Source organism: Xylophilus sp., from assembly GCA_009914555.1.
Lineage (GTDB): Bacteria > Pseudomonadota > Gammaproteobacteria > Burkholderiales > Burkholderiaceae_C > WNDY01.
In genome coordinates this window covers 1-50,427 of sequence record WNDY01000034.1, presented here as the reverse complement: position 1 = coordinate 50,427, position 50,427 = coordinate 1, and the positions used below count along the sequence as shown (strand labels likewise).

The 50,427-nt window shown below is 71.4% G+C and carries 49 protein-coding genes and 5 pseudogenes; 27 read left to right on the top strand and 27 right to left on the bottom strand.

The annotated features are described in order from the left end of the window. A partial coding sequence (locus GAK38_RS15235) for a DDE-type integrase/transposase/recombinase (RefSeq protein WP_325345540.1) occupies positions 1 to 396 on the top strand: 396 nt, incomplete at its 5' end. Between the two features lie 33 nt (positions 397 to 429). Here GAK38_RS15235 and GAK38_RS15230 read toward each other — a convergent pair. The 9 genes and pseudogenes from GAK38_RS15230 to GAK38_RS15190 form a co-directional block, all read right to left on the bottom strand. After that, a pseudogene (locus GAK38_RS15230) lies at positions 430 to 567 on the bottom strand (hydantoinase/oxoprolinase N-terminal domain-containing protein); the annotation flags it as partial. Beyond that, positions 564 to 1,112 (bottom strand): winged helix DNA-binding protein, encoded by a 549-nt coding sequence (locus GAK38_RS15225; RefSeq protein WP_325345536.1) that lies wholly within the window; start codon positions 1,110 to 1,112, stop codon positions 564 to 566. The pseudogene GAK38_RS15230 and the gene GAK38_RS15225, both read right to left, overlap by 4 nt. Next, on the bottom strand, positions 1,109 to 2,011 hold the full coding sequence (locus GAK38_RS15220; RefSeq protein ID WP_325345535.1) for a hypothetical protein: 903 nt from the start codon (positions 2,009 to 2,011) through the stop codon (positions 1,109 to 1,111). The genes GAK38_RS15225 and GAK38_RS15220 overlap by 4 nt, the downstream gene beginning before the upstream one ends. Further along, on the bottom strand, positions 2,001 to 2,369 hold the full coding sequence (locus tag GAK38_RS15215; protein WP_325345533.1) for a 2Fe-2S iron-sulfur cluster-binding protein: 369 nt from the start codon (positions 2,367 to 2,369) through the stop codon (positions 2,001 to 2,003). Before GAK38_RS15215 ends, GAK38_RS15220 begins: the two co-directional genes overlap by 11 nt. Next, complete coding sequence (locus GAK38_RS15210) at positions 2,366 to 4,087, bottom strand: FAD-binding protein (RefSeq protein ID WP_325345530.1); 1,722 nt, start codon at positions 4,085 to 4,087, stop codon at positions 2,366 to 2,368. Before GAK38_RS15210 ends, GAK38_RS15215 begins: the two co-directional genes overlap by 4 nt. 16 nt (positions 4,088 to 4,103) lie before the next feature. Next, positions 4,104 to 4,841 (bottom strand): ABC transporter ATP-binding protein, encoded by a 738-nt coding sequence (locus GAK38_RS15205; protein ID WP_443089225.1) that lies wholly within the window; start codon positions 4,839 to 4,841, stop codon positions 4,104 to 4,106. Further along, positions 4,825 to 5,688, bottom strand: coding sequence for an ABC transporter ATP-binding protein (locus tag GAK38_RS15200; protein ID WP_325345526.1), 864 nt, complete (start codon positions 5,686 to 5,688; stop codon positions 4,825 to 4,827). The genes GAK38_RS15205 and GAK38_RS15200 overlap by 17 nt, the downstream gene beginning before the upstream one ends. A gap of 2 nt (positions 5,689 to 5,690) precedes the next feature. Then, entirely contained in the window at positions 5,691 to 7,571 is a 1,881-nt protein-coding gene (locus GAK38_RS15195) for an ABC transporter permease (RefSeq protein WP_325345524.1), read from the bottom strand. Between the two features lie 147 nt (positions 7,572 to 7,718). Beyond that, the gene (locus GAK38_RS15190) at positions 7,719 to 8,840 is read right to left on the bottom strand and encodes an ABC transporter substrate-binding protein (protein WP_325345522.1); all 1,122 of its coding nucleotides are present in this window, start codon (positions 8,838 to 8,840) and stop codon (positions 7,719 to 7,721) included. A 125-nt stretch (positions 8,841 to 8,965) separates the two neighbouring features. Between GAK38_RS15190 and tsaD the strand changes: the two genes are divergently transcribed. Both tsaD and GAK38_RS15180 read left to right on the top strand, forming a co-directional pair. Beyond that, the gene (gene tsaD / locus GAK38_RS15185; RefSeq protein ID WP_325345520.1) at positions 8,966 to 10,015 is read left to right on the top strand and encodes a tRNA (adenosine(37)-N6)-threonylcarbamoyltransferase complex transferase subunit TsaD; all 1,050 of its coding nucleotides are present in this window, start codon (positions 8,966 to 8,968) and stop codon (positions 10,013 to 10,015) included. A 49-nt stretch (positions 10,016 to 10,064) separates the two neighbouring features. Then, on the top strand, positions 10,065 to 10,649 hold the full coding sequence (locus GAK38_RS15180) for a DUF2242 domain-containing protein (RefSeq protein WP_325345518.1): 585 nt from the start codon (positions 10,065 to 10,067) through the stop codon (positions 10,647 to 10,649). Positions 10,650 to 10,706: 57 nt separating this feature from the next. Here GAK38_RS15180 and GAK38_RS15175 read toward each other — a convergent pair whose 3' ends face one another. Further along, positions 10,707 to 12,122 carry an aminotransferase-like domain-containing protein gene (locus GAK38_RS15175; protein ID WP_325345516.1) on the bottom strand — a complete coding sequence of 472 codons (1,416 nt, stop codon included), beginning with the start codon at positions 12,120 to 12,122 and terminating at the stop codon, positions 10,707 to 10,709. A gap of 146 nt (positions 12,123 to 12,268) precedes the next feature. Between GAK38_RS15175 and GAK38_RS15170 the strand changes: the two genes are divergently transcribed. From GAK38_RS15170 to GAK38_RS15125, 10 genes and pseudogenes are all read left to right on the top strand, one after another. Further along, positions 12,269 to 13,558: a hydroxymethylglutaryl-CoA reductase, degradative gene (locus GAK38_RS15170; protein WP_325345514.1), complete on the top strand. Its 1,290-nt coding sequence runs from the start codon at positions 12,269 to 12,271 to the stop codon at positions 13,556 to 13,558. Positions 13,559 to 13,661: 103 nt separating this feature from the next. Further along, entirely contained in the window at positions 13,662 to 14,900 is a 1,239-nt protein-coding gene (locus tag GAK38_RS15165; protein WP_325345512.1) for a CaiB/BaiF CoA transferase family protein, read from the top strand. Positions 14,901 to 14,925: 25 nt separating this feature from the next. Then, positions 14,926 to 15,381, top strand: coding sequence for an FAS1-like dehydratase domain-containing protein (locus GAK38_RS15160; RefSeq protein WP_325345510.1), 456 nt, complete (start codon positions 14,926 to 14,928; stop codon positions 15,379 to 15,381). After that, positions 15,378 to 15,815 (top strand): hypothetical protein, encoded by a 438-nt coding sequence (locus GAK38_RS15155; RefSeq protein WP_325345508.1) that lies wholly within the window; start codon positions 15,378 to 15,380, stop codon positions 15,813 to 15,815. Before GAK38_RS15160 ends, GAK38_RS15155 begins: the two co-directional genes overlap by 4 nt. Before the next feature lie 95 nt (positions 15,816 to 15,910). Next, a complete protein-coding gene (locus GAK38_RS15150; RefSeq protein WP_325345506.1) occupies positions 15,911 to 16,435 on the top strand; it encodes a hypothetical protein in 525 nt (174 codons plus the stop codon). A gap of 2 nt (positions 16,436 to 16,437) precedes the next feature. Beyond that, entirely contained in the window at positions 16,438 to 17,817 is a 1,380-nt protein-coding gene (locus GAK38_RS15145; RefSeq protein ID WP_325345504.1) for a tripartite tricarboxylate transporter permease, read from the top strand. Positions 17,818 to 17,829: 12 nt separating this feature from the next. Then, positions 17,830 to 18,729 (top strand): hydroxymethylglutaryl-CoA lyase, encoded by a 900-nt coding sequence (locus GAK38_RS15140; RefSeq protein WP_325345502.1) that lies wholly within the window; start codon positions 17,830 to 17,832, stop codon positions 18,727 to 18,729. Positions 18,730 to 18,790: 61 nt separating this feature from the next. Then, positions 18,791 to 19,150 (top strand): DUF2946 domain-containing protein, encoded by a 360-nt coding sequence (locus tag GAK38_RS15135; RefSeq protein ID WP_325345500.1) that lies wholly within the window; start codon positions 18,791 to 18,793, stop codon positions 19,148 to 19,150. 81 nt (positions 19,151 to 19,231) lie between these two features. Continuing rightward, positions 19,232 to 21,421 (top strand): annotated as a pseudogene (locus GAK38_RS15130) (TonB-dependent receptor); the annotation flags it as partial. After that, a complete protein-coding gene (locus GAK38_RS15125) occupies positions 21,307 to 21,606 on the top strand; it encodes a TonB-dependent receptor domain-containing protein (RefSeq protein ID WP_325345547.1) in 300 nt (99 codons plus the stop codon). The pseudogene GAK38_RS15130 and the gene GAK38_RS15125, both read left to right, overlap by 115 nt. Positions 21,607 to 21,678: 72 nt before the next feature. Here GAK38_RS15125 and GAK38_RS15120 read toward each other — a convergent pair whose 3' ends face one another. Beyond that, complete coding sequence (locus tag GAK38_RS15120; RefSeq protein WP_325345498.1) at positions 21,679 to 22,077, bottom strand: Hsp20/alpha crystallin family protein; 399 nt, start codon at positions 22,075 to 22,077, stop codon at positions 21,679 to 21,681. Positions 22,078 to 22,195: 118 nt separating this feature from the next. Between GAK38_RS15120 and GAK38_RS15115 the strand changes: the two genes are divergently transcribed. Continuing rightward, positions 22,196 to 23,491, top strand: a complete 1,296-nt coding sequence (locus tag GAK38_RS15115; RefSeq protein WP_325345545.1) for a branched-chain amino acid ABC transporter substrate-binding protein — start codon at positions 22,196 to 22,198, stop codon at positions 23,489 to 23,491. Positions 23,492 to 23,577: 86 nt separating this feature from the next. On the opposite strand, the gene mltB is transcribed toward GAK38_RS15115, so the two are convergent. Both mltB and GAK38_RS15105 read right to left on the bottom strand, forming a co-directional pair. Beyond that, positions 23,578 to 24,687: a lytic murein transglycosylase B gene (mltB, locus tag GAK38_RS15110; protein ID WP_443089224.1), complete on the bottom strand. Its 1,110-nt coding sequence runs from the start codon at positions 24,685 to 24,687 to the stop codon at positions 23,578 to 23,580. Positions 24,688 to 24,716: 29 nt separating this feature from the next. Then, on the bottom strand, positions 24,717 to 26,798 hold the full coding sequence (locus tag GAK38_RS15105; protein ID WP_325345496.1) for a transglutaminase family protein: 2,082 nt from the start codon (positions 26,796 to 26,798) through the stop codon (positions 24,717 to 24,719). Between the two features lie 111 nt (positions 26,799 to 26,909). Here GAK38_RS15105 and GAK38_RS15100 point away from each other — a divergent pair, with 111 nt between their 5' ends. The 3 genes from GAK38_RS15100 to GAK38_RS15090 all read left to right on the top strand — a co-directional run bounded on the left by GAK38_RS15100 (position 26,910) and on the right by GAK38_RS15090 (position 28,934). Then, positions 26,910 to 28,130 (top strand): MFS transporter, encoded by a 1,221-nt coding sequence (locus GAK38_RS15100; RefSeq protein WP_325345494.1) that lies wholly within the window; start codon positions 26,910 to 26,912, stop codon positions 28,128 to 28,130. Between the two features lie 8 nt (positions 28,131 to 28,138). Next, the gene (arfB, locus tag GAK38_RS15095; protein ID WP_325345492.1) at positions 28,139 to 28,540 is read left to right on the top strand and encodes an alternative ribosome rescue aminoacyl-tRNA hydrolase ArfB; all 402 of its coding nucleotides are present in this window, start codon (positions 28,139 to 28,141) and stop codon (positions 28,538 to 28,540) included. A gap of 121 nt (positions 28,541 to 28,661) precedes the next feature. Next, positions 28,662 to 28,934: a hypothetical protein gene (locus GAK38_RS15090; protein WP_325345490.1), complete on the top strand. Its 273-nt coding sequence runs from the start codon at positions 28,662 to 28,664 to the stop codon at positions 28,932 to 28,934. Between the two features lie 132 nt (positions 28,935 to 29,066). Here the strand turns inward: GAK38_RS15090 and ligD are convergent. From ligD to ku, 3 genes and pseudogenes are all read right to left on the bottom strand, one after another. Then, positions 29,067 to 30,494: pseudogene (ligD, locus tag GAK38_RS23965) on the bottom strand (DNA ligase D); the annotation flags it as partial. Next, positions 30,448 to 31,467: a DNA polymerase ligase N-terminal domain-containing protein gene (locus GAK38_RS23960; protein WP_443089223.1), complete on the bottom strand. Its 1,020-nt coding sequence runs from the start codon at positions 31,465 to 31,467 to the stop codon at positions 30,448 to 30,450. The gene GAK38_RS23960 and the pseudogene ligD, both read right to left, overlap by 47 nt. Positions 31,468 to 31,480: 13 nt before the next feature. Further along, on the bottom strand, positions 31,481 to 32,410 hold the full coding sequence (gene ku, locus GAK38_RS15080; protein WP_325345488.1) for a non-homologous end joining protein Ku: 930 nt from the start codon (positions 32,408 to 32,410) through the stop codon (positions 31,481 to 31,483). A 334-nt stretch (positions 32,411 to 32,744) separates the two neighbouring features. On the opposite strand from ku, the gene GAK38_RS15075 reads away from it, so the two are divergent. The 3 genes from GAK38_RS15075 to GAK38_RS15065 all read left to right on the top strand — a co-directional run bounded on the left by GAK38_RS15075 (position 32,745) and on the right by GAK38_RS15065 (position 34,403). Continuing rightward, positions 32,745 to 33,107, top strand: a complete 363-nt coding sequence (locus GAK38_RS15075) for a hypothetical protein (protein WP_325345487.1) — start codon at positions 32,745 to 32,747, stop codon at positions 33,105 to 33,107. A gap of 131 nt (positions 33,108 to 33,238) precedes the next feature. Beyond that, positions 33,239 to 33,886, top strand: coding sequence for an SCO family protein (locus GAK38_RS15070; RefSeq protein WP_325345486.1), 648 nt, complete (start codon positions 33,239 to 33,241; stop codon positions 33,884 to 33,886). A 31-nt stretch (positions 33,887 to 33,917) separates the two neighbouring features. Continuing rightward, on the top strand, positions 33,918 to 34,403 hold the full coding sequence (locus GAK38_RS15065; protein WP_325345484.1) for a copper chaperone PCu(A)C: 486 nt from the start codon (positions 33,918 to 33,920) through the stop codon (positions 34,401 to 34,403). A 65-nt stretch (positions 34,404 to 34,468) separates the two neighbouring features. Here GAK38_RS15065 and GAK38_RS15060 read toward each other — a convergent pair whose 3' ends face one another. Beyond that, positions 34,469 to 35,428 carry a DUF58 domain-containing protein gene (locus GAK38_RS15060; RefSeq protein WP_325345482.1) on the bottom strand — a complete coding sequence of 320 codons (960 nt, stop codon included), beginning with the start codon at positions 35,426 to 35,428 and terminating at the stop codon, positions 34,469 to 34,471. Beyond that, positions 35,425 to 36,337 (bottom strand): annotated as a pseudogene (locus GAK38_RS15055) (AAA family ATPase). Before GAK38_RS15055 ends, GAK38_RS15060 begins: the two are co-directional and overlap by 4 nt. A 33-nt stretch (positions 36,338 to 36,370) precedes the next feature. Here GAK38_RS15055 and GAK38_RS15050 point away from each other — a divergent pair. Beyond that, positions 36,371 to 37,327 carry a histone deacetylase family protein gene (locus GAK38_RS15050; RefSeq protein ID WP_325345480.1) on the top strand — a complete coding sequence of 319 codons (957 nt, stop codon included), beginning with the start codon at positions 36,371 to 36,373 and terminating at the stop codon, positions 37,325 to 37,327. Between the two features lie 39 nt (positions 37,328 to 37,366). Then, positions 37,367 to 38,435 (top strand): annotated as a pseudogene (locus GAK38_RS15045) (adenosine deaminase). Positions 38,436 to 38,592: 157 nt separating this feature from the next. Here the strand turns inward: GAK38_RS15045 and GAK38_RS15040 are convergent. After that, positions 38,593 to 38,916, bottom strand: coding sequence for a hypothetical protein (locus GAK38_RS15040; protein ID WP_325345478.1), 324 nt, complete (start codon positions 38,914 to 38,916; stop codon positions 38,593 to 38,595). 135 nt (positions 38,917 to 39,051) lie between these two features. Between GAK38_RS15040 and GAK38_RS15035 the strand changes: the two genes are divergently transcribed. Continuing rightward, positions 39,052 to 39,201, top strand: a complete 150-nt coding sequence (locus GAK38_RS15035) for a hypothetical protein (RefSeq protein ID WP_325345476.1) — start codon at positions 39,052 to 39,054, stop codon at positions 39,199 to 39,201. Beyond that, a complete protein-coding gene (locus tag GAK38_RS15030; protein ID WP_325345474.1) occupies positions 39,198 to 39,983 on the top strand; it encodes a GSU2403 family nucleotidyltransferase fold protein in 786 nt (261 codons plus the stop codon). The genes GAK38_RS15035 and GAK38_RS15030 overlap by 4 nt, the downstream gene beginning before the upstream one ends. Before the next feature lie 54 nt (positions 39,984 to 40,037). Here GAK38_RS15030 and GAK38_RS15025 read toward each other — a convergent pair whose 3' ends face one another. From GAK38_RS15025 to GAK38_RS15015, 3 genes are all read right to left on the bottom strand, one after another. Then, positions 40,038 to 40,205 carry a hypothetical protein gene (locus tag GAK38_RS15025; protein WP_325345472.1) on the bottom strand — a complete coding sequence of 56 codons (168 nt, stop codon included), beginning with the start codon at positions 40,203 to 40,205 and terminating at the stop codon, positions 40,038 to 40,040. Then, positions 40,198 to 40,941, bottom strand: a complete 744-nt coding sequence (gene tfpZ, locus GAK38_RS15020; protein ID WP_325345470.1) for a TfpX/TfpZ family type IV pilin accessory protein — start codon at positions 40,939 to 40,941, stop codon at positions 40,198 to 40,200. The genes GAK38_RS15025 and tfpZ overlap by 8 nt, the downstream gene beginning before the upstream one ends. 112 nt (positions 40,942 to 41,053) lie before the next feature. After that, positions 41,054 to 41,536 carry a pilin gene (locus GAK38_RS15015; RefSeq protein WP_443089226.1) on the bottom strand — a complete coding sequence of 161 codons (483 nt, stop codon included), beginning with the start codon at positions 41,534 to 41,536 and terminating at the stop codon, positions 41,054 to 41,056. 277 nt (positions 41,537 to 41,813) lie between these two features. On the opposite strand from GAK38_RS15015, the gene GAK38_RS15010 reads away from it, so the two are divergent. Continuing rightward, on the top strand, positions 41,814 to 42,374 hold the full coding sequence (locus GAK38_RS15010) for a hypothetical protein (RefSeq protein ID WP_325345468.1): 561 nt from the start codon (positions 41,814 to 41,816) through the stop codon (positions 42,372 to 42,374). Between the two features lie 85 nt (positions 42,375 to 42,459). Here the strand turns inward: GAK38_RS15010 and GAK38_RS15005 are convergent, their stop codons facing one another. Further along, positions 42,460 to 43,713 carry an MFS transporter gene (locus GAK38_RS15005; protein ID WP_325345466.1) on the bottom strand — a complete coding sequence of 418 codons (1,254 nt, stop codon included), beginning with the start codon at positions 43,711 to 43,713 and terminating at the stop codon, positions 42,460 to 42,462. Positions 43,714 to 43,797: 84 nt separating this feature from the next. Here GAK38_RS15005 and GAK38_RS15000 point away from each other — a divergent pair, with 84 nt between their 5' ends. After that, a complete protein-coding gene (locus GAK38_RS15000) occupies positions 43,798 to 44,682 on the top strand; it encodes a LysR substrate-binding domain-containing protein (protein WP_325345464.1) in 885 nt (294 codons plus the stop codon). Positions 44,683 to 44,766: 84 nt separating this feature from the next. Here the strand turns inward: GAK38_RS15000 and GAK38_RS14995 are convergent, their stop codons facing one another. From GAK38_RS14995 to selD, 3 genes are read right to left on the bottom strand one after another with little or no spacing between them, the layout of a single operon-like run. After that, positions 44,767 to 46,338 (bottom strand): Eco57I restriction-modification methylase domain-containing protein, encoded by a 1,572-nt coding sequence (locus GAK38_RS14995; protein ID WP_325345462.1) that lies wholly within the window; start codon positions 46,336 to 46,338, stop codon positions 44,767 to 44,769. Between the two features lie 10 nt (positions 46,339 to 46,348). Beyond that, on the bottom strand, positions 46,349 to 47,395 hold the full coding sequence (gene mnmH, locus GAK38_RS14990; protein WP_325345460.1) for a tRNA 2-selenouridine(34) synthase MnmH: 1,047 nt from the start codon (positions 47,393 to 47,395) through the stop codon (positions 46,349 to 46,351). Between the two features lie 13 nt (positions 47,396 to 47,408). Further along, positions 47,409 to 48,482: a selenide, water dikinase SelD gene (selD, locus tag GAK38_RS14985; protein WP_325345458.1), complete on the bottom strand. Its 1,074-nt coding sequence runs from the start codon at positions 48,480 to 48,482 to the stop codon at positions 47,409 to 47,411. A gap of 89 nt (positions 48,483 to 48,571) precedes the next feature. Here selD and GAK38_RS14980 point away from each other — a divergent pair, with 89 nt between their 5' ends. Then, a complete protein-coding gene (locus tag GAK38_RS14980) occupies positions 48,572 to 49,684 on the top strand; it encodes a transglutaminase-like domain-containing protein (protein ID WP_325345456.1) in 1,113 nt (370 codons plus the stop codon). Between the two features lie 457 nt (positions 49,685 to 50,141). On the opposite strand, the gene GAK38_RS14975 is transcribed toward GAK38_RS14980, so the two are convergent. Further along, the coding region (locus GAK38_RS14975; protein ID WP_291783619.1) for an IS3 family transposase at positions 50,142 to 50,427 on the bottom strand (286 nt) is incomplete at its 5' end.

Genomic DNA, 50,427 nt, shown 5'->3' with positions numbered 1-50,427 from the left:
GACCTGTATTCGCGTAAGGTTGTGGGCTGGTCGATGTCTGAGCGCATGACGGCTACGCTGGTTTGCGACGCGCTGCGCATGGCGCTGTTTGCTCGCAATCGGCCTCGGGGAGTGATCGTGCATACTGGCCGTGGTAGCCAATACTGCTCGCGCGAGCACCGCGCCCTGTTGGAGCAATACGCTTTGATCGCCAGCATGAGTGCCAGAGGCAACTGCTACGACAACGCAGCAATGGAGAGTTGGAACCACAGTCTGAAGGTCGAGGCCATCCATGGTGAACACCTCGCCACACGGGAGCAGGCCAAGGCTCATGTGTTTGACTACAATCGGATCCGGCTGCACTCGACCCTGGGCTACCTCAGCCCAGAGCAGTACGAGCTGGCCAATGTCGCTTAGATAGGTGTCCGTAAATCAGGGGCAAGATCAGCCGGGGTTCTCGGACAGCAGCTTGGCCGTGGCCAGCGTGCCGTCGGGCCGCTGGCCGATCACGTCGGTGAAGGTGCCGCCGCGGTCGATCCAGAATTCCCAGCGGCCGGCGGTGTCGGTGGAGGTATGTATGGGGGTCATAGCGAGAAGGCCGCGCGCGCGGCCTGGTCATAGAGTCCGGAGAGCATGCGCAGCCGGCGCGCGACCTCGGAATGGGACTGGCCGTCGGCCAGGTCGCCCTCGATGCCGGCCAGCAGGCAGCGGCCGCGCACGGTGCGGAAGCGGTCGATCAGCGCGGCGCCTGCGTCGGTCGTCGCGTAGAAGACCTCCTTGCCGATCTTCTCGCCGCGCACCAAGCCCATGCCGGCGAGCTTCTTGAGCGCGTAGTTGATGACGTGCGTGTCTTCGTAGTTGAGCGTGAAGCAGATGTCGGCCAGCTTCTTGCCGCGCTCGCGGTGGTGCACATGGTGCAGCACCAGGATGTCGTTGAACGCCAGGTCGGATTCGCCGGCCGCGGCCATGCAGCGCATCACCCATCGGCTGAAGGCGTTGTGCGCAATGATCAGACCGAACTCCAGCTCCGACAGTTCGGCATGCGGGCCGTAGGCCAGGTGGGCGGACGAGAGGATGCGGACCGGTTCATGGTTCGCGGCGTCGGCAGCGGTCGGTGGATGCTTCGGACTCATGTTTCGGCAAGAGGCTGGCCTTGGTCGACAGACGGGAGTTTGCGGTATTGCGCGACCAACGAGGCCGTTCCCTGCTCGGCCACGTAGAGGTTGCCGGCCGCGTCGCCGGCCAGGCCGTGGGCATAGATGCCGAAGGCGCGGGCGCGGCCCAGCACCTGGCCGTGGCGCGTGTCGAGCCGCGCGATGCGCGGCACCTGCTCGGTCACGTAGACCGTGCGGCCATCGGCCGGCGCCCAGAGCGCCATCGGCCGCACCAGGCCGTCCCAGATCGCCAGCAGCGTGCCGGTGCCGTCGAACACCTGGATGCGGTCGTTGTCGCGGTCGGCGCAGAGCACGCGACCGTCCGGCAGCACCCAGACGGCATGCGGCGTGTTGAACTCGCCCGGCGCGCGGCCCGGGCGCCCCCAGCTGTGGAGCAGGCTGCCGTCCGGCGCGAAATGGTGGATGCGCGCATTGCCGTAGCCGTCGCTCACGAAGATGTGGCCCTGCGGCGTGACGTGCACGCCGGTCGGGTGGTTGAACGGCCGCTCCCACGACGGCAGGTTGTGGGTGCCGAGCGCCTGCACCAGTTGCAGGCCGGCATCGAACGCCAGCACCTGGTGGGCGTCGTAGGTCGCGACCCAGAGACGGTCCTGCACGTCCACATGCAGGCCGTGGCCGCTGGTCAGCAGCGGGTGGTGGAAGCTGCGCTCCAGCGTGCCGTCGGGCGCGTAGATGCGCAGCGCGGGCGCCGTGCGTTGCAGCACGAAGACGCGGCCACGGCTGTCGAGCGTGAGCTGGCTGATGGCCTGCACGTCGCTGCCGTCGGCACCTGGGCGCTGCCAGGGCCGCACCACGGCGAAGCGGTCGGCGCCGTCGGTGACGACGAAGTTGTCTTGGGTCGGTGCATCAATCGCCATCGGTTTCGTCTCCAGCAAACAGGCGCTCCTTGGCCGGCGCGATTTCGGTGACCAGGTCGCGCACCAGCGGCTTGTTGGGCAGCGGCGCCACCTCGTAGGTGCGGCCGGGCTCCAGCCGCGCGGTGCAGGCATAGACCGTCTTGCCGTCGAGCCGCACCATGCATTCCTTGCAGGCGTTGGCATTGATGCAGGCATAGCGGAAGGCGAGGGTGCCGTCGCGGTGCGCGCGCACCCAGCGCAGGCCGTCGAGCAGCGACGCCGCTGCGTCGGCGGGTACGGGGTATACCTCTACAGTGCCCGGCTGATGAGCACTACCACGGTGTACCCGGAGCTGTATCGTAGTGTCTTGCGTAGTCATGCGAATTCCTCCGCGGGCAGCCGGTCGACCGGCTGGGTGGCGAGTGTCCAGCGGCCGTCGCGCCAAGCGATGGTCTGGTTGAACGTCCAGGCGGCATCGTCCTGGGCCGGATGATCCTCCCGCTGGTGGGCGCCGCGGCTTTCGGTGCGGGCCAGCGCGCTGCGGGCAACCGATTCGGCCACCAGCAGCATGTTGTGCAGGTCCAGCGCGTCGAGCCGCACCGGGTCCTGCGGGCCGCCGCCGGGCAGCGGGGTGCCGGCTGCGGCGCGCAATGCCTCGATCGCGGCCAGCGCCTGGCGGATGCCGGCATCGGTGCGAAACGGGCCGACGTGCTGCTGCATCACCGCCTGCAGCTGTTCGATCAGCGCGGCGTAGTGGGGCGTGCCGGGCTGCGCGGGCGAAGGCGCGAGGCGGTCGAGCACCGGTGCGGCCAGCGTACGCAGTGCGTCGGTGGCAGGAGCCGGGTGCGCGGCCGCATCGGCCGCGGCCGAGCGGCCGGCCCGCAGGCCGAAGGCCACGGCCTCGGTGATCGCGTTGCCCGACAGCCGGTTGGCGCCGTTGGCGCCGCCCACGGCCTCGCCGGCGGCATAGAGGCCGGGCACGTCGGTCGCGAGGTTGGTGTCCACCCGGATGCCGCCCATGTGGTAGTGGGCGGTCGGCGCGACCTCGACCATCTGCTGGGTCAGGTCGATGCCGGCGGCCGCGAGCCTGTCGATGATCGGGCCGAAGGCCGCGCGCAGCGTGGCCTCGGGCACGTGGCGGAAGCTCAGCCAGGCGCCGCCGGCGGGGCTGCCGCGGCCGGCCTCGACCTCTTTGAGGATGGCGTAGGTGGCGGCGTCGCGCGTGGTGGTGTAGCCGCCGGCCTCCCTGGCATTGCCGTAGCGCTCGACGAATTCCTCGCCGTCGCGGTTGAGCAGCTTGCCGCCGAGCTTGTAGCGGAACGGGTCCCACATGATCGGATCGAAGCCGACCAGCCGCGGCGCCAGATGCCCGATCGGAAAGAACTGCACGAACTCCATGTCCAGCAGCCGCGCGCCGGCCCGCAGCGCGAGCGCAAAGCCGTCGCCGCCCATGTTGAGCGAGGCGCTGTTGCGCCGGTAGAGCCGCGTGAGCCCGCCGGTCGCGATGACGATGGCGCCGGAACGGACCAGCACGGCATCGCCGGTCGCCAGGTGCAGCGCGACGGCACCGACCACGCGGCCCTGGTGCAGCAGCAGGTCGACGATGGCCAGATCGCCCACGCGCTGCACGCCGGCGGTGTGCGCGACCTGGGCGCGCAGCGTCTTGGCGACGGCCGGGCCGGTGTTGAGAAAGTCCACGTAGACGCAGCGCGGCCGGTCGTGGCCGGGCGCCTGGGCCTGGGTCAGGTGCCCGTCGGCGCGGGCCCAGCCCACGCCCCAGCGGTCGAGCAGGCGGATCGCGTCCACGCCTTCCTCGCAGAGGATGCGCGCGAGCGGTTCGCTGCACAGCCCGCGGCCGGCCGCGAGCGTGTCCGCATAGTGGTGGCGCCAGTGGTCGTCGGTCTGCTCGCCGAGCGCGGCGGCCACCGTCATCTGCGCCATGATGGTCGCGCCGCCGCGGCCGATCAGGCTGCGGTCGGCCAGCAGCACGCGGCTGCCGGCGCCGGCCGCGGCGATCGCTGCGCTCATGCCGGCGCCGCCCGCGCCGATCACGAGCACGTCGGTGTCGAGGGTGTGGAGGGGAGATGCGTGGGTCATTTTTCTGGGAGAGGAATCAGGCCGCGCCGAGATACGCCTTCTGGACCGCCGGGTCGGCCGCGAGGTCGGCGGCGCTGCCCTGCAGCACCACGTGGCCGTGCTGCAGCACGTAGGCGCGGTCGGCCAGTTCGAGTGCGATGCGCGCGTTCTGCTCGACCAGCAGGATGGTCTGGCCGGCCGCCTTCCAGCGGAACAGCACTTCATAGACCGCGTCGACGAAGCGCGGCGACAGGCCCATCGACGGCTCGTCGATGCACACCAGCCGCCCGCGCCGCAGCCAGGCGCGGCCGAGCGCCAGCATCTGCTGCTCGCCGCCCGAGAGCGTGCCGGCCGGCTGGCCGCGGCGCTCGGCCAGGCGCGGGAAGGCGGCGAAGACCTCGTCGAGATCCTGTGCGATGGCCTCCTTCTCCTTGCGGCGCGGGTAGGCGCCGAGCAGCAGGTTCTCGTGCACCGACATCTCGGGGAACACCCGCCGGCCCTCGGGCACGCTGGCCACGCCCAGGTCGATCACGTCGGCCGGCGCGCGGCCCTGGATCTCGCGGCCGTCGAGCAGGATGCGCCCGTGCGTCGGCGCGACGAGGCCGAGCACCGACTTCAGCGTGGTCGACTTGCCCGAGGCGTTGCCGCCGAGCACCGAGATGACCTCGCCGGCCCGTACGTCCAGGCTCACGCCGTAGAGCGCCTGCACCGCGCCGTAGTGGACGTCGATGGCGTCGATGGAAAGCAGGGGGGCGGTATCAGCCAAGGTGGGCATCCGATGCGGTGGGGCGGGTGCGCGAGCGTCCGAGGTAGGCCTCGACCACCTCGGGATGGTCCAGCGCCTCGGTCGGCGTGCCAGTCGCAAGCACGCGTCCCTGGTTGAGCACGACCACGCGGTCGGCGATGCGGCGCACGAGGGAGAGCTTGTGCTCCACGACGAGGATGCCGAGCGCGGGCTGCTCGGCGCGCAGCGCCAGCAGCAGCTCGGTCAGCTCGGCCGTCTCGCTCGGGTTCATGCCGGCCGCGGGCTCGTCGAGCAACACGAAGCGCGGCTGCGACGCGAGCACGCGGGCGATCTCCAGCCGCCGGCGGTTGGCATACGACAGGCTGAAGGCCGGCTGGTCGCGGCGCGGCCAGAGCCGGTCGCCGAAGCGGCGCAGCGCGGCTTCGGCGCGCGCATCGGCCGCGGCCCGGCGCCGGCGCCAGCCCGGCAGGCCGAGCAGCTCGCCCAGCACTTCAGTGACCGGGTCGGCCAGCCGGCCGCCGGCGCGGCGCAGCAGGCCGGCCTGGGTGCCGAGCCGCACGCTGTCCCACACGGTGAGCGCGGGGAATACGCGCGAGGTCTGGAAGCTGCGGCCCAGGCCGAGCCGCGCGATGCGCTCGGGCGCCAGGCCGTCGATGCGCCGGCCGTCGAGCAGGAGGCGGCCGGCCGTGGGCTTCTCGACGCCGCTCAGCAGCTGGATCAGCGTGGACTTGCCGGCGCCGTTGGGGCCGACGAGCGCGACGGTCTCGCCCGGCGCGAGGTCGAAGCTCACGCCATCGACCGCCTTCACACCGCTGAAATGGCGGCTCAGGCCGTCGACATGCAGGCCGCTCGTCTGGATACGGGAGGGAGTGGTCATGGCTAGCGCGCTCCCAGCAAGCCGTGCGGGCGTATACGGAGCATGACGAGCAGTGCGACGCCATAGGCGATCACGCTCCATTCGGCCAGCGGCCGCAGCAGCTCGGGCAGCAGCGTGAGCGCGAAGCCCGCGAGCGCCGCGCCGGTCAGGTTGCCCAGGCCGCCGAGCACCGCCATGGTCAGCAGCAGGATCGAGGCGCTGACGCGGAAGCTCTCGGGGCTCACTACATTCTGCACATAGGCGAACAGGCCGCCGGCCAGACCCGCGAGCAGGCCCGACAGTGCGAAGCCCAGCAGTATGTAGCGGCGCACCGGCAGGCCGGCCGCATGGGCGGCGAGCCAGTCTTCACGGATGCCGCGCCAGACACGGCCGATGCCCGAGCCCAGCAGCCGCTGCGCCACGGCCAGCGCCACCGCGGCGACGGCGGCGATCAGCCAGAACTTCCGCGCGATGGTGGACAGCGTGAGCCCGCCGAGCAGCGCCAGCTTGGGCGCCGGAATGCCGATGAAGCCCATCGGCCCGCGCGTCACGTCGAGCCAGGTCATGAAGACGAGGTAGCCGATCTGGCCGACCGCGAGCGTGCCGAGCGCGGCAGTGTGGCCGCTGAGCTTGAGCAGCGGCAGGGCAGCGACCACGGCCGCCGCGGCCGTCACCAGCGCCGCACCCGCCAGCGCGGCCTCGGCCGGCCAGCCGTGGTTGCGCGCCAGGATGCCGACCGCATAGGCGCCGACGCCATAGAAGGCCATGTGGCCGATCGACAGGATGCCGAGCGAGCCCGACACCAGCGTCACGCTGGCCACGAGCAGCGCGAAGATCATGCCGTAGGCGACGGCCTGGAGCAGGTAGGCGCTCTGGGTGACGAGCGGCAGCAGCGCCAACGCCGCGCCGATCGCGACGAAGCCCCAGGCTGGCAGCTCGATCGCACGCACCACACCGCGCTGGCTCGACGACGAGGCCAGCACGCTGGTGCTGGGCATGGCGCCGGCCGCGCCGCCGGCGCCGCCCAAGGCGTCGAGCCGCCGGTCGCCCAGCAGGCCCGGCGGGCGGAACACCAGGAAGACCAGCACCAGCGTGTAGGCCACCAGATCGCGGTAGCCCTCGCCCACGTAGGCGCTCGCGAGCGTCTCGACGATGCCGAGCAGCAGCCCGCCGAGCACTGCGCCCGGCGTGCTGGTCAGCCCGCCGAGCAGCGCCGCGGCGAAGCCCTTGAGCCCGTAGGGCAGGCCCATCTGCGGGAACACGCTCTTGAAGTACAGCGCGACGAGGATGCCGCTCAAGGCCCCCAGCGCGCCCGCGAGGCCGAAGGCCATGCGCTTGACGTGGGCCGTGCGCACGCCGAGCTGCGCGGCGGCGTCGCGGTCCTGCGCCGTGGCGCGCAGCGTGCGGCCCAGCCAGGAGCGCGAGAGGAACAGCGTGAGCGCCACCGTGGCCGCGGCGCCGAAGCCGAAGATCAGCAGGTCGGTGCTGGTGATGTAGGCCGAGCCGAAGAACCAGGTGATCTCCTCGAACGGCACCGGAAAGGCCTGGCCTTCGGGCGACCAGATGATCTCGGCGAGCTGGTCGATGATGAGGCTGATGGCCAGCGTCGAGAGCACCGGCGCGATGTAGGGCGCGTTCTCCAGCGGGCGCAGCGCGAGCCGCTCCAGCAGCATGCCGAGCAGCGTGACCGCGGCCACCGACAGCGCGGCGGCCGCGGTCAGCGGCAGGTGCAGCACCGTCACGCCGGTGAACGCGATGAACGCGCCCAGCATGAACAGCGCGCCCTGCGCGAAGTTGATGAGGTTGGAGACGCCGAAGACCAGCGAGAAGCCCAGCGCGATCAGCGCATAGACCTGGCCGATGGCCAGGCCGTTGACGATCTGGCTGGCGAAGAGTTCGAGCATGGGGCTGGGGAGATGTTCGTTTTTTCTCCCTCTCCCTCCGGAAGAGGGTTGGGGTGAGGGGCAGCGGCCTTGCCCTCATCCCTCCCTCTCCCCGACGGGGAGAGGGCGACCGACTGCGCGGGTACGGATGCCGCGCGCGTCTGGGCTTCAGTCCTTCAATACCTGGAAGGCGCCGTCGCGCACCACGAGAAAGGTCGGGTCCTTCCGGACGTTGCCGTTCTCGAACTTCGAGACGCCGGTCACCCCCTGGTAGGCCGGGCCGTTGGCCAGCGCGTCGCGCACGGCCTGGCCGGTCAGCGGCTTGCCGGACTGCACCACGCGGCGGATCGCGGCCACGCCTACGCCGGCGGCGTCATAGGCCAGCGCGGCGAACTGGTCCGGCAGCTTGTGGTACCTGGCCTGGTAGGCATCGACGAAGGCCTTCTTCGACGGGTCGCCCGCGAAGAAGATGCTGTGCACCACGGTGCCTTCGGCCGCCTTGCCGGCCAGCTCGATGAACTTGGGCGAGGTCAGCGGAATGCCGCCGCCGGCCGGGATGTCCACGCCGGCCTGGCGCAGCTGCTGCAGGAAGATCGACGCCTCCTGGTAGGGCAGCGCGACGAACACACCGTCGGGCTTGGCCGCCTTGATCTTGCTGATCAGCGAGCGGAAGTCCTTGGAGCCGGGGATGACGGCCTCGGTCAGCAGCACCTTGCCGCCGTCCTTCTCGATTGCGGCCGAGGTGGACTTGACGGTGAACACGCCCCAGTCGTCCTGCGAGTAGGGGATGACGATGCGGCTGGCCTTGAGCTTCTTGTGGATGGTGTCGGCGTTGTACTGCGCCAGGATGTCGTCGGTGTTGTGCTGGCGGAACTGGTAGGGGCTCTGGCGGCTGAAGTCCGGGTGCGACGAGGTCGGGCTGATCTGCGGGATCCTGGCCTCGGTGAAGATCGGCGCGGCCGCGAGCGACGCGGTGGTCGACCAGGAGCCGATGGCCAGCACCACGCCCGGCGTGGCGGCGATCTTGCGGGCGACGGTCGCGGCTTCCTGCGGCGAGTTGCGGTCGTCCTCGACGATCAGCTTAACCGGGCGGCCATCGATGCCGCCCTCGGCATTGACCTTGTCGAGATAGAGTTCCACCGCGTTCTTGAAGCTCGCGCCATATTCGGCAAAGTTGCCTGACAGGTGCGAGAAGAAGCCGACGTTGATCGGCTCGGCCGCGAAGGCGGGCGCCGACAGCGCGGTGGAGACGGCGGCGGCCGTCAGGAGGCGGGTAAAGCGGATGGGCATGGACGCGGGGTCTGATCAGAAAAGGAAGGGGTAGACGTTAGTCTTTCATCGATAAAACATCAACGTATTGTTATTGATAAGCTTAGTTTGACGGCGTATATGAGGCGCCCGCGTAAACTTCGCACATGCAGGTACTGGGAATCGAATCTTCGTGCGATGAAACGGGCGTGGCCCTGGTCGAGACGCAGGGGAACGGGCTGCCGCGGCTGCGCGCGCATGCGCTGCACAGCCAGATCGCGATGCACCAGGCCTATGGCGGCGTGGTGCCTGAACTGGCCAGCCGCGACCACATCCGCCGCGTCCTGCCGTTGGCCGAGGAGGTGTTCGCGCGGGCCGGCGCGACGGCCGCCGACGTGGATGTCGTCGCCTTCACGCGCGGCCCGGGCCTCGCGGGCGCGCTGCTCGTGGGCGCCGGCGTGGCCTGCGCGCTCGCGATGGCGCTGGATCGGCCGGTGCTCGGCGTGCACCACCTCGAAGGCCATCTGCTGTCGCCGTTCCTGAGCGCCGACGCGCCGGAGTTTCCGTTCGTCGCGCTGCTCGTCTCGGGCGGTCACACCCAGCTCATGCGCGTGGACGGTGTGGGCGCCTACGCGCTGCTCGGCGAGACGATCGACGACGCGGCCGGCGAAGCCTTCGACAAGAGCGCCAAGCTGCTCGGCCTGCCGTATCCCGGCGGGCCCTGGCTCGCCAAGCTGGCCGAAGGCGGCAATGCCGAGGCTTTCAAGCTGCCGCGGCCGCTACTGCACAGCGGCAACCTCGATTTCTCCTTCGCCGGCCTGAAGACGGCGGTGCTCACGCAGGCGAAGAAGCTCGGCGGCGACCTGGAAGCCCGCAAGGCCGACCTGGCCGCGAGCACCCAGGCGGCCATCGTCGAGGTGCTGGTGAAGAAGTCGCTCGCCGCGCTCGACGCGACCGGCCTGCACCGCATCGTCGTGGCCGGCGGCGTGGGCGCCAACCGGCTGCTGCGCGCCCAGCTCGACGCGGCCTGCGCGCGCCGCGGCGTGCGGGTGCACTATCCTAAACTGCACCTGTGCACCGACAACGGAGCCATGATCGCGATGGCCGCGGCCATGCGCCTGCAAGCCGGCCCGCAGCAGGCGGTGCGCGATTACGGCTTTGGCGTGCTGCCGCGCTGGCCGCTGGATGCGACCGACGGCGCTGCTTTACAAGCCTGATCCGCCCGCGCCGCGCGGCGGCGCTATATTGGCCGGCTGCCTGCATACCATGCGAGACTCCTTCCATCCCCGTCTTCTCTGCCGCCGCACTGCCGTCGTCGCGCTGCTGGCGGCCGCTCTGGCCGGCTGCGCCAACCGGCCGCCGCGCCAGGCCGCGTTCGCCGGCGAGGACTTCGAATCGACCGAGACCCACACCCGCGAGTACCCGGTCTCACCGGCACAGGCCTGCGAGGCCGCACGCCGCGCGCTGCTGAGTCAGGGCTACATGGTCAGCACCGCTACGGCCGAACTCGTGGTAGGGCGCAAGAATTTCCAGCCCGCGGCCGAGAACCATGTCGAACTCGAATTCCGCCTCACCTGCGCGCGCGAAGGGCCGGGCGACGAGAAGAGCATCGCCTTCGCCTCGGCGCTGCAGGACCGCTATGGCATCAAGAAGGTCAACAACAACGCATCGCTGGGCGTTGGCGCGCTGGGCTCGCTGTCGCTGCCGGTGCTGGCGTCTGACGACGCCATGGTCAAGCTCGCGAGCCAGACGGTGACCGACGCCAAGTTCTACGACGGCTTCTTCGCGCTGCTCGAACGCTTCCTGTCCATCGAGGACGCGGCCGCCAAGGCCAAGGCCAAGGTGAAGTGAAGTGGTATAGGCCCATGGGCAGCTATCCATGCTGGCGATGGGGTATTACCCCTGGGTCTATATGGACAGGTCCGCGGATGCGGGCAGCCCGGCCAGGGCCTGCGCGAAGCGTGGGTCGCTCATGGCGCCGACGTTGCAGCGCGACCAGCGCGAGACGGCCGACGGGTCGACCTGGAACACGCGGCCCGGCGCCATCGTGACCTTGCGGGCCAGCAGCTGCTCGGCCAGCGGCAGCGAGTCCTCCACGCCCGGGAAGGCCACCCACAGGTAGAGGCTCTGCGGGCTGCGCGCGAACACGTCGCAGCCGGCGCGGTCGAGCCAGGCCAGCGCCTGCGCCGTGGCTTGGCCGAGCTTCTGGCGCAGGCGCACCAGGTGGCGCTCGTAGTGTCCCTCGCGCAGCATCACGTCCACCATGCGCTCGCAGTATTCGGAGCCGCTCACGTGGATCAGCGCCTTGAGGTCGGCCAGATCGCTGGCCAGCGCGTCGTTGCAGGCAATGAAGCCCACGCGCAGCGCGGCCGAGAACGATTTGGAGAAGCTGCCGATGTAGATCGTGCGCTCCAGCTGGTCCAGCGTGGACAGGCGCACCGCCGAGGTCGGCTTGAAGTCGGCCAGCGGATCGTCCTCCACGATCAGCAGGTTGTGGCGCTCGGCCAGCTGCAGCACCCGGTAGGCCTTGGCCGCCGTGATGTCCGAGCCGGTCGGGTTGTGCGCCAGCGACTGGGTGAAGAACAGGCGCGGGCGCTCCTGCTGCAGGATCGCCTCGAGCGCCGCCACGTCGGGCCCGTCGGCCAGCCGCGGCACGCCGAGCACGCGGGCGCCGGCCAGCTTGAGCTTGCCGAACAGCGGGTAGTAGCCCGGCTCGTCCACCAGCACCGTGGCATCGGGCGGCACGAAGTAGCGGATGACCAGGTCCATCGCGTCGTTGGCGCCGTGCGTCAGCACCAGCTGGCCCGGCGCGGCGTGCAGGCCGAAATCGCCGAGCTTGCGCACCAGGCTGTCGCGCAGCGGCGCATAGCCGTAGCGGCTGCCGTAGCGGAACAGCGCGCCGAGGCCGGTACGCACCACCTTCTGGTGGTAGCGGTCGAGCCGCATGTCGGCCAGCCAGTCCACCGGCGGAAAGCCGTCGCCGACGCCGACGGCGCCGGGCTCGGTCTTGAGCTGCTCGCGCATGAGCCAGACGATGTCCATCGCCCGGCCCAGCTGGCCGGCATTCTCGTCGGCGCGCTGCGCGCGCCGGGCCGTCTCCAGCACGAAGAAGCCGGAGCCGCGCCGCGGCTCCACCACGCCGCGTGACACGAGCAGGTCGAAGGCGGCGACGACGGTGTTCTTGGAATAGCGGTGCAGCTGCGCCAGTTCGCGCAGCGAGGGCAGCTTGTCGCCGGCGCCGTAGGCGCCGTCGGCGATCTGCTGCCCGATCAGGTCCGCCAGCCTCTCGGCGATCGACGACGAACGCCCCTTGCCTGCCGCCATGTGTTGCCCTCCTGTGCGGTGCGCCGCGGCGCGGCGGTCCATGTTGCAGTGCGATGGTACTGTTCTCGCAAACTGTACCTTTTTCTGGAGGTACAGCTTGCCTACAGTCCGGCGATCAGATTGATCGATTTCAGGAGATGCCTTCCATGGTCGCCGACTCGCGCCTGCCGAACTGCCGTGCCCTCACGCCCGCCCAGCGCCGGGACTTCCTCGTCCAGGCCTGCGGCCTGTCGCAGGCCGAGCGCGCCCTGCTGGCCGAGCCCGGCGCGCTACCCGCGCAACTGGCCGACGGCATGATCGAGAACGTGTTCGGCACCTTCGAGCTGCCGCTGGGCGTGGCCGGCAACTTCCGCATCAACGGGCGCGACGTGCTGGTGCCGATGGCGGTGGAGGAGCCGTCGATCGTCGCCGCCGCGTCCTACATGGCCAAGCTGGCGCGCGAGGACGGCGGCTTCCAGACCTCCAGCACGCTGCCGCTGATGCGCGCGCAGGTGCAGGTGCTGGACATCGGCGACCCGCACGGCGCGCGCATCGCCGTGCTGCAGGCGCGCGACCGCATCATCGAGCATGCCAACAGCCGCGACAAGGTGCTCATCGGCCTGGGCGGCGGCTGCAAGGACGTCGAGGTGCATGTGTTCCCCGATTCGCCGCGCGGCGCCATGATCGTGCTGCACCTGATCGTGGACGTGCGCGACGCCATGGGCGCCAACACCGTCAACACCATGGCCGAGTCGGTCGCGCCGCTGGTGGAGGAGATCACCGGCGGCTCGGTGCGCCTGCGCATCCTCTCCAACCTCGCCGACCTGCGGCTGGCGCGCGCCCGCGTTCGCCTCACCCCGCGGACGCTGGCCACGCGGGAGCGCAGCGGCGAGGAGATCGTCGAAGGCGTGCTCGACGCCTACACCTTCGCCGCGATCGACCCGTACCGCGCCGCCACGCACAACAAGGGCATCATGAACGGCATCGACCCCGTCATCGTGGCCACCGGCAACGACTGGCGCGCGGTGGAGGCTGGCGCCCATGCGTATGCCAGCCGCAGCGGCAGCTACACCTCGCTCACGCGCTGGGAGAAGGACCGCAGCGGCGCGCTGGTCGGCACGATCGAGCTGCCCATGCCGGTCGGCCTCGTGGGCGGCGCGACCAAGACCCATCCGCTGGCGCGGCTGGCGCTGCGGATCATGGATGTGAAGTCGGCCCAGGACCTGGGCGAGATCGCCGCGGCAGTCGGCCTGGCGCAGAACCTGGGCGCGCTGCGGGCCCTGGCCACCGAGGGCATCCAGCGCGGCCACATGGCGCTGCACGCCCGCAACATCGCGCTGGTGGCCGGTGCCGTGGGCGGCGAGGTCGACGCCGTCGCCCGGCGCCTGGCGGCAGAACACGACGTGCGCACCGACCGCGCGCTCGAGGTGCTGCAGGAACTGCGGGCCCGGCGGTGATGGCCGCGATCCTTCCGTCCATGGTGGCGCCCGGCCCGGCGGCGGCCCGCCGATGGGGCGGGCGCCGCGCATGGGCCGCACAACGCATGGACTGAGACGACATATGCCATTTCAAGACAATCCCCAGGACATCCTGCGCGCGCGCGGCGCGCTGCGCGGCGTGGTGGTGCTGGACCTCACCCGGGTGGTGGCCGGCCCCTACTGCGCCATGGTCCTGGCCGACCTGGGCGCCACCGTGATCAAGATCGAGCACCCCGGCGACCCCGACCTGACGCGCGAATGCCCGCCCTTCAGCCGGCAGCAGTCCAGGCAGCAGGTCAGCGGCTTCTTCGCGCAGTACAACCGCAACAAGCTGGCTGTCAAGCTCGACCTCAAGCATGCCGAAGGCCGGCGCCTGTTCCTGGACATGGTGGCCCGCGCGCAGGTGGTGATGGAGAACTTCCGCCCCGGCACCATGGACAGGCTGGGCCTGGGCTACGAGGTGCTGAAGCAGCACAACCCGGCCATCGTGCATACGGCCATCAGCGGATTCGGCCAGCGCGGCCCCAACCGCAGCCGGCCGGCCTACGACAGCACCGCGCAGGCCACCGGCGGCCTGTGGTCCATGAACGGCCTGCAGGAAGAGCCGATGCGCGTGGGCACGGTGCTGGGCGATCTCTCGGCCGGGCTGTTCGCAGCCATCGGCACGCTGGCGGCGTTGCGCGAGGCCGAGAAGAGCGGCCAGGGCCAGCGGGTGGACGTGTCTCAGCAGGATGCGATCGTCTCCCTGACGGAGAACGCCATCGTCACCTACACCGAGACCGGCGAGGTCACCGTGCCCTCGGGCAACGGCCATCCCTTCGTCAAGCCCTACGGCCGCTACCGCTGCAAGGACGGCTACGTGTTCTGCGGCGCCTACACCGACAAGTTCTGGCGCGAGGCCTGCCGCACCTTCGGCGACAGCGAGATGGAGAACGACCCCGAGACCGCCACCATGGCGCAGCGCTTCTCGCAGGACGTCTACGAGCGCAAGGTCGACCCGGCGGTGCGCCGCTGGTGCGGCCGGCACACCAAGGCCGAGCTGGAGGAGATGGTCGGCGACCGCTTCCCGCTGTCGCCGATCAAGGGCATCGACGAGGTCGTGGCCGACCCGCACCTGCGCGCGCGCGACATGCTGGTCGAGGTGGGCTACGAGGGCGGGCGCTTCTTGGTCTTCGGCAACCCGGTGAAGCTTTCGCTCGGCACGCTCGAACGGGACGCCCGCGCGCCTGGCGCCGGCCAGGACAACGAGGCCGTCTACCGCCGCTGGCTCGGGCTGGACGACGACCGCTACCGGGCGCTCGAAGGCCTGGGCGTCATCTAGCGCACGCCGCGAAAAGGAGCCTGCGATGGCACTTCTGACCGAAGACATCCTGCGCCGCAAGGGCGCCAGCCTGCAGCCGCTGCACTTCGAGGTCACGCGCAGCGACATCCGCAAGTACGCCGTCGCGACCGGGCAGCGCGAGGAGCGCTTCCTCCGCGGCGATGAAGCCCCGCTGCTGTTCCTGTTCGGCGCGCTGATGCCGATCACGCCGCTGGCGCAGCTGCGCGCCGACGGCCACCCGCCGGACGACCCGCTGATTCCCGCACTGCCCCTCGAGCGCATCATGGCCGGCGGCAGCGAGTACGAGGTGTTCGGCGCCATCCGCCCCGGCGACGCGCTCACGGTGCGCCGCACGCTCAAGGACATCTACGAAAAGGAAGGCAGCCAGGGGCCGCTGATCTTCCTGGTGATCGAAAACCGCTTCGAGCGCGCCGGCGGCGAGGCCGTGGCGGTCGAGCGACTGACGAGGATCGCGCGATGAGCACGCCGGCCGACTTCATGCTCGCGCAGGCCCGCCCGGGCCAGGCGCTGCCCGCGGTGCGTCAGCAGGCGAGCGCCGTGCAGCTCTTCCTGTACAACGCCGCCATCTGGAATCCCCATCGCATCCACTGCGACGCGGCCTATGTCACCGGCGTCGAGGGCCATCCGGCCCTGGTGGTGGACGGCCCGCTGCAGGGCGACTGGATGCTGCAGCTGGTCTACGCCGCGCTGGGCCCGGGGGACGCGCTGCTCTCCTTCCGGTACCAGAACCGTGCCAGCGCCTACGCCGACGAGCCGCTGACGGTCGGCGGCACCGTGGCCGGGGTGGACGGCGACCGCGTGAGCCTCTCGCTGGCGGTCACCAACGCCGCCGGGCAGGCCACCACGCTGGGCAGCGCCGTGGTGCGCCGCGCCGGGGCGGGCGCAGCTGAATGAATTCCGCCTGGACGCCCGCGGCATCGCCAGCATCCGGGCGATGGAAGCGGCGTACCGCAACCGCAAGCACACATCCACCGATGGAGGAAGACACCATGCAGCAGCATGCACAACCGGCGCCGCTGGCGCCAGCCGCCGGGCGCCCCGCCCTGTACGAGGTCTGGGGCGACACCATCGACGCCGGGCACCTGGCCTGGGCCGTCGCGCTGGGCGCGGCCATCAGCCTCGGCACCTATTTCTCGGCGCGCTGGTCGCTGGCCCGCCTGCTGTCGGATCCGCAGATGGTGCCGGCCTACGCGATGCTGGCGGGCATCCTCGGCTGCCTGATCGGCGGCGTGGTCAGCGCCGCATTTTTCAAGCCCAAGCGCACGGTGGTCGAGGAGGTGGTGGACGAGAAGCTGCGCAGCGCCGTCGTGGCCGACCTGGTTGCACAGTACGGTGACATCGGCCGTATCGAGGACCTGTCCCCGGAAGTCGCGGCCGAGCTGCGGGAGCTCGGACTGTACGAACTGTTCGAGCAGATCCAGCATGCGCATGCGCAGCCTCCCGGGCGCGAGGGCCGGTCGGCGCAGCAGCGGCCCGGGCCGTTCACGCCCGCGCTGGGCGAGACGGGAGCCTGACCATGGACCCGCTGATGATGGAAATACTCAACGCGGTCGGCTTCGCGCTGCTGGGCGCCGTGCTGTTCTCGGCCATCGGCCTCATCTCGGGCACCGACGAGACCACCACGCTGGCGCCGCTGACCATGCTGGTGGTGCTGCTCGGCGCGCCGCCGGCCTCGGTCCTGTCCTTCTTCATCGCCGGCGCCGTCGCCAAGCACATGACGCACGCGGTGCCCACGGCCCTGCTGGGCATTCCCGGCGATACCTCGGCGGTCGCGCTGATCGGCGACGCCAACCAGTTGCGGCGGCTCGGCGTGCCGCACGTGGCGCTGCGCAAGATGATCTCCGGCGGCGCGCTCGCGGCGCTGATCGCGGTGCCGATTTCGATCGCCTGCGCGATGGTGCTGGCGCCGTTCGGCGAGATGATCAAGCAGTTCGCGCCCTGGGTGTTCCTCTGCGCGGCCTTCCTGATCGCCTATTTCTCGGCCGGGCGCTGGGCGGCCATGCTGGCACTGGTCCCGTTCGTGCTGCTGATCGTGGCGTTGCAGAACCTCACGGTGAAGTACGGCGTGAAGCTCTCCGTCAGCTACTTCCTCGGCATCGCGGTGGCGCCGCTGATCGCCTCGCTGTTCTCGCTGCTGTCGCCGCAGGCGCGCCAGGGCATGCGGCGCGAGCAGTACAAGCTGTTCTCGCTGGCGCCTGACATGAAGGCATGGACCGGCTACTTCCCCAATCCGCTGAAGGTGATGAGCCGGCGGCAGGTCCGCGTCACCGCCGCGGCCGCGGCCGTGTCGAGCGCCACCTTCGTGTTCAGCCCGGTGGCGATGGCCGTGGTGGTGGGCGAAATCATCGGCGGGCGCATCAAGCAGGCCCACGAGCGCGTCACCACGGTGATCACCGCGCGCAACGGCATCTCGGAGTCGACCTACATCGCCGAGACGCTGATCCCGCTGATTGCCTTCGGCCTGCCCCTGAGCCCGGTGGCCGCGGGCCCGGCCGGCCCGCTGTTCAATGCCCCGCCGCGCTTCTCCGTGGACAGCGCGACCGGCCGCATCGACAACCTGCACAACATGCTCTCCGTGCCGGAGTTCTTCTGGTTCAGCCTGGCCGCCGTGGTCATCGCGCTGCTGGTCGCCTATCCGTTCGCGATGAACTATGCGCACCGCGCGGCGTCCTTCGTCGCGCGCAAGGTCAGCCACGAGGCGGTGATCGCCACCTTCATCGGCCTGGTGCTGGTCATCGGCCTCTGGGAGGGCGGCCCGCTGGGCCTGCTCGTGATCCTGTCGGTCGGGATGCTCGGCGGCTTCCTGGAGCGGCTGGTGGGCTTCAACATCGGCGTGCAGTTCATGGGCTACTACACGGCGGTGCTGAGCGTGCCGGCGCTGGTCAAGCTGTTCTGACCGGGGCCGCAGATGCACAGCGCCACCGACCGCCAGGTCAAGATCGTCGACGTCGGCCCGCGCGACGGCCTGCAGAACGAGGCGCGGCACGTGCCGCTGGCCGCCAAGGTCGTGCTGGTCGACCAGCTCGCCGCCGCGGGCGTGCGCTTCATCGAGGCGGCCTCGTTCGTCTCGCCCAGGTGGGTGCCGCAGATGGCCGACAGCGCCGAGGTGATGCAGCGCATCGCCCGCGCGCCCGGCGTCTGCTACAGCGCGCTCACGCCCAACCTGCAGGGACTGGAGGCGGCACTGGCCGCGCGCTGCGACGAGGTGGCGGTGTTCGGCGCCGCCTCCGAAAGCTTCTCGCAGCGCAACATCAACTGCAGCATCGACGAGAGCCTCGAGCGCTTCGCGCCGGTGCTGCGCCGGGCGCTGGAGGCCGGCGTGCCGGTGCGCGGCTACGTCTCCTGCGTGCTGGGCTGCCCCTACGAAGGGCCGGTCGCGCCCGCGGCCGTGCTGCGCGTGGCCCGGCGGCTGCTCGACATGGGCTGCCACGAGATCTCGCTGGGCGACACCATCGGCCGCGGCACCCCGGCCTCCACGCGCGCGCTGCTGGAGGCGTGCCTGCGCGAGATTCCCGCGCGGCAGCTCGCGGGCCATTTCCACGACACCTACGGCACCGCCATCGCCAACGCCTGCGCGGCGCTGGACATGGGCCTGCGCATCTTCGACAGCTCTGTGGCCGGGCTCGGCGGCTGCCCGTACGCGGCCGGCGCTTCGGGCAACGTGGCTAGCGAGGATCTGGTCCACACGCTGCACGCCATGGGCTACGAGACCGGCATCGACCTCGGCCGGTTGCTCGATGCGGGCCGCGGCATCCTGCAGGCGCTGGGGCGGGCGCCCACGTCGCGGCTGGGCTGCGTGCCGCGCTGAAGTTCGGACGGGGCAAAGGAGCGCGGGCTGGTGCAGACCGGCTTTGCTACAGTCGCCGCCCATGCAGACCTTGCGACATGCCCGCTTCCTGGCCAGTCTCGTGCTGGCCTGGTTTGCGCTTTTCGTCGCCGTGTCCGTGGCCAGCGCCGCGCTGCGGCTGGCCTCGTTCGAAATGGTCTGCGCCGGCGCCAGCGGCATGAAGCTCATCGTCGCAGGCGACGACGGCAGCGTCGTCAAGCTCTCCGCCGGCATGGACTGCCCGCTGTGCATGACACTGGCCGGCCCGCCGCCGCGCCAGCACATCCCGCCCTTCGTGCCGCACTGCGCCTGCGCCCACGCGCTGCGGCCGGCCGTAGCCGCGCGCTTGGCCTGGATGGCCGGCGCGTCGCTGCCGCCGCGCGGGCCGCCCGCCTTCTCCTGAAACCCCTTCGCTTCCTGCCGGACCCGCCGCCATCCGTGTGCGCGGGTGCGGCCTCGCCTCCGTTTCAGAAGAAAGCACGCCATGCAGGCCATCCGTTCCACCCGTACGATTCCCTTCGCCCCGCGGCCGCTGGTCGCGGCCCTGCTCACCCTGCCGGCCGCCGCCGTCCAGGCCGCCGACGCCGCCCCCGCCGTCAAGGACCTGGGCGTGATCACCATCCAGTCCGGCCGCCCGTCGTCGCTGCTCACCACCATCCCGACCACCACCGAGAGCATCGATGCCGAGGCCATCGCCGAGCGCGTCAACGCCACCGACAGCGAGGACGCGCTCAAGTACTTCCCGAGTCTGCTGGTGCGCAAGCGCTATGCGGGCGACTACAACCACGCCATCCTCTCCAGCCGCGCCTCGGGCACCGGCAATTCGGCGCGCTCGGCCGTCTATGCCGACGGCATCCTGCTGTCGAACTTCCTCGGCAACGGCACGGGCGGCCTCGGCTTTCCGCCGCGCTGGGGCATGTTCACGCCCGAGGAGATCGAGCGGGTGGACGTGATGTACGGCCCGTTCTCCGCCGCCTACCCCGGCAACTCGGTCGGCGCGGTGGTCGACTATCTCACCCGCATGCCCACCGGGTTCGAGGCCCATGCGCGCATCGGCTACGCGAGCCAGCCGTTCAACCTCTACGCCACCCATGCCACCTACCACACTTGGCAGGCCAGCGCCTCGCTCGGCAACCGCCAGGGCGACTGGTCGTGGTGGCTGCACGTGGACCGCACCGACGGCGACAGCCAGCCGCTCACCTTCGCCACGCGGGCCGCGAGCACCGGCGCCGCGCCCACCAGCGGTACCGCGGCCAGCGGCGCCGTGGCCGACCGCAACACCGCCGGCGCGCCGGTCTACGTCATCGGCTCGGGCACGCAGTACCACACGCGGCAGGACCACCTCAAGGCCAAGGTGGCCTACGACATCACGCCCACGCTGCGCGCCAGCTACCTGCTGGGCGTGTGGCAGAACGACTCGCGCGGACGCTCCGCGTCCTACCTGACCAACGCCGCCACCGGCCAGACGCTCACCAGCGGGCCGGTCGTGATCGACGGACGGCAGTACGCGGCGCTGACCGGCAGCGACTTCGCGCTCACCAACGAGAGCCTGACCCACTTCATGCACGGCCTGTCGCTCAAGTCGAACACGCAGGGCACGTTCGACTGGGAGGCCGCGGCCAGCCTCTACGACTACGACAAGGACGACAAGCGCCAGAACGGCACTGCCGCCGTGCTGCCCGCCGCGCTCACGGGCGGCCCGGGCACGCTGGCCGACGGCAGCGGCACCGGCTGGGCCAACCTGCGCCTCGCCGGCACCTGGCGGCCGCAGGGGCCGCGGGGCACGCACGTGGTGGACTTCGGCTACCAGTTCGACCGCTACCGCCTGCGCTACCTCACCTCCAACCTCGCCAGCGACTGGACCCGCGACGCGCCCGGCGCCCCCGGCTCCAGCCTCGCCAGCCAGGTCGGCGGCCGCACGCAGCGGCAAAGCCTCTACGGCCAGGACAGCTGGCGCTTCGCGCCGGACTGGCTCGCTGTGCTGGGCCTGCGCTCGGAGACCTGGACGGCGCGCGACGGCGTCACCCGCATCGCCGCCGGCGGCTACGACCAGACCTGGGCGCCGCGCCGCTCGCACTACCTGTCGCCCAAGGCCGCGCTGTCCTACCGCTGGGCCGAGGACACGGTACTCAAGGCATCGCTCGGCCGCGCGGTGCGCATGCTCACCGTGTTCGAGCTGTACGGCGCCACCTCGACCACCAATTCGCGCTACATCAACGATCCCAACCTGCGGCCCGAGCGTTCGTGGACCGGCGAACTCAGCATCGAGAAGGACCTGGGCAGCGCGCTGTGGCGCGTCACCGCCTTCCGCGAGACCACGCGCGACGCGCTGTTCTCGCAGAGCATCCTCGACACCGCGGCCAACGCCACCGTCACCCGCGTGCAGAACGTCGGCCGCATCGAGACCTGGGGCCTGGAGACCTCGCTCACCGGCGAGAACGTGCTGCTCCAGGGGCTGGACCTGTCGGGCAGCCTGACCTACGCCGAATCGGTGATACCAAGGAGAATGCCGGCTACGTCAGCGTGCCCGGCGACACCCTCGGCAAACGCCAGCCCAACATACCGCGCTGGCGGGCCACGCTCCAAGCCGGCTGGCGCTTCGACAACGGCTGGTCGGCCAGCGCCGCGGCGCGCTACAGCGGCAGCCAGTTCCGTACGCTGGACAACAGCGACGTCAACGGCTTCACCTACATGGGCGTCTCGCGCTTCTTCACGGTGGACGTGCGGGCGCGCTGGAAGATCGACCACCAGTGGAGCGTGGCCTTCGGCATCGACAACCTCAACAACTACCGGTACTGGAACTTCCATCCGTACCCGCAGCGCACCTACCACGCGGAACTGAAGTACGACCTGCAGTAGGGCGCATCACACAAGCAGAAAGCCGGGCCTTCCCGCGAAGGTCCGGCTTTCCTGTGCTGGCTGGCGCGGGCTTCAGTCGATGGCCAGCGTGGCCGCGTTGCTCACCGGCGCCTTCTTGGCCAGCGTGAGCGTGAGCACGCCTTTGTCGAGCCTGGCGCTGCTGGCGGCCACGTCGATCTCCTGCGGCAGCTCGTAGGCGGCGCGGTACTGGCGCGGGGCGTCTTTCACGCTTTCCACGCGCACCACGCTGCCTTCGATGCCGACGGTCAGCTGCTCGCGCGACAGCCCGGGCACGTCGATCTGCGCGGTGTAGGCCTTGTCGTCCTGCGTGATCGCATAGCCGCGGCCGCGCGGCGACACAGTGGTCGGCGCGCCGGCCAGGGCGTCGTGCAACAAGCGCTCCAGCGCACGGTCGAACGAGCGCGGGGCGGTGGCGTAGGCAGCACGGCGGAGAACGGGGGCGAAGAACATGGAAGTCACTCCTGTAGGGGGCATTCATTAAACTGAGCGGCGCTCGAACCGTGATGGCCGATGGCCGCTTGGGCAAGCAGGTGCGCGCCCCACGGATGAATTCAAGGGATGTTTCATGATGAATATTTCGCGCCGCGCAGCCTTGAAAACCGCGGCGGCGGCGCTATGCGGACCGGCCGGGATGCCGGCCGCACGCGCGCAGGACGACAGCCGCGGACCGATCCGCCTGGCCATGATCGAAAGCCTCTCCGGCCCCTTCGCCAACACCGGCGAGGCCGTGTTCCGCAATCTGCTGTGGGCGGTCGAGCGGGTCAATGCGCGCGGCGGCGTGCGCCTGGCGCCCGACGGCGCCGGCGCGCTGCGCGACCTGCAGCTCGTGCGCTACGACAGCAAGGGCAGCAACGAGGAGGCGCGGTCGGCCTTGCGCTCGGCCATCGACGACGGCGCGCACTTCGTGCTCCAGGGCAATTCCTCGGCCGTGGCCGCGGCGCTCCTGGACGCGATCAACAAGCACAACACCCGCGAGCCGCAGCGCCGCGTGCTGTTCCTCAACTACGCCGCGGTCGACCCGGTGCTGACCGGCGAGCGTTGCAGCTTCTGGCACTTCCGCTTCGACGCGAGCGCCGACATGCGCATCGCCGCGCTCATGCAGGTGCTGCGCGAGGACAAGGCGGTCGACAGCGCCTACCTGATCGGCCAGGACTACAGCTTCGGCCAGACGGTGCTGCGCGCGGCGCGCCGCGAGATCGCCCGCCAGCGGCCCGACGTGCGCATCGTCGGCGAGGAGCTTCACCCGCTCGGCCGCGTGAAGGACTTCGCGCCCTATGCCGCCAAGATCAAGGCCAGCGGTGCGCGCGCCGTCGTCACCGGCAACTGGGGCAACGACCTCACGCTGCTGGTCAAGGCCGCGCGCGAAGCCGGCTACGACGGCAGCTTCTACACCTTCTACGGCAACGCGCTCGGCGCGCCGGCGGCGCTGGGCGACGCCGGCATCGGCCGCGTGCTGGCCGTGGCCGACTGGCTGCCCAACGTGCCCACGCCGCAGAGCCAGGCTTTCTACGAGGACTTTCGCAAGCGTTTCCCCAACCCGCAGGACGACTACGTGCACCTGCGCATGCAGCTGCTGGTGGAGGCGCTGGTGCAGTCCATCGAGCGCGCCGGCTCGACCGAGGCCGCGGCCGTGGCCCGTTTCCTGGAGACGGCCCGCGTGCAGCTCGCCGGGCGCAGCGGCTGCATGCGCGCGGCCGACCACCAGTTCCAGCAGCCGCTGGTCGTGGGCCGCATGCAGCGCCAGGGCACGCCCGGCGTGCGCTTCGACGTCGAGGGCTCGGGCTACGGCTTCGCGGTCGTGCGCGACATTCCGGCCGCCGAGGCCGAGCTGCCGGTGGCGGGCTGCCGCATGCGCCGGCTCTGAGCGTCATCCTCCATTCTGCGGCTGTGCAGGGGTATAGGTCCAAACCGCCCTGGACACTTGCGCTGTAGAGCCTTGGGGGTGGGGTATCAGTTCTTTCGCGCTGCGGCCACCGCCCGTCCCAGCGCCTCCACCGCCATCGCGTAGTAGCTCGACCAGTTGTAGCGCGTGATCGCGTAGAAGTTCTCGGTGCCGGCCACGTAGGTCGGCGCGTCGCCGCCGTTCTGCAATTCCACCAGCGCCAGCGGGCCGGCATGGGCCGCGGCCTCGGGCGGCAGGATCACGCCGAGTTCGGCCATGCGCTGGGCGCTGAAGGTGGGCAGGATGTCGGGCGCGAGCAGCACGTCGCGCTGCAGCCGCGCGTCGTCGAACCCGACCGGGAACCACACCGGCTGGCCCGGCTTCCAGCCGTGGGCGGCGAAGTAGCTGGCGACCGAGCCGATGGCGTCGGCCGGGCTGTTCAGCAGGTCGATGCGGCCGTCGCCATCGTAGTCGAGCGCGAACTTCGCGATGCTCGACGGCATGAACTGCGGCATGCCTGTGGCGCCCGCATAGCTGCCCCGCGCGGCGCCCGGGTCGCAGCCGGCGCGAGCGGCCTGGCCCAGGAACTCTTCCAGTTCGCCGCGGAAATAGGCGGTGCGGTCGGCCGCGCGCGGATGCGCGGCGGGGAAGTCGAATGCCAGCGTGGCCAGCGTGTCGAGCACGCGGAAAGCACCGGTCTGCTGGCCGTAGATGGTCTCCACGCCGATGATGCCGACGATGATCCCGGCCGGCACGCCGCACTCGCGCTCGGCCCGCGCCAGCGTGGCGGCGTTCTGGTCCCAGAAGCGCAGGCCCGCGCGGATGCGGACCGGCTCGACGAAGCGGCCGCGGTAGGCGCGCCAGTTCCTGGCCGCGGGGTTGGCGGGCGGCAGCATCAGGCGCGGCACCTGGGGCAGCAGGCGGGCGCTGCCGATCGCCTCGCGCACCCAGGCGGCATCCAGGCCGCGGCGCGCGGCCAGGTCGTCGGCAAAGGCCATGGCGTCGGGGCGGGTCGCATAGGCGGGGCCGGCGGCCGGGGGCTGGGGCCTGGCGGCCGCGGCCTTCCTGGCGGGCGTGGCGGCAGCCTTGCGGTGTCCTGCCGCGTGGGCCGCAGAAGCGGTCAGGGCACCGCAGGCGATGCCGAGCAGGCAGCAGGCAGCCAGGGCGCGGGCCGGCATGGGCCTCGTCGCGGTCGGGAAGGCAGGAGTCATCTGGAGGAAGAGGACGGTGCGGAGGCGGGGGGCTGCGCCGGTGCCCGGGGCGGCCAGCGCAGGGTGCGGAAATCGCGGCGCAGCGCAGCGAGTGCGGCGGGCGTGCCGTGGGCGGCATAGCGCTGGGCTTCGAGGCGCAGCAGCCAGGCGGCGATGGCGTCGCCGGCTTCGCCGCCCCGCAGCGCCTGCACCTGGCGGGCGAGGGCGCGCGGCGTGGCGGCAGGCGCGGCCAGGCCGGCGCGCTGCAAACGCGCGCGGGCGCGTGCGAGCAGGCGCAGCCAGGGGTCCTGGCGGCGGCCGCGCCAGGCCCAGCCCGCGCTGCCCAGCGCGGTGAGGACGGCGAGGCCGGCGGTGGCATAGCCCAGGTCTTCCCAGCCGGGCGCCTCGATGCCGAGCGCGCGCAGCAGGTCGAGCTGGCGGCCCTGGGTGTAGTTGAGCACCCACTGGTTCCAGCCGTTGTTGGCCGCCTCCCACACCGCGCGCAGCCGGGTGACGAAGCCCGGGGCCACCATGGCTCCGACGGCGGCGGCGAACACGCCGGGCGCGGGGCGCAGCCGCTCGAAGGCGCCGACGCGGCCCGGCGAGACGGCGGCCGTCGGATCGACGCGCTGCCAGCCGCGGTCTTCGTACCAGACCTCGGCCCAGGCATGGGCGTCGGACTGCCGTATGGTCCAGTAGCCGTCCACCGGGTTGCGTTCCCCGCCCTGGTAGCCGGTGACGATGCGCGAGGGCACGCCCATGGCCCGCAGCAGGATCACGAAGGACGAGGCGATGTGCTCGCAGAAGCCTTCCTTGCGGTCGAACCAGAACTCGTCGGCGGTCTGGGTGCCGTAGACGCCGGGGTCGAGCGTGTAGGTGTAGCCGCCGGTGCGCAGGCGCTGCCAGACGGCGTCGACCAGGGCCTGGGTGCCGGCGCCGCTGCCCAGCCGGGCGCGGATCTCGCCGGCCAGCGCGGCGGTGCGCGGGTTGGAGCCCGGCGGCAGCGCGGCATAGGGATCGAGCCGGGGCGTCTTCCCGTGCGGGCCGTGGCGGAAGTCCAGGTAGCTCTCGGCGCGGTAGCGCAGCACGTCGCCGAGCGGCCGGCTGGCGATCCACTGCAGGTCGGCATTCATGCGCGCGCTGGTGCCGGCCGGCAGCGCGGGCATGTCGCGCACCGCGTCCAGCACCAGCAGCCAGGGGCGCTGGCTCGGCTCCAGCGTGGCCTCGTAGCGCACCGGGGCGCCGCGCACCTCCAGCTCGGCCGGCGTGGGCAGGCGGGGCGTGGCGTCGCTTGGCAGCTCGCGCCAGGTGCTGCCGTCGAAGCTGGCCAGCACCGGGCCGCGGAAATAGAGCGCCTGCTGCGGCGGCGGGGCGCCGTCGGGCGTGTCGAAGCGCACCCGCAGGGCGATGCTCTCGTTCATCGCCAGGGTGGCGATGGTGCCGACCTGCATGGTGGGCGACAGGCCGGTGCGGCCCATGACCGCATCGGCCGGCGTGCCCCAGAGCGGCGCCACGCGCGGGAACAGCAGGAACAGCGCCACGGCCACCGGCGCCCCCAGCAGCGCCATCGTGCCCGCGGTGCGCAGCGGCAGCAGCAGGGGCGGGCGGCCGACCGGCATGTGGGCGTTGACCAGCGCGGCCAGCAGGCCCATGAGCCCGGCCAGCATCGCCATCGCGGCCGGCAGCGACTGCGAGAAGAAGAACTGGGTGAGCATCGTGAAGAAGCCCAGGAAGAAGATGACCAGCGCATCGCGCCGCGCCCGCAGCTCCAGCGTCTTGAGCGCGAGCAGCACGACGACCAGGGTCACGCCCGCGTCGCGCCCCAGCACCGTGCCGTGGCTCGCCACCGTGCCGGCCACGGCCAGTGCGAGGGCCGCGCCCAGCACCCGGCGTCCCGGCAGCGGCCGGCCGGCCCAGGCCAGCCAGGCGCGCCAGCCCAGCATGGCGGCGGCGAAGCCGGCGGTCCACAGCGGCAGATGGGCCGACTGCGATGCCACCAGCCAGGCCACGACCGCGAGCAGGAACAGCGTGTCGCGCGCCTCGCGCGGCAGCGTCTGCAGGCGGGACGGCAGGGGCGGCGGCGCGGCGGTGGGCGGCATGAAGAAAGTGTAGGGTGTGCCGCAGGGTTATGCGGCGGTGCCGGACCGCGATCCGGCCCCGAGGTCCGATACTTGCGCAAAACGTACCTCCGGTCCCTCTGCTTCCCCTCCATGACCCAGTCCCCTTCTGCCGCGGCGGGCGCGCCGCCGCAGGCCGCCGCCTATCTCTCCACCCCCGTGCTGCTGCTGATGGCGGGGGCCTGCGGCCTCTGCGCCGGCAGCAACTACTTCAACCAGCCGCTGCTGCATTCCATCGCCGTCGGCCTGGGCGTGAGCGAAGCCCGGTCCGCCCTCACCGTCACGCTGGCGCAGGTGACCTATGCCGTCGGCCTGCTGCTGCTGGTGCCGCTGGGCGACAAGTGCGAGCGGCGCGGGCTGGTCGTGGGCCTGATGCTGCTGGCCTCCGTCGGCCTCTTCATCAGCGGCTTCGCCCGCAGCTTCGCGATGCTGTTCGCCGGCACGGCCATGGCCGGGCTGTTCTCGGTCGCGGCCCAGGTGCTGGTGCCGATGGCCGCCACGCTGAGCGACCCGCGCCGCAGCGGCCGGGCCGTGGGGCTGGTGATGAGCGGCCTGCTCACCGGCATCCTGGCCGCGCGCAGCGTGGCCGGGCTGCTGTCGGCCTGGGGCGGCTGGAACACCGTCTACCGCGCCGCCGGCATTTCCATGCTGGTGCTGGCCGCGGCGCTCTGGCTGGTGCTGCCCCGATCGCGCAACCCGTCGCCGCCGAGCTACGGCAGCACGCTGCGCTCGCTGGGCCGGCTGATCGCGCGCCATCCGCGGCTGCGCAGCCGGGCACTGCTGGGCGGACTGTCGTTCGCCTCGGTCAGCGCCATGTTCTCGACCATGTCGCTGCTGCTGTCGGGGCCGGCCTTCGGCCTGGGCGATGCGCATATCGGCCTGGTCGGCCTGCTGGGCGTGGCCGGCGCGCTCATGGCCAACGCGGCCGGCCGGCTGGCCGACAAGGGCCATGGCCAGGCCACCACGGCCGGCGCGGCGGTGCTGCTGGTGGCAAGCTGGGGCGCGCTCTGGCTGGGCGGCGGCAGCATGGCCTGGTTCCTGGCCGGCATCCTGCTGATCGACCTGGCGCTGCAGGGCGGCCACATCACCAACCAGAACGTGGTCTACCAGCTGGAGCCGCAGGCCCGCTCGCGGATCAATGCGGTCTACATGACCAGCTACTTCATCGGCGCGGCCGCCGGCTCGGCCCTGGGTTCGGCCGCCTGGCAGCACGGCGGCTGGGCCGGCACCTGCCTGCTCGGCGTGGCGCTGGGGCTCTGCGCCGTCGGCGTGATGCTCTACGACCGTGCGCTGGTGCGCCGCGCGGCCGCCTGAGCGCCACCATGCCGGTGCGGGCCCGCGAGGACGAGATGGAGTTCAGCTTCGTGCGCGCCCAGGGCGCGGGCGGGCAGAACGTCAACAAGGTGTCGAGCGCGGTGCAGCTGCGCTTTTCCATTCCGGCCTCGTCGCTGCCCGCAGAGGTGAAGGAGCGCCTGCTCGCGCGCGCCGACCGGCGCATCGCGGCCGACGGCACGGTCGTCATCAAGGCCCAGCGCAGCCGCAGCCAGGATTCCAACCGCGCCGACGCCATCGCGCGGCTGCAGGCGCTGGTGGCCGCCGCGGCCGTGGCGCCGCTGGCGCGCAAGGCCACCAAGCCCACACGCGCGTCCCAGCGGCGCCGGCTGGAGGGCAAGGCGATCCGCAGCGCGGTGAAAAGGCAGCGGCGCGGCGGAGAGGAGGGCTAACCGTCCGCTGCTATGTCAAAAGACATAGGAGACCGGCGCCGCGGCTGCCAGAATCGCCCCGGCATTTTCCGGGCACTCCCGCCATCCGGATTGCACCGGGCAGGGAGTCGGGCAGGGCCTTATGACGCGTTATCTGAAAGTCGAGATATCCCAGGCGCTTTTCACCACGCTCGCCCGCGGCGGGCGGGCCGCGGGCTTCCTCGCGCAGCTGTTCTCACGCATGGAGATCGTCGAGGCGGTCGCGCCGGGCGGCGCCGCGAACTGGAGGGTCGTCTGGGGCTGCGACCTCGCCGGCCTGCCGGGCAGTGTGCGTGCCGCCGTGGAGGAGTCGCTGGCCCTGGTGCAGTCGCAGCGGCCGTTGGCCGACTTCGATGCCGGCCGCGGGGACGAATGAACGCGGCGAGGGCGGCGGCGCGACGGCTCACAGGCCCAGGCGCCGCATCGGCTGCGTGATCGATACCGCTGCCTTGTCGTAGCCCTGCCACGGCGCATTGCCGGTGCGCAGCCGCTGCTCCACCGTGGCGATGGTCCAGTGGGCGCTGCCGCTCAGCGCGGCCAGTTCGTCCCAGCCCACCGGCACCGAGATGCCCAGCCCGGGCCGCGCGCGGGCCGACCAGGCGGCCGCGGTGGTCGCGCCGCGGCCGTTGCGCAGATAGTCCACGAAGATCTTTCCGACCCGGTTGCGCGGCCCGCTCTTGGCGACGAAGCGGTCGGGAATGGTCTGCGCCAAGTGCTGCACCACGGCCTGCGCGAAGCCTTTGACCGCGTCCCAGCCGTGCAGCCGCCGGATCGGCACCACCACGTGCAGGCCCTTGCCGCCGCTGGTCTTCAGGAACGCGGGCAGGCCGAGTTCCTGCAGCAGCACCTGGAGCAGCTGCGCGCCTTCCTGCACCCGCGGCCAGGGTACGCCTTCGCCGGGGTCGAGGTCGAACACGATGCGGTCGGGCCGCTCGATGCGGTCGTGGCGCGCGTTCCAGCTGTGCAGCTCGACGACGTTGAACTGCGCGGCCTCCGGCAGGGCCTCGGGCGTGGCGGGTTCGAGCAGCGGCGCATGGCCGGGGTCGAGGCGCGCGTCCAGCTGCGTCCAGCCGGGGATGGCGGTGTTCTCGGCATGCTTCTGGAAGAACTTCTCGCCGTCCACGCCGTCGGGCGCTCGGACGAGCGCGACCGGCCGCTGCCGCAGGTGCTCCAGCATCAGCGGCGCGACGGTCGCGTAGTAGCGCACCAGGTCGAGCTTGGTGAGGCCGGTCGACGGGTCGATCACGCGGTCGGCATGGGTGACGTGCAGGCGGCCTGCGGGCAGGGTCTTGGTCATGGCTTGGGCAGGGGGGCGGGCCTCGGGCTTCACCGCCCGCTCGCGGCCGATGGCGCGGGCGGGCTTGTCCTCGCGCAGGCCGTGGAAGACGGAATGGCGGATGCGGCCGGTCTCCGTCCATTCGCCGAACGAGACCTCGGCCAGCAGCCGCGGCTCGACCCAGTGGACGCGGGCGGTGCCGGCCGGCTGCGGATCGAACGGAGAATCCTTGCGGGCGAGGGCGTCGAGCTTCTCGCGCAGCGTGGCCAGCGTCTGCTGGCTGAAGCCGGTGCCGACGTTGCCGGCATAGCGCAGCCGCCCGTCGTCGTGCACGCCGAGCAGCAGCGCGCCCAGGCCGGTGCGCGCGCCCTGCGGGTCGGTCCAGCCGCCGATGACGAACTCCTGTCGCTGGCTGCACTTGAGCTTGATCCAGTCGCCGTTGCGGCGCGAGGCATAGGGGGCGTCGCGCCGCTTGCCGATCACGCCCTCGAAGCCGATGCGGCAGGCCGAGGCCACGAGGTCGGCCGGCGCGGCGTCGAAGGCATCGCTGAAGCGGATGTGGGGCGTGTCGCCGCGCGCGCCTTCGAGCAGCCGCTGCAGCCGCGCGCGGCGCTCAACCAGCGGCAGGCCGCGCAGGTCCTCGCCGTCGGCGAACGGCAGGTCGAAGAGGAAGTAGACGATGGGTCTCGGTGCGTTCGCCCTCGAAGGCGTTCTGCAGGCGCTGGAAGTCCGGCGCGCCCCGCTCGTCCTGCACCACGATCTCGCCGTCGAGCCAGCCGCAGCGCAGCGGCAGCCGGGCGACCTCGCGGGCGAGCGCGGGCAGGCGATGGGTCCAGTCGTGGCCGTTGCGGGTGATCAGCTGCACCTGGCTGCCGTCGCGGCGGGCCAGCAGCCGGTAGCCGTCGAACTTGAGTTCGTAGAGCCAGTCCTGCGCCTCGCGCGGCGGCTCGGAGGCGAGGAGGGCGAGCTGGGGCGACAGGCTCTCGGGCAGAGCCGCCGCCCTGCCATGCGAGAATGCAGGGAGTATGGGCTTGTCGTTGGCGGCAGCCAAGCGCTTGGGCGATGTAGGCGGGGGGGTATTCAGGCCGCTCACACTGTCCGGCAGCGCCTCGACCACGCTGTATTCCCCGGCCGGCCGGTCGAAGCCGTCGCGCTCCTTGATCAGCAGCCAGGGCGGCTGCTTCTCGCTGCCTCGGCCATGCATGCGCACCAGCGTCCAGCCGCCCTGGAGCTTGTGGCCGTGCAGCGTGAACTTGAGCTTGCCCTTGCGGTATCCCTCGGCCGGGTCGCCCTCGGGCGCCCAGCTGCCGCTGTCCCAGACGATGACGCGGCCCGCGCCATACTGGCCGGCGGGGATCTGGCCCTCGAGTCGGTTGTAGGCGATCGGATGGTCCTCCACCTGCACGGCCATGCGCTTGTCCGCCGGGTCGAGGCTCGGCCCCTTGGGCACGGCCCAGCTCTTCATGGCGCCGTCGATCTCCAGCCGCAGGTCGTAGTGCAGGCGCGAGGCCCAGTGCTTCTGGATCACGTAGCGCAGCACGTCGCCGCCGGCCTCGCCGCCTTCGGCCGGCTCGAGCGTGCGGCGGAAGTCGCGCTTGGCGCGGTAGGTGGCGAGCGGGTTGGGCCGGGCCATGGGGCGGGCTGCTTCAGGCCGCGCGCCGCCGGGCCGGCGCCTTGGCCGCGGCCTTCCTGCGCGGGGCGGCCTGCTTCTTCGCGGGCGCCGGCGCATCGCGCTCGCCGCGGCCGTGCTCCAGGCTGCGGCGCAGCAGGCTGGTCAGGTCGATCACCTCGGCGCCGCGTGGGGCGGTGAAGGCCTGTTCTTCCTCGACCTGCTCGATCTCGCCGGCGCGGGCCTTGGTCTCCACCAGCCGCAGGATCTCTTCCTTGAACGAGTCGCGGAAGTGGTCGGCCTCCCACTTGGCCGTCATGTCGTCGATCAGCGCCGCGGCCATCTCCATCTCGGCCGGGCGGATGTTGTTGGCCTTGCTGCCCTCGGGCGGCAGCTTGAGCTGTTCCCACGAGCGGATCTCACCGCCCCAGCGCAGCAGGTTCAGCACCAGCGCCGGGCCGGCCGGCACCAGCACGGCCAGGTGCTGCTTGGTCTGGATGACGACGCGCGCCACGCCCACCCGCTTCTTGGCGAGCAGCGCCTCGCGCAGCAGCGCGTAGACCTTCTCGCCGCGGTTGACCGGCGCGATGTAGTAGGGCCGCTCCAGGTAGACGAACGGGATCTCGGCCGCGTCGATGAAGGCCTCGATCTCGATGGTCTGCGTGGTGCGCGGATAGGCCGAGGCGATCTCTTCGGGCGTCAGCACGACGTACTTGCCATCCTCGTATTCCACGCCCTTGACGATGTCCGCCGGCGCCACTTCCTTGCCCGTCTTCTTGTTGATGCGCTTGTAGCCCACCGGGTCCATCGTCCGCTTGTCGAGCCAGTCGAAGTCCACGCCCGAGCTGGTCGTGGCCGAGTACAGCGCCACCGGGATGTGGACCAGGCCGAAGCTGATCGCGCCCTTCCACAGCGCGCGGGAGGAGGCGGGGGCGGCGGCTGGCGGGGCGGGCGTGCGGCTGTTCATGCTGTCAGCGTAGGCGGGCGCATGCGACGGCGGCGTAGGACGGCTTCGCGCTGCCGTGCCGGCCTCACCGGACCGCACCGCCGCGCCTTGGCCGCGCAGGCGCCGCCAGACCCCACCGCACCGACGCCGCGCCGCGCCGCGTCGCGCCGCGTCGCGCCGAAGAGAATGCAAGGCAGCGCCACCGCCGCGGCCAATGCGCGCGCGTGCGGCTCGAACGCCTGCATGGTCAGCCCGCACGATGCTCAGGGCGAATCTGCCCCGGCGCCGTGATCGTCCTGCCCGTCCCGGGACCTGCAGGGCTGCCGCTGCGGCTTGCCGGGCAATAATGTCTGCCATGCATGTCCTGCGCACCTCGTCCTCGCGGCTCGCCCGGCTGGTCCTGGCGTGGTTCGTGCTGGCGCTGGGCGTGGCTGTCGCATCGCCCGTCGTCCATCCGCAGTCGATGGAACTGGTCTGCACCGCCGGCGCGGGCGTCAGGATGGTGGCGAGCGGCGACGACGGCAGGGCCATCGACGCCGGCCGCCACACGCTCGACTGTCCCCTGTGCCTGGGCGCCGCGCCGCCGCCCGCACCGCAGCTGCCGCGCGCGGAGCTGCCGCAGCCGCTGGCCCGTGCGCGGCTGCCTGCGGCGCAGGTGCATGTCGCGGGCACCGCCGGCGCGCCGCTGCCGCCGCGCGGGCCGCCGGCGCTTTCCTGAATCCGCGTCGAACTGAAGAGAAGGCGGCGGCGCCACCGGCGCCGCCGCTCCGCCCGCTGCCCCCAGCGGGAATCCGCCTGCCGCACGCCGGCCAACCTTCGGGCGTTCCACGCCTGTCCGGTCATCCTTCCATGGCTTTCTCGACGAGCGACAGCCCGCGCCCGCGCGCGCCGGGCTGCATTCCCCCTCCACGGCGCGGCCTGCTGCGGCTGGCCGGCGCCGGTGCACTTGCCGCGCTGGCCGGCTGCGGCCGCCGGGAGCCGCCGGCCTTCCGCGGCGTGGACGTGTCCGACGTGACGACCTATGCCCGGGACTTCCGCCTGCGCGACCCCGACGGCCACGAGCGCACGCTGGCGGACTTCCGCGGCAAGGCGGTGCTGCTGTTCTTCGGCTTCACCCAGTGCCCCGACGTCTGCCCGACCGCCCTGGCCCGCGCCGCCGAGGTCAAGCGGCTGCTCGGCGCCGATGGCGGGCGCTTCCAGGTGCTGTTCATGACCGTGGACCCGGAGCGCGACACGCCCGCGGTGCTCAAGGCCTACACCGCCGCGTTCGACCCGGGCTTCCTCGGCCTGTGGACGGACGTGCAGGGCACGCAGGACACGGCGCGGGAGTTCAAGGTGTTCTTCAGGAAGGTGCCGACCGGCTCTTCCTACACCATGGACCACTCCGCCTTCAGCTACGTCTACGACCCGCAGGGCCGGCTGCGGCTGGTCATGCGACACGACCAGACCGCGCAGGAATATGCCGACGACGTACGCCGGCTGCTGCAGCCGGCCTGAACCCTTTGACGAATCCACTTTCGATACCACCATGAACCCGACATTCCATTGCCTCCCTTCCCGCGCCCTCGCGATCGCAGTGCTGCTGGCCGCAGGCGCCGCCCGCGCCGACATCACCGTGCAGCAGCCGTGGATACGCGCGACCGTGCCGCAGCAGAAGGCCACCGGCGCCTTCCTGACGCTGCGCTCCACCGAGGACACGACGCTGGTGGAGGCCCGCTCGCCCGTCGCCGCCGTGGCCGAGGTGCACGAAATGGCGGTCGAGGACAACGTGATGAAGATGCGCCAGGTGCCGGCGCTCGCCGTGCCGGCCGGCAGGCCGGTGGAACTCAGGCCCGGCGGCTACCACGTCATGCTGCTGGACCTGCAGCGCCAGCTCAAGGAAGGCGAGGAGGTGCCGCTGACCCTGGTCTTCCGCAACGCCCGCGGCGGCCGCGAGTCGATCGACGTGCAGGTGCCGGTCCGCGGGCTCAACCCGTCGTCGAATGCGCCGGGCCACGACGCCCACCGGCACTGACGCGCATCCAGGCGCGGCAGCACCGCTTCGGCCTGTTCCCAACGGCGGCTCCCGCCTGGCATCCGTCAGCTTCGCGCCAGCGCCTCCAGGCAGCGGCGCCGGTGCGCCGGCCCGCTGCCCGGCGCGATCTTGGCGCCCGGCAGGCGCAGGCCGTAGTCCACGCCCAGGCCGTCGGCCTGCAATACCCAGGCGGTCAGCCGCGACAGCCGGGCCTCGCCGGCCGGCAGGCCGGTGCGCTGGGCGTCCAGCCACAGCTGGGTGAGCCGCGCCTGCTGCGCATCGCGGCTCACCAGCTGGCCGCCTCCGGTGGCCAGCGCCTGCGCCGCCTTCTTCCAGACCACGAGCTTGAGCGGATCGCCGCGCTGGTAGGCGCGCACGCCGTCGAACTCGCCCATGCCGCGCGCGGCGGCCGATCCGCCCGATCCCGCCAGCGGCTCGCCGGCCGGCAGCGGCGGCGGCGCGGCCTCGGGCGTGGGATAGACCAGCACCTGCGAGGCCGGGCGCCAGACCGACCAGGCGCGGAAGGTGCCGAGCGGGTAGAGCGTCTGCACCGCCAGCGGCGGCAGCGGCTGCAGGCCGCGCCGCTGCGGCTCGAAGGCCAGGTGCAGCACGGCGCTCGCGGCCGCCGGCACGTCGGTGAAGACCCAGCGGCCGCTGCCGCGCACCTCGGCCGCGATCGCATGGCGCGGGCGGCGGCGGGTGCTGGCGAACTCGATGGCCAGTTCCACCGGCGCGCCCAGGAACTGCGGCTGCGGCGGCACCAGGTGCAGCGTCAGACCGCGCAGCGTGCCGTGGCCCGCGTGCATGCCGGCCAGCGCGCTGCCGGCCAGCACGAAGGTCAGCAGGTAGCCCAGGTTGAGCTGGTAGTTGATCGATGCCAGCAGCAGCAGCAGCGTGGCCGCCAGCGCCAGCCCGGCCGGCGTGGGCACGATGTAGATGTTGCGCTGGGTCAGCAGCAGGCTGTCGGTGCGCGGCAGCCGCGTGAGCCACCAGCCGCGCAGCCGGGAGCGCAGGGCGCCGGTCACGGCAGCGGCGTGGCGTCGAGCAGCGCCCGCACCTGCTCGGCCGCGCCGCGGCCGGCTTCGCCCACGGGCACCAGGCGGTGCGCCGCCGTCTGCGGCAGGATGGCCTGCACGTCGTCCGGCGCCACGTAGTCGCGGCCCGCGAGGAGCGCCTGGGCCTTGGCCGCGCGCACGATGGCGATGGCCGCGCGCGGCGACAGCCCCTGCACGAACCAGCGGCCCGAGCGCGTGGCGGCGATCAGGTCCTGCACGTAGTCCAGCAGCGGCGTGCACGGCCTGCACCTGCGCCTGCAGCGCGGCCAGGTCGTCGGCCGACAGCACCGGCAGCAGGTTCTCCAGCACCGCACGGCGGTCGCGGCCGGCGAGCAGCTCGCGCTCGGCCGCGCGGTCCGGGTAGCCCAGCGAGATGCGCATGAGGAAGCGGTCGAGCTGCGACTCCGGCAGCGCGAAGGTGCCGAGCTGGTCGAGCGGGTTCTGCGTGGCGATCACGAAGAAGGGCTGCGGCAGGGCGCGCGTCTCGCCCTCCACCGTGACCTGCTTCTCCTCCATCGCTTCGAGCAGGGCGCTCTGGGTCTTGGGGCTCGCGCGGTTGATCTCGTCGGCCAGCAGCACCTGGGCGAACACCGGCCCCGGGTGGAACACGAAGCCCTCGCGCGCGCGCTCGTAGACCGACACGCCGGTCAGGTCGCTGGGCATCAGGTCGGCGGTGAACTGCACCCGCGAGAACTGCAGGCCGAAGCTGGTGGCCAGCGCGTGCGACAGCGTGGTCTTGCCCACGCCGGGCACGTCCTCGATGAGCAGGTGGCCGCCGGCCAGAAGGCAGGCCACGCAGTCCTGCACCTGCTGCCGCTTGCCCACGATCACCGTGTTAAGCTGGTTCAGGAGCGACGCGACGAGGGGCTGTGCTTGCATGCTCCGACGTTACCAGAGACAAACGGAACAACGATGGCACACAGGACCGGCTACTACACCCACGCGGCATGCCGCCGGCACGAGATGGGCGAGGGCCACCCCGAATGCCCCGAGCGGCTCGATGCCATCGAGGACCGCCTGCTGCTGACCGGCGTGGGCGACGCGCTGGACCGCCGCGAGGCGCCGGCCGCGGCGCTGGCCGACATCGAGCTGGCCCACGACCGCATGCACGTGGCCGGCCTGCGCGGTCTGTCGCAGAACCTCGCCGAGGACCAGCTGGCCGGCGGCCCGCGCTACAGCCCGATCGACCCCGACACCAGCATCAACGTCCACACCTGGGACGCCGCCCTGCATGCGGCCGGCGCGGCGCTGGCCGCGACCGACGCGGTGATCGCCGGCGAGCTGGAGAACGCCTTCTGCGCCGTGCGCCCGCCCGGCCACCATGCCTGCCACGGCAAGGCCATGGGCTTCTGCTTCTTCAACAACGTGGCTGTCGCGGCGCGCTATGCGCTGGAGCGCCACCGCTTCAAGCGCGTGGCCATCGTCGACTTCGACGTGCACCACGGCAACGGCACCGAGGACATCCTGGCCGGCGACGACCGGGTGCTGATGGTCGGCTTCTTCCAGCATCCGCTCTATCCGTTCTCGGGCACCGAACATCCGGCATCCAACATGCTCAACCTGCCGGTGCCGGCCTATACCAGGGGCATGGAGATCCGCGAGCTGATCGAGTCGGTCTGGCTGCCGCGGCTGGAGGCGTTCAAGCCCGAGATGGTCTTCGTGAGCGCCGGCTTCGACGCCCACCGCGAGGACGAGCTGGGCCAGCTCGGCCTGACCGAGAGCGACTACACCTGGATCACCATGCGCATCAAGGATGTGGCGCGGCGCTTCTCGAAAGGCCGCATCGTCTCGGTGCTCGAAGGCGGCTACAGCCTCGACGCGCTCGCGCGCAGCGTCGAAGCGCACGTGCGGGTGCTGGCCGACCTGTGATCGTCCGCTGCCGGCCCGCCTGCCTTGACGGTTGCTGCCATGCCTGACCTGGCCTTCCACGACCTGCCTTTCGATCCCGCCCGCATCCCGGGCGACTGCCTGCCCGTGCTGCTGCGCGCCATGCCCAAGGCCGAACTGCACATCCATGTCGAGGGCTCGCTGGAGCCCGAGCTGATCTTCGCGCTGGCCCGGCGCAACGGCGTGGCGCTGCCTTATGCGGACGTGGACGAACTGCGGCGCGCCTACGCCTTCACCAACCTGCAGAGCTTCCTCGACATCTAACTACGCCGGCGCCAGCGTGCTGCGCACCGCGCAGGACTTCCACGACATGGCCTGGGCCTACCTGGAGCAGGCCGCGGCCGACAACGTGCTGCACACCGAAATCTTCTTCGACCCGCAGACCCACACGGCGCGCGGCGTGGAGATGGCCACCGTCATCGACGGCCTGCACCGCGCCTGCGCCGCGGCGCGCACTGTACTGGGGGTGAGCGCGTCGCTGATCCTGTGCTTCCTGCGCCACCTGAGCGAGGAAGACGCCTTCGCCACGCTGGAGCAGGCCGAGCCCTTTCTCGACCGCATCGTCGGCGTGGGCCTGGATTCGAGCGAGGTCGGCCATCCGCCCGAGAAGTTCGCCCGCGTGTTCGCGCGCTGCCGCGACAAGGGCCTGCACGTCGTCGCCCATGCGGGCGAGGAGGGGCCGCCGGCCTATGTCTGGAGCGCGCTCGACGTGCTCAAGGCCGAGCGCATCGACCACGGCGTGCAGGCGGTGCACGACGCGGCGCTGATGGAGCGGCTGGCCCGCGAGCGCATCCCGCTCACCGTCTGCCCGCTGTCCAACGAGAAGCTCAAGGTCTTCCCGCGGCTGGCCGACCACAACCTGGGCCGGCTGCTCGACGCCGGGCTCGCGGCCACGGTCAACTCCGACGACCCGGCCTACTTCGGCGGCTACGTCAACGACAACTACGTGCAGACCTTCGCGGCCACCGGACTCGGTGCGGCGGCGGCCTGGCGGCTCGCGCGCAACGGCTTCGAGGGCAGCTTTCTCGGCGCGGCCGACAAGCGCGCCTTCGCCGACCGGGTGGATGCCGCGTTCGCGGCGTTCGGCTGAGCGCCGGTGCCGTGCGGCGCTGCGACCCGTTGGGCATGAACTTGTCGCAAACGGAGTACAAACTGTGGACCGCGCCGCTACCGGCAGTGCCGGCAGCGCTCCGGCTCCTTCCTCTTGCAAGGGGGTATATGCCTGATACGCCTGCTAATCAGGCACACTAGGATGTATCCCCCAGGGGTATTGGGGGCGGGGCGGGTTTCCATCGATGGCGGGCGGCGTGCGTCCCGGCCGTGGCCTGCAAACGTCCCCAGCGGCCGGCTGCCAGCGCGTCGATGGGCAGCAGGCAGCCCACGAAGTCGTTGGACACGCCCGCCTCCAGCCAGTCGGTGAGCGTCTGCCGGAAGGCGGGCTCGGCCACGCCCTCGATGCCCTTGCAGATCTTGCCGAGGCTGAGGACCGGCAGGAAGAGCGACTGACGCGGGCGGGCCTGCATCCAGGCCACCCCATCGGGTCGGAATACGGCCCGGCCGCCCTTTGTCAATCGACTGGACGTGGTCGGATCGTCTCGCGCCGTGCTTGGCAGCCCGGTTGGAGTTCTCCCAAGTCATTGATTTCAAGGGATTCACCGTATAAACTGTGAATCTTTAAAAAATACGGGGAATCCTCCTGTTTCTCCATGGACTTCCTCCCGCTCTCCGACAACGCCATCCGGCAAGCCATCGACTCGGCGGCCATCTTCATGGAATGGCGCCGGGCGGTTGCTGCGGCTCGCCCCTATTGCGGAGGCATGTACTTCAAGAAGGAGGGGGCTACGAGTACCTGGTGAAGACCGCGCCCGACAACGGCCAGAAAAGGATGGGCCGACGCACGCCTGAAAAGGAAGAAATCCTCGAAGCCTTCCTCCGAAACAAGCGGAAAACGCAGGCGCGCCGCAAGTCGCTGGATGCAGCCCTGGCTGAAGCCATACGGTTGAACAGGGCCGTGAAAGCCGGGCGGGTGCCTGCGGCCGTCATCGGCGTGCTGAACGCCTTGGAGGACGCGGCACTTGGCGAACACTTCACCGTCATTGGAACGCACGCCCTCTATGCCTACGAGGCTGCGGCAGCTGTACGGATCGTGCAAGGGGCCATGGCAACCCAGGACGTCGATTTGCTCTGGGATGCGCGCAAGCGGGTGCAGTTCCTCTCCACCATGCAGCGCCTCGACCGGTCGGTGTTGAGCGTGCTGCAAGACGCCGATCCTTCGTTCCAGCGCATGGATGGCCAAGCCGAAACCGCCATTGACGCCAAGGGCTTCCAGGTGGACTTTCTGCGCCGGGAAACCACCGAAGGCGATGAACGTCCCTTCCGTTTCACCGACGATGAAGGTGACCTCTGGCCAGTTCAAGCCCGGCGAGCCGAACAGTTCCTGAAAAAACCACGGTTCGAGCAGGTCGTGGTGTCCGCTACCGGCCGGATGGCGCTGATGCGCACCATCGACCCGCAGGTGTTCGTCGACTTCAAACGCTGGATGGCGGGTTTGGAGGACCGTCCAGCCGGCAAACGCCGTCGTGACGAGCTGCAAGCGGGAATCGTGCAAAAGCTGCTGGACGAGAAACTGTTGACTTGAACCGGCGGCCTGCCCGGCCGGCGCCTTTTCCGGCTGCGGAAGGCGGCGGCCGCGCTAGTTTGCCGGCGCCGACTGCAACAGCAGGATCAGCGCCAACACGGCGAGCGCCGCCAGTGCGAGCAGCACGTCGAGCAGGGAAATGCCCCGCGATGGGCGATGACGCCGCGCCGCCGGGGCCGCCGCGCGCCGACGGTCGGGTCGCCCGGGTGCGGGCTCAGTCATCGCCGGCCCACGGGCGCAGGTCCACCACGCCGAGCACCTGGGCGTCGGCCCGGCGCACCAGCACCACCATCGAGCGCGCCCGCGCCGCCAGCGGCAGCCAGCCGTCGGCGCCGGGCCAGCGCGCCAGCGCCGCCGCGACGGCGGGCGCCGGGTTGAATTGGCGCAAGTCGTCCAGCGGCCTGGCGCGTGCGCGCAGCGCGGCGGCCTCGTCTTCGAGCGGCACGAACAGGTCGATGCGCTGCGGAAGGTCCGGCCCGCCCTGGGCCGATTCGAACATCAGCGTGTTGCGGGCCTGTGCGTCGGCCGGGTTGCGCGAGGCTGCCCAGCGCGGGCCGGTCCAGGGCGCGTGGCGGAAGGCGGGCGCGGCCGCATCGCGGTGGCGTGTGTCCACGTCCTGCGCGGGCACGAGGTCGAAGCGGTCCATGTTGAACACCAGCCATGCGGGCCGTCCCTGGGCCACCGCGGCAAAGCCATAGGCAAAGGCTGCGAGTTGCACGGCGACGATCACGGCGAGGTCCATGCGCAGGCTCTTTTTGCCCACGCGGTAGACCAGGAAGGTGAAACAGGGACCGAGAACCACGTCCACGCCGAGCAGGATCAGGAAGATGTGTTGCAGGTCCACAGCCTGTGCCAGGGGCGGGGGATACCACAGGCGGAAAGCGATCAGGGCCGCCAGCAGTGCGAACAAGGCAGAGAGGCAAAGGTGCAGCAGCGCGGCGCGCAGGCGGACGGGCATGTGCAGGAAATGTCGTGACGAAGAAGCAAGAGCAAAAACAAAGGGCGCCACCAGGGCGCCCTTTGCGGAGACAGGCTGAAAATAATCGATGAGCCTGTCCCTGCCCTGTGAATCAGGAACCGCCAAAGCGGTAATTGGCGGGTACGTACTTATAGGAGGCGGTCTTGTGGGTAGTGCCACCCCAGACGATGGGTTCGCCGTTTGTCAGTGGGCTGGTAGGCAGGCCCGTGTCGGCAACAATCGCACCCGTACCGGGGATGAGCTTGACGATGGTCGTATTGGGAACCACGCTGGTGTAGGTGATCGAAATCGCACCGTCGTTTGCTACCGGCGTCGCTGCAATTGCAGCGATTGCAATGGATGAAACGATGCTGGTTGCGGTGAACTTGTAACCGTAAGAATTCACTGCAGGCTCGCCGGAGCCGGTGTAGGCATCGATGGCCTCGCCCGGCTTGGAGGCGAAGGTTTCTGCTACAGCCAATTTCGCCGCACCGGCCAGTGACAGCCCTTCTGTGACCTTCGCCCGAATGGTGTAGTTCTGGTACTGCGGCAGCGCCACCGCCGCCAGAATACCGATGATCGCCACGACGATCATCAGTTCGATGAGGGTGAAACCCTTTTGAACGGAAGCCTTCACTCTGAACCTCTTGTAGAAGAAAACAGGCGGAATTGCCTGCCTGGCAAAGCAGGCCGCAATCGGCATGCCAGGGGTCAAGCGAGCGGATTTCGGGTCCGCATCGGGGTTTGTCGCACTTTCGACGCGACAGGGCGGGGCGGCTGTCGCGCGCTGACTGTGACAGTCGGTGTCTTTGGTGTCCTGTCGTGCACGGGCCGCGACGCTTGCGCGCAGCCCGCGCTCCTACAATCCGCGCATGACTTCCACCCCCGGATTCCCGTTCGCCGTCAGCCTCGATACGGCTGCGGTGCTGACCGGCCGCAGCAAGCGCACCTGGCAGCGGCGCATCGAAGAGGGTCTGGTGCCCCGGCTGGACGACGGACGGGGCCGGGCGCTGGTGCCGTTCGAGGTGGTGCGGCCGGCCGTGACGCTGGAGTTGGACAGCGCAGAGGTGCTCGCGCTGGTGCGGGCCGACCAGGGCGATGCGCAGGCCCAGGCCGAGACCGGCGCGCTGTTCGCGCTGGCCACGCTGGAAGAGGCCCGGGCGCAGCAGGACGGCCGTGAACCGGGCACCGGGGACTCCGGCGCCTTCAACACCGGGGGGGCGACACACTCTATCGCCGCCCACTTCCTGGCGCAGGCGGCCGAGCAGGGCGAGGCGGATGCCATGCACTGGCTGGGCTTGCTGCATGCGGCGGGCCGGGGGGAGGGCGACCACGACGCCCTGGCGCTGATGTGGATCGCCAAGGCGGCGGCGCACGGCCATGTGATCGCGCAGCAGCAACTGGCCGGAATGGTTCCTTCCGCGCGCGGGTGACATCCCATGTCGCGGGCCGGATTCATTCCGGCAGATACCCCCGGGGATGTAGCCTCACAGTAGGTTGAAGACGCGCGCTCCAGAACTATACCCCCGCACTGCGCCGCGCACCGAACAGGATGAACGCCGCCACCGCGATCACCGCCCCGCCCAGCCACACCGCCGTCCAGCCCGCGGCCGGCAGCACCTGCCCGATCGCCACCGGCGTGAGGAAGCAGCCCACGAACACCGCCGTGTTGGCCATGCCCAGCGCCGTGCCCACCCGGGCCGCGCCGGCGCGCGTCGCCAGTTCGGCAAAGGCCACGCCGTGCCAGGCCGACACGCAGGTGCCGGCCGCCACCAGCAGCACCAGCGCCCCGCCGGCGCCCAGGCACGGGCTGGCCGCCAGCGCGATGAACAGCAGCGCCGACAGCAGCGTGCAGGCCCGCAGGTAGGCGTGGCGGTTGCCGCGGCGGTCGGTCCAGTGGCCGCTCCACACGCGCAGCATGATCGCGCCGCCCTGCAGCACCGCGATGGCCGCGGCGGCCGTGCCCACGGCGATGCCCAGGCCGTCGTGCAGGAACACGGTGCCGAAGCTCAGCACCGCGCACTGCGGCGCGCACAGCAGCCCGGTGGCCAGCACCAGGCGCCAGAGCGCGGCATCGCGCAGCGCCGGCGGGCCGGCCGGTTCCGTCGCCTGCGCGGCCGTGCCGGGCGCCGGTGCCGCCACGGGCGGCTCGTGCAGCCAGCGCCAGGCCAGCAGCGCGCAGAGCGCGCACGACAGCGCCAGCACGCCGTAGACCGCGGCAAAGCCGTGCCGGGCCGCCAGCGCGGGCAGCACCAGCGCGCCCAGCCCGCCGCCGAGCGGGATCGCGGTCTGCCGGATGCTCATCGCCAGGCCGCGCTCGCCGGGGCCGAACCAGAGCATCACCGCGCGGCCGCTGGAGCCATTGACGCTGCCGCCCAGCACGCCGACCAGCAGCAGGCCGGCCGCCAGCAGGCCCATCGCCGGCACGTGGCCGGCCTGCGGCGATACCCACAGCGCCATCGCCGCCAGCGCCGCGCCGGTGGTCCAGAGGCCGGCCAGCAGCACCGGCCGGTCGCCCCAGCGGTCGGTGGCCACGCCCCAGGGCAGCTCACCGATGGCCACGCCCAGACCCATGAGGCCGAGCACCAGGCCGAGCGCGGCGGTGTCGAGCCCGTAGGCCGCGCGCACCAGGACGGCGGTGGTCGGCAGGCCGTTGATCGCGGCCGAGAAGCAGACGTTGGCCGCCACGCCCAGCGCCAGCACCTTCCAGCGGTGGTGGCGCGACAGGCTGCGGACGGGGCGGACGAGGGATGGCGGGAGGCTGCTGGACATGGTGGCCCGCAGTGTGGGCATGCACATCCATTCTGAAAATCGGAAAATATCGAACCAATCATTTGGGATTTCAGGATGATCGCCATGCGCCTGGTGAATTTCGACATCGACGTGCTGCGCAGCTTTGCCACCGGCATGGCGCTGGGCAGCTATGCCCGCGCTGCCGACCGGCTGGGCCGCTCGCCCTCGGCCGTGAGCGCGCAACTGCGCAAGCTGGAGGACCAGGCCGGCACGCCGTTGTTCCAGCGCGCCGGCCGCGGGCTGGCGCTGACCGAGGCCGGCCACACGCTGCTGGCCTACGCGCAGCGGCTGCTGGACCTCAATGACGAGGCCGTGACCGCGCTGCGCGGCGCCGACCTGGCCGGCCGCGTGCGGCTGGGGCTGCAGGAGGACTTCGGCGAACGGCTGCTGCCCGCCGTGCTGGGCCGCTTCGCCCGCGCCCATCCCAAGGTGCGCATCGACGTGCGCGTGGCCCGCAGCGCCGACCTGCGCGAGGCCGTGGGCCAGGGCGCGCTGGACCTGGCGCTGGTTTGGGACGCCTTCGGCGACGGGTCCGGCGGCGGCGAGCCGATCGCCCGGCTGCCGCTGCACTGGATCGGCCCGGCCGGCGCGCCCCCGGCCTGGACGCCCGGCGAGCCGCTGCCGCTGGTGCTGCTGGAGGCGCCGTGCCCGCTGCGCGAGATCGCCACTGGTGCGCTCGACGGCGCGGGCATCGCCTGGCGGCAGGCGTTCAGCAGCGCCAGCGTGGTCGCGCTCTGGGCGGCCACCGCGTCGGGGCTGGGGCTCACGCTGCGCACGCGCATCGGGCTGCCGGCCGACCTGCAGCTGCTCGACCCGGCGGCGGCCGGCCTGCCGGCGCTGCCGGCGATGGCGCTGGGCCTGCACCGCAGTCCGGCCGCGCACGACGCGCCGGCCGAGCGGCTGGGCGGCATGCTGCTGGAGGCGGTGCGCGAACTGGTGGAGCTTTAGGGGGGTATAGGCCCATGGCGGGCGAGTTGCAAACGCTCTACGGGACTACTGTATGGGGTATAAGAGGGCCGCCGGCCGCCCGGCTCAGGGACAGCTGTCCCGGAACCGCGCGTCCAGCTCCTCCTGCGTGGCATCCGGATAAGCGATGAGCCACCGGCCGAAAGCCTCCAGCACATCGCGGGCCGGATAGCGCATCGCCTTCAGGTCGCCAGCGTTCACCTGCGTGTGCCCGCTGAAGCGGCGGAACGCCTCGTCCACCGCGGTCGTGTTCAGGTACGCGGCCAGGCCGTGGGCCAGGGCCTCGGGCAGCCCGCCGCGCTGGATGTGGAACACGTTGACGTGGTTCTCGAACCCCAGCAGCCCGGTGCCGGGCGGGAAGTCGCCGGGGCGGACCCCGTGGGCCACGACGCGGCGTTTTTCCTCCTTCGACGAGAGCCGGCGCACGACGCAGTAGAAGCCGGCAGGCATCAGCCAGCGGCGCGTGGCCTCGTTCACCTCGATCGCAAGGGGCTTTTTCGCGCCGCCGCCCGGCCAGGCCACGCGCCGGCCGGCGAAATGCTGCGGGTACAGCAGCGGCGCGCTCCCCGGCCCGGGCTGCGCGCGCAGGTGCTCCTTCAACCGGAAGTCGACCACCGGGCCGGTGGAGACCTGTACGCCGATGTCGGCCAGCGACGACTGCACGCCCGCGGCCTGCTCCAGCTCGGTGGCCTGCGCCGAGGTCGGCACGTGGATGAAGCGCTGCGCATCGTCCGGGAACACGATGCGCTCGAACGGGTGCTCGGCCGCCGCCAGGTCGGCGAAGCGGTCGTCGGTGGAGGTGGTGACCGCCACCGGCCCCTGCGCGCCGCCGCGCTCCAGCAGCACGATGACGTTCTCCTGCAGCACCTCGTCGTCGCTGAAGGCCTGGGAGCGCGAATGGAACAGGTGCACGGCCCGCAGCGCGCAGCGCGCCAGGAGATGCTCGCGGAACGGGCGGTGGTAGGTGCCGTTGCAGAACGAGCGCGGGATGATCGCGACCACCAGGCCGCCGGGCGCCATCAGCTCCACGGCCAGCGCGACGAAGGCGGTGTAGAGGTTGACCGTCTCGATGCCCGCCTGCCGCAGCGCCAGGCGGTGCGCGCTCTTGGCGCCGAGCTTGCGGTAGGGCGGGTTGAGGATGGCGTGGGTGTGGGTGCGCCGGGCGCGGCCGTCGGTGAAGACTGCGGCCGCATCGAGGATGAAATCGCCGCCCCGCACGTCGATGGCGAGGCGCGCCGGATCGGCGTACTGGGAAAGGCTCGCGGCGAGGTGGTCGCGCAGGCGGTCGTCGACTTCGCAGGCCGTGGCCTCGACGCGCGCGAAGCCGAAGCCGCCGGCGCGCCAGCGGTCGAGGAAGGCGCAGGTCAGCGCGCCCAGGCCGGCGCCGGCGTCGAGCAGCCGGCATTCCCCGGCGCTGCTGCCCGGTGGAAACATCGCCGCCATGAACCGGGCGACGGGCGCCGGCGTCATGAACTGGCCGAGGGTGGATTTGTGCCGGCCGTCGATCGTCTGCGACAGCCCGCGCCGCAGCTGGTCGGCGCGCTCCAGCAGGGAGTGGGTGTCTTCCGACGCCTTTTTCGCGCGGGGCTTCTTCCTTCCGGGGCCTGCCGCGGGCGCGGACAGTACGTGTTCTTCCATTGCGCCGATTCTAGGAAGCCGCCAGGATGCGCTGCGCCAGCGCGTCGATGCCGTCGTCGTCCAGATGTCCGGCCGCGACCCGCCGCCGCTGGTCCCAGGCGAAGAAATGGGTGCGCTGCGAGCGGGCGTAGAGCGGGTCGTAGTGCAGGCGGACCAGCTCCTCGAACAGCACCGGCAGCGCGCCGGCCTCGGCCCAGCCCTGCCACCGCGCGATCGTGGCGTTGCTGTGCAGCTCGCGCAGCCGGGCCAGCGAAGCGGCCAGCGCGGGCCGGTCGCTGCCCAGGTAGGCATAGTCGCGCAGCAGGTAGGCCAGCCGCTGCGGCGGGGCCGCGTCGATCTCGATGACCGGGCTGGCGCGCAGGCGGGCCAGCAGCGGCAGTGGCACGGCAAGCTGGCCGATCTTGCGGCTTTCGGCCTCGACGAACACCGGGCGCGCCGGGTCCAGCCGCTTCAGCACCTCGGCGATGCGGGTCTCGAAGCCTTTTTGCGACGGCTGGGCCACGCCGGGCAGCGCGCCGAGCACCGAGCCCTTGTGGCTGGCGCAGGCCTCCAGGTCCAGCACCTGCGCGCCGTGGCGCTCCAGCGCCTGGAGCACGCGGGTCTTGGCGCTGCCGGTCGGGCCGGCGATCACGGTCAGCGGCAGCCGCGGCGAAAGCGTCTCGATGCGCTCGATCACATGGCCGCGCCAGCGCTTGTAGCCGCCCACGAGCTGGTGCGCGTCCCAGCCGACCTGGCGCAGCCAGTAGACCATCACGCCGCTGCGCAGCCCGCCGCGCCAGCAGTAGACCAAAGGCCGCCAGCCTTTGGGCTTGTCGGCCAGGTAGCCGCCCAGGTGCCGCGCGAGGTTGGCCGCGACCAGCCCGGCGCCCACGCGGCGGCCCTCGAAGGCGCTCTCCTGCGCGTAGAGCGTGCCGACGATGGCGCGCTCGGCGTCGTCGAGCACCGGCAGGTTGATGGCGCCCGGGATGTGGTCGAGCGCGAATTCGGACGGCGAGCGCGCGTCGATGATGGCGTCGCAGGCGTGGCGGTCGCCTACCTCGGCCTGGTGGCTGCGCATCGGCCGGAGGGTCTCAGTCCACGACCACGCGGGCCGCGCCGGCTTCGACGCGGCCGATGACGGCGGCGTCGGCGAAGCCCTGGCGCGTGAACAGGTCCAGCACCGGGCCGACGGCCTCGGGCGCGACCGAGACCAGCAGCCCGCCCGAGGTCTGCGGATCGGTCAGCACCGCGCGCGTGGCTGCGTCCACGCCCGGGGCGAGTTCGATCTGCCCACCGTACGACGCCCAGTTGCGGCCCGACGCGCCGGTCACGATGCCCTGTCCGGCGAAGGCGCGCACGCCCGGCAGCAGGCGCAGCGCCTGCGCGTCGATGCGCGCGGTCAGGCCCGCGCCGCGCGCCAGCTCCAGCGCATGGCCCAGCAGGCCGAAGCCGGTCACGTCGGTCAGCGCGTGCACCGCCTCCAGTTCCGCGAGATCGGTGCCCGGGCGGTTGAGTTGGGTGGTCGCGGCCACCATCGCGGCATAGCCGGCGTCGTCGAGCAGGTTCTTCTTGAGCGCGGCCGAGAGGATGCCCACGCCGAGCGGCTTGCCCAGCACCAGCACGTCGCCGGCCTGCGCGCCGGCATTGCGCTTGAGCCGCGCCGGATCCACCAGGCCGATGCCGACCAGGCCGTAGATGGGTTCCACCGAATCGATCGAATGCCCGCCCGCCAGCGGAATGCCGGCGTCGCGGCAGACCGACTCGCCGCCTTCGAGGATGCGCGCGATGGTCTCGGGCGGCAGCACGTTGATCGGCATGCCGACGATAGCCAGCGCCAGCAGCGGCCGCCCGCCCATGGCGTAGATGTCCGACAGCGCATTGGTCGCGGCGATGCGGCCGAAGTCGTAGGGATCGTCCACGATCGGCATGAAGAAGTCGGTGGTCGCGACGATGGCCTGGCGGTCGTTGATGCGGTAGACGGCCGCGTCGTCGGCCGTCTCGGTGCCCACCAGCAGGTCGGGGAAGAACTGCCGGGGCAGCGCGCTGCGCGAGAGCAGGTCCGACAGCACGCCCGGCGCGATCTTGCAGCCGCAGCCGCCGCCGTGCGAGAGGGAGGTGAGGCGCGGGATGGCGGTGGGGGAGGAGGGGGGTGTTGTCGTCGTCATGCGGGAATGCTCCAGTGCGGGCAGAAGCCGGGACAGGGAATTATCCTTGGGGGCTGACAACTTCGCTTTCACCTTCTGCCGAGCCCACCATGAACCACCAACGCCGCATCCTTCTCCAGACTGCCGCCGCACTGCCTCTGGCCGCCGGCCTGCCGGCCCGGGCCGCCCGCCGCGCCGCCGACGAACTGGCCGGCGACGGCTGGCAGGTGCACGAAGTGACCACCACCGTCGACCTGGCCGAGCGCGGCGGCACCGCCCGCGCCTGGCTGCCGGTGCCGCTGGCCGAGCTGCCCGGCTACCAGCGCACGCTCTCCACCCGCTTCGACGCGCCCGGCGCACGCCGCGCGGAGATCGTGCAGGCCCCCGGCCAGGACGCGCGCCTGCTCGCCGTCGAATGGGACGATCCCGCCGCGCCGCACCGGGCCACGCTGGTCAGCCGCGTCGCCACGCGCGACCGCAGCGCCGACCTCGCCGCGGCGCCCTCGGCCCGCAACGACCTGCCGGCCGCGCAGCTGCGGCCCTATCTGCAGCCGACCTCGCTCGCCCCGCTCGACGGCATCGTGCGCGAAACGGCCGACCGCATCCAGCGCGAGGCCGGCCGCCCGGCCGACGCCATCGGCAAGTCGCGCGCGATCTACGACTCGATCGTCGCCAACTGCCGCCGCGAAGGCAGCGTGCGCGGCTGCGGCACCGGCGACGTGAAGTACCTGCTGACTACCGGCAACCTCGGCGGCAAGTGCGCCGACCTGAACGGTCTGTTCGTCGCGCTCGCGCGCGCCTCGGGCGTGCCGGCGCGCGACGTCTACGGCGTGCGCGTGGACGATTCGGCCCGCGGCTTCAAGAGCCTGGGCAAGAGCGGCGACATCACCCGCGCCCAGCACTGCCGCGCCGACTTCTACGCGGCCGGCCACGGCTGGATCCCGGTGGACCCGGCCGACGTGCGCAAGGTCGTCCTCGAAGAGGAGAAAGGCGGCACCGACCCGGCCGACCCGCGCGTGCGCGCCGCCCGCGCGCTGCTGTTCGGCGCCTGGGAAGGCAACTGGATCGCCTACAACACCGGCCACGACATCGCGCTGCCCGGCGCGCAGGCCCAGGCGCCGGTGGGCTACTTCATGTACCCGCACGCCGAGACCGCCGCCGGCCGCCTCGACCCGCTGGACCCGGACACCTTCCGCTACCGCATCGCCTCGGCCCGGGCTTGAAATGAAACAACACCCCCCTGAGGCGCTTCGCGCCTTCCCCCCGCTCTTGCATGGCGGCGCAATGCGGGCAGGGGGACGCAGCCAGCGCGGCGGGGCGGCCCTTGCGCGGCTGCCCGCGCCTGGGCCGCGCCGGTTTCATGCGCTGCGGGTGGCGCGCAGCGCCATGGATAACTGAGATGCGCTACCCGCGTGGCTCCTCTCCCGCATGCGGGAGAGGGCAGGGGTAGGGGTATATGCTCACAGCAGGCGAAAAATGAGCCCGCAAGGAGGCTATCCCCGGGGGTATATCCGCCCAGCCATCCCCGCCCACGCACTGCCGGCCGCGCACGCCGCCGTGGACCGCTGACATGGACCGCCGCCGCCTGCTTGCCGCGCTGGCCGCCGGGCCGCTCGGCGCGCATGCCGCCGCCGATGCGCTGCTGCCGACTGATCTTGCCCCTGATTTACGGACACCTATCTAAGCGACATTGGCCAGCTCGTACTGCTCTGGGCTGAGGTAGCCCAGGGTCGAGTGCAGCCGGATCCGATTGTAGTCAACCTCAATGTAGTCAAACACATGAGCCTTGGCCTGCTCCCGTGTGGCGAGGTGTTCACCATGGATGGCCTCGACCTTCAGACTGTGGTTCCAACTCTCCATTGCTGCGTTGTCGTAGCAGTTGCCTCTGGCACTCATGCTGGCGATCAAAGCGTATTGCTCCAACAGGGCGCGGTGCTCGCGCGAGCAGTATTGGCTACCACGGTCA

Excerpts from the sequence above, each read along its gene's own strand:
- GAK38_RS15000 (WP_325345464.1), top strand. The coding sequence starts at position 43,798 with ATGCGCCTGGTGAATTTCGACATCGACGTGCTGCGCAGCTTTGCCACC.
- GAK38_RS15205 (WP_443089225.1), bottom strand. The coding sequence starts at position 4,841 with ATGCCCACCTTGGCTGATACCGCCCCCCTGCTTTCCATCGACGCCATC.
- mnmH (WP_325345460.1), bottom strand. The coding sequence starts at position 47,395 with ATGCGCAGCCACCAGGCCGAGGTAGGCGACCGCCACGCCTGCGACGCC.
- GAK38_RS15135 (WP_325345500.1), top strand. The coding sequence starts at position 18,791 with ATGCAGACCTTGCGACATGCCCGCTTCCTGGCCAGTCTCGTGCTGGCC.
- GAK38_RS15070 (WP_325345486.1), top strand. The coding sequence starts at position 33,239 with ATGGCTTTCTCGACGAGCGACAGCCCGCGCCCGCGCGCGCCGGGCTGC.
- GAK38_RS15075 (WP_325345487.1), top strand. The coding sequence starts at position 32,745 with ATGCATGTCCTGCGCACCTCGTCCTCGCGGCTCGCCCGGCTGGTCCTG.
- GAK38_RS15015 (WP_443089226.1), bottom strand. The coding sequence starts at position 41,536 with ATGATCGTCGTGGCGATCATCGGTATTCTGGCGGCGGTGGCGCTGCCG.
- GAK38_RS15165 (WP_325345512.1), top strand. The coding sequence starts at position 13,662 with ATGCCATTTCAAGACAATCCCCAGGACATCCTGCGCGCGCGCGGCGCG.
- tfpZ (WP_325345470.1), bottom strand. The coding sequence starts at position 40,941 with ATGCCCGTCCGCCTGCGCGCCGCGCTGCTGCACCTTTGCCTCTCTGCC.
- tsaD (WP_325345520.1), top strand. The coding sequence starts at position 8,966 with ATGCAGGTACTGGGAATCGAATCTTCGTGCGATGAAACGGGCGTGGCC.
- GAK38_RS15025 (WP_325345472.1), bottom strand. The coding sequence starts at position 40,205 with ATGACTGAGCCCGCACCCGGGCGACCCGACCGTCGGCGCGCGGCGGCC.
- GAK38_RS15115 (WP_325345545.1), top strand. The coding sequence starts at position 22,196 with ATGAATATTTCGCGCCGCGCAGCCTTGAAAACCGCGGCGGCGGCGCTA.
- GAK38_RS15035 (WP_325345476.1), top strand. The coding sequence starts at position 39,052 with ATGGACTTCCTCCCGCTCTCCGACAACGCCATCCGGCAAGCCATCGAC.
- GAK38_RS15210 (WP_325345530.1), bottom strand. The coding sequence starts at position 4,087 with ATGACCCACGCATCTCCCCTCCACACCCTCGACACCGACGTGCTCGTG.
- GAK38_RS15195 (WP_325345524.1), bottom strand. The coding sequence starts at position 7,571 with ATGCTCGAACTCTTCGCCAGCCAGATCGTCAACGGCCTGGCCATCGGC.
- GAK38_RS15220 (WP_325345535.1), bottom strand. The coding sequence starts at position 2,011 with ATGGCGATTGATGCACCGACCCAAGACAACTTCGTCGTCACCGACGGC.
- GAK38_RS15140 (WP_325345502.1), top strand. The coding sequence starts at position 17,830 with ATGCACAGCGCCACCGACCGCCAGGTCAAGATCGTCGACGTCGGCCCG.
- GAK38_RS15090 (WP_325345490.1), top strand. The coding sequence starts at position 28,662 with ATGACGCGTTATCTGAAAGTCGAGATATCCCAGGCGCTTTTCACCACG.
- GAK38_RS15050 (WP_325345480.1), top strand. The coding sequence starts at position 36,371 with ATGGCACACAGGACCGGCTACTACACCCACGCGGCATGCCGCCGGCAC.
- GAK38_RS15065 (WP_325345484.1), top strand. The coding sequence starts at position 33,918 with ATGAACCCGACATTCCATTGCCTCCCTTCCCGCGCCCTCGCGATCGCA.
- GAK38_RS15100 (WP_325345494.1), top strand. The coding sequence starts at position 26,910 with ATGACCCAGTCCCCTTCTGCCGCGGCGGGCGCGCCGCCGCAGGCCGCC.
- GAK38_RS15175 (WP_325345516.1), bottom strand. The coding sequence starts at position 12,122 with ATGGCGGCAGGCAAGGGGCGTTCGTCGTCGATCGCCGAGAGGCTGGCG.
- GAK38_RS14995 (WP_325345462.1), bottom strand. The coding sequence starts at position 46,338 with ATGGAAGAACACGTACTGTCCGCGCCCGCGGCAGGCCCCGGAAGGAAG.
- GAK38_RS15180 (WP_325345518.1), top strand. The coding sequence starts at position 10,065 with ATGCGAGACTCCTTCCATCCCCGTCTTCTCTGCCGCCGCACTGCCGTC.
- ku (WP_325345488.1), bottom strand. The coding sequence starts at position 32,410 with ATGAACAGCCGCACGCCCGCCCCGCCAGCCGCCGCCCCCGCCTCCTCC.
- GAK38_RS15120 (WP_325345498.1), bottom strand. The coding sequence starts at position 22,077 with ATGTTCTTCGCCCCCGTTCTCCGCCGTGCTGCCTACGCCACCGCCCCG.
- arfB (WP_325345492.1), top strand. The coding sequence starts at position 28,139 with ATGCCGGTGCGGGCCCGCGAGGACGAGATGGAGTTCAGCTTCGTGCGC.
- GAK38_RS15225 (WP_325345536.1), bottom strand. The coding sequence starts at position 1,112 with ATGAGTCCGAAGCATCCACCGACCGCTGCCGACGCCGCGAACCATGAA.
- GAK38_RS15190 (WP_325345522.1), bottom strand. The coding sequence starts at position 8,840 with ATGCCCATCCGCTTTACCCGCCTCCTGACGGCCGCCGCCGTCTCCACC.
- GAK38_RS23960 (WP_443089223.1), bottom strand. The coding sequence starts at position 31,467 with ATGGCCCGGCCCAACCCGCTCGCCACCTACCGCGCCAAGCGCGACTTC.
- GAK38_RS15150 (WP_325345506.1), top strand. The coding sequence starts at position 15,911 with ATGCAGCAGCATGCACAACCGGCGCCGCTGGCGCCAGCCGCCGGGCGC.
- GAK38_RS15170 (WP_325345514.1), top strand. The coding sequence starts at position 12,269 with ATGGTCGCCGACTCGCGCCTGCCGAACTGCCGTGCCCTCACGCCCGCC.
- GAK38_RS15010 (WP_325345468.1), top strand. The coding sequence starts at position 41,814 with ATGACTTCCACCCCCGGATTCCCGTTCGCCGTCAGCCTCGATACGGCT.
- GAK38_RS15105 (WP_325345496.1), bottom strand. The coding sequence starts at position 26,798 with ATGCCGCCCACCGCCGCGCCGCCGCCCCTGCCGTCCCGCCTGCAGACG.
- GAK38_RS15145 (WP_325345504.1), top strand. The coding sequence starts at position 16,438 with ATGGACCCGCTGATGATGGAAATACTCAACGCGGTCGGCTTCGCGCTG.
- GAK38_RS14980 (WP_325345456.1), top strand. The coding sequence starts at position 48,572 with ATGAACCACCAACGCCGCATCCTTCTCCAGACTGCCGCCGCACTGCCT.
- GAK38_RS15160 (WP_325345510.1), top strand. The coding sequence starts at position 14,926 with ATGGCACTTCTGACCGAAGACATCCTGCGCCGCAAGGGCGCCAGCCTG.
- GAK38_RS15005 (WP_325345466.1), bottom strand. The coding sequence starts at position 43,713 with ATGTCCAGCAGCCTCCCGCCATCCCTCGTCCGCCCCGTCCGCAGCCTG.
- selD (WP_325345458.1), bottom strand. The coding sequence starts at position 48,482 with ATGACGACGACAACACCCCCCTCCTCCCCCACCGCCATCCCGCGCCTC.
- mltB (WP_443089224.1), bottom strand. The coding sequence starts at position 24,687 with ATGCCGGCCCGCGCCCTGGCTGCCTGCTGCCTGCTCGGCATCGCCTGC.
- GAK38_RS15155 (WP_325345508.1), top strand. The coding sequence starts at position 15,378 with ATGAGCACGCCGGCCGACTTCATGCTCGCGCAGGCCCGCCCGGGCCAG.
- GAK38_RS15215 (WP_325345533.1), bottom strand. The coding sequence starts at position 2,369 with ATGACTACGCAAGACACTACGATACAGCTCCGGGTACACCGTGGTAGT.
- GAK38_RS15200 (WP_325345526.1), bottom strand. The coding sequence starts at position 5,688 with ATGACCACTCCCTCCCGTATCCAGACGAGCGGCCTGCATGTCGACGGC.